Below are 55,722 nucleotides of genomic sequence, written 5' to 3'. Positions count from 1 at the left end.
CACTACAGCCCCGTTAATCTTTAAAACTTTTTTGATCATAATAATTTGTTTTTGTATTAGCTTGTAAGACACAAATAGTTTTTTTCTTACTTTTTATGAAGTGCTATTTAACTTTTTAAATTGTTAAGGATCATTGCATAACTAAGCGAAATGCCAAAGTTTCATAGAATATATTTTAAAAAGTCTGTATTAAGCTTTTGGCTAACAGGAAGAATAAATACTCTTAATGGCAGTTGATTACTAAAAGTAGAAATTTAATTTATAGAAGATGAATGCTTTTTTATTTTATATTATTCTATGATAAGGGTTTGTGAAAAGGTTTGGCAGACCGCAAAATAGCCCAGGGCAAAATTATTGGGCTGGTCCACATTGTCAAAAAAGTCCATATTGTCAATATCAGTTACATTAATAAGATTACCGCGCACTGTGGCCGAAGGTGTGTCAAAAGGACCAAAACCTTCACTGGTTTGCTCGAGTAACTGATTCATGTAGTTGTAAAAAGGCTCATCTATTCCCAAAATACTTATAGTCACTTCCTGCCCCGGAGTGAGATTTTCATCATAAAAATAGGAAAGACTAAAATCCTGTCCCTGATAAAAGGTGTCTTCTGTTGTAAGGAATTCAGCAAAATCAAAATCAAATAAATAAAAATTATCAGCATTAGGGATATCAGTAAAGCTCACAACAACTTCGGTATCTTCATCGTCAAAAAGAATACGATCACCCTGTTCAACCGAGTTAAAAGGGTTAGTTTCTACATAACGAGTACGTGCCAGGTATTGCTGACCTTCATGCTCTATCTGAAGAAGGAGTTCTCCTGAGGTTAGGAATTCGGTAGCTACGAGTCTTTCATAGATCCCGGAACCGGGTTCGGTTTCCAGTAGCACTTCATTGCTGGCCTGATCCAGATTTACTACCGTGATCTGAGTAAGTTGTGCCGGCGTGGGTTCTTCAAAAAAAGAACTGGATTCTAATGCTTTCACACGTATTATCGTGGTAGATGAACTATCGTCAATGCGTATAAGCGCATCAATTATGAGCCTGGGGCCTTCAAAAGGAACATCTACATCAATTACATCTTCACAGGAAGTAAAGTAAAAACAAAAAAGCAGATAAAGAATGTATGAGGTGACAGGTCTTTTCATTTTTTTAAAATCTAAAATTATACGTTACTGCAGGAACAATACCAAAGATAGAGGTACGAACAGCCTCATTGGCTCCTGTATCTTGATTTCTTCTAAAATTAATAGAGGCAGCATTTCTCCTGCTATACAAGTTGTAAATGCTGAATATCCACTCGCCCTGTAATTTGCGGCCGGAGTTCTTTCTGGGAGTGAGCTTTGCTGAAACATCAACGCGATGATAATCGGGCAGGCGTTCTCTGTTACGAAATCCGAAATAGGGAATGGTGAGCCCCTGAAACTCAAATTGACCAATGGGATAATTTGTAGGCTGCCCGGTTTGATAAACAAAGTTCATATTAAAGGTCCATTTTTCGTTTAGTTCATAACTGTTGTAAATAGACAGGTCATGGGTTTTGTCAAAAGGTGTATTGTACCATCTTCCCAGGTTTATGCCACTTTCCCTGGGAGTTCTTCCGGTATCTACTACCGGTGGCCTGCCCGGGGTACGTTGTTCAGATTTTGAAAGAGTATAAGCGATCCAGCCGGTATATTTGCCTTCATTTTTTCTAAACAATAGCTCCAGGCCATAGGCCCTGGCCTCACCGTTAAGAATGACCCGTTCAATAGCTTCATTAGCAATAAGGTTAGCTCCATCAATATAGTCTATACGGTTATCTGCGTCCTTATAGAAAACTTCAGCTTCTAATGAATAGTCCCCGTTCTTAAAGTTATGAAAATAACCCAGGGCATATTGATCCAGTAACTGTGGTTTTACAAAAGGCCCGCTGGGGGTCCATACATCCAGAGGTGTGGGAGAACTGGTATTGGACAGCAGGTGCAGATATTGTGCCATTCGGGTATAGCTGGCTTTTATGGAGTTGTTTTTATTCAGAACATAGGATAGAGCAAAACGAGGCTCCAGATTGGTAAAAGAGGCCAGTTGCTCGCTTCTTGAGACCGATAAAGTGTCAATGGGTTTTGCTTCCTGATAGATCAGTAAAAAGGGATCAAAAACCACCGGATTGTCATTTTCATACACAAAAACATCCTCCTGCCCGAACCTTATGAAATTACTCAGTCGTAAACCGTACTGTAGAGTAAGCTTTTCAGTTACTTTATGCTCGATATCTATATAACCTGCAAATTCATTGGCATATTTTTTGGCAAGCTGCTCTTCCAGGATACCGGAGTCTTCATCATTGGGTTCAATTTTTCCGGGATTAAAAATATAATACAGATTATTGATCCCGTAATTAATTTGAAGTTTATCGTTCAGATAATGTTTAAGATCGTATTTTAAATTAAAATTGAGGATGCCTGAGTTCCATTCGAAACCGGCAAAATCAAGCTCTAATCCGTAATAATAGTCCGAATAGATCAAAGAAAGGTTAGAGAATAACTTGTTTGAAAAAAGATGGTTCCACCGAAAGTTTAGTACCGAGTTGCCATAGGTATTTATAAAATTATCGCTTAGGCTAAACACATCTCTTCCAAAATACCCTGAAAGGAAAATGTTATTCCGTTCATTGATCTGGTAATTGAGTTTGGTATTAAGATCATAGAAATACGCTTTGTTATCAATGTCAAGCAATGGTAGGAACAGGTGCGCATATGAGGCCCTTCCTCCAAAGAGAAATGCACCTTTATCTTTTACCAGAGGGCCTTCGGCCAGTAAACGGCTGGCAACGGCCCCGATCCCACCACTCATATGAAACTCTTTGCTGTTCCCTTCTTTTTGAAAGATCTCCAGTACTGAAGATACACGACCTCCATAACGGGCAGGGATCCCTCCTTTAAAGAGCTTTATATCTTTTATGGCATCCGGATTAAAAACAGAGAAAAAACCAAAAAGGTGTGACGAGTTAAATATGGTGGCTTCATCCAGAAGAATAAGATTTTGATCTACGGCACCTCCTCTTACATTGAAGCCGGAAGCACCTTCTCCGGCATTGGTGACTCCCGGGAGAAGAAGTAAAGAGCGAATAACATCGGCCTCACCCAGAACAGTAGGAATATTTTTAATGGTGGTAGATGTTAGTGTATTTACACTCATTTGCGGTTTTTGGATGTTAAGTCGCTCAGAGTCTTCTGTTAATACGACTTCTTCCAGTTGCTGGGCTTCTTCCTGCATTCGGAAATCGAGTTTTTGATCGGCATTCAGGCTTACGGTTTGAGAGATGTTCCTGAATCCCATAGCGCTGATTTCCAGTTTATAAGTGCCCTCAGGGAGGGTGATAGAATAAAAACCGTATTCATTGGTGGTAGTACCGGTGCCTAATTCGGGAATAATTACATTTACACCAATTAGGGTTTCATTACTTCGGGCCTCACGAATGGTGCCGCTTAAGGTAAATTTGTTCTGAGCAAAAACAAACTCACTGCTCAGCAGGATTACCAAAATGGCAATTCGTCTGGTTAAATGCATACTATATTGGTTAGAGAAGGAAAAAAAGCAGGTTTATAGTTGTAAAACAGCTTTTTAGCCTTTTAGGTTTGTGCGAATGTATTAAAAAAACCGTAGCGGGCATTAGTCCATATGTATTTTTAATATTTCCTCAAGCTGCTGGCAAATCTCCTTTTTCTTTTGATGGCAGGGAAGACGACCCCATTAAAAAAGTATCTACTTCACAAGCAGCTTCGCGTCCTTCGGAAATAGCCCATACAATAAGCGATTGGCCTCTTCGTGCATCACCGGCTGTAAAAACATGAGGTACGCTGGTCTGATATCCTGTTGTCGTTATCCGGGTTTTTGTATCTGTTTGTAACTGTAGTTCAGTAATAAGATCTGGTTCAGGCCCTTTGAAGCCCAATGCCAGCAAAACCAGATCGCAGGGCCATTCTTTTTCGGTGCCGGGCATTTCTTTAAGAACGGGAGGTTTTCCAGATACTTTTTCCCAGATTACCTGAACGGTTTTAAGGGCTTTCAGATTACCCGAAGGGTCTTTTATAAATTCTTTGGTGGCAATGCTCCAGTTGCGATGACAACCTTCTTCATGAGAAGTGCTGGTTTTAAGGGTAAAGGGCCAATAAGGCCAGGGGTTTTCAGTAGATCTTACAGTACCGGGCATAGGCATGATCTCAAAATTGGTAACCGATCGGGCTCCCTGGCGGTTACTTGTACCTATACAATCAGACCCGGTATCACCACCGCCAATAACAATTACATGTTTCTCCTTTGCAGAAAGAGCGGCTGGTAATTCTTTTGTTCCCTCAATAACTTCGTTACTGGTTCTAAGAAAGGTCATGGCCTGAACAATTCCCCGGGCATCTGCTCCCGGCACCGGCAGTTCTCTGGGTACAGTAGCACCTGTACAAAGTACAATGGCATCAAAAGCTTTGAGGTGTTGGCTTTTGTAATTTACCCCTACATGTGTATTGGTTTTGAAGTGAATGCCTTCCTGCTCAAGAATAGTGAGTCTGCGGTCTATAATGCTTTTGTCAAGCTTAAAATCGGGAATACCGTAACGAAGAAGCCCGCCTATTTTTTTATCTCTTTCAAATACCGTAACCGTGTGGCCGGCCCGGTTTAATTGTTGTGCTGCTGCTAAGCCTGCGGGACCGGAACCTATAATAGCTATCTGTTTGCCGGTTCTTTGTATCGGGGGCTGCGGCTGTATCCATTTTTCTTTAAAACCGCGTTCCACAATGTATTTTTCAATTAATTCTATGGAAACGGGGGGTTTTATGACCCCCAATACGCAGGCAGATTCACAGGGTGCCGGGCATAGCCGGCCTGTAAATTCCGGAAAATTGTTAGTGGCATGCAGTATTTGAAGTGCTTTTTGCCACTGGTTTTTATAAACGGCATCGTTAAAATCGGGAATAAGGTTGCCAAGAGGGCATCCGCTGTGACAAAAAGGGATACCGCAATCCATACACCGCCCTGCCTGTTCACCCAGTTCATGATCGCTTAGTTTTTTGGTAAACTCTCTATAATGTGTTACGCGTTCTGAAACTGGTTGATTTGCTTCTGTTTTTTTATTAAACTCCAAAAAACCCCTATGTTTTCCCATGATCACGATACTTTATTGAGTTCTGCATTGTTTTGTGTTCCTGCCATCATTTTCAGAGCTTTTTTATACTCTGCCGGGAATATTTTGATGAAGTTCAATTTCTCACGATCCCAGTGTTTTAATATTTTTGCGGCCAGGGTACTACTTGTGTATTCATAGTGTTTTTGCACCAGTGCTTTTATTTTCTCATGATCAGGATCTTCCGGGGTTTCTACATGTATCATTTCCAGGTTAAAATTTCGCATATCGGGAATAGGGGTCTTGTTATAAATGTAGGCAATGCCTCCGCTCATTCCGGCTCCGAAATTACGTCCTGTTTTACCGAGGATCACTACGGTTCCTCCGGTCATATACTCACAACCGTGATCACCTACACCTTCTACTACGGCATGGGCTCCCGAATTTCTTACAGAAAACCGTTCTCCTGCTATCCCATTTATATAAGCTTCTCCTGAGGTGGCGCCATAAAGTGCTACATTACCGGTAATTACGTTCTCATGAGAGGTATAGGTAGTTTTATCAGGAACTTTTACGATAAGAGTTGCCCCGGATAACCCCTTGCCCAGATAATCATTGGTAGTGCCTATCACTTTCATCGTCAGCCCTTTGGTGGCAAAGGCCCCGAAACTTTGGCCTGCAGCACCGGTAAAATTTAATTTTAGCGTATGTAATGGGAGTCCGTTCCCTCCGTGAATTTTAGATATTTCATTGCTTATGATCGCTCCTGTAGCACGATCGGTATTGCGAATAGGAAAGCTAAGTTCCATAGGTTGTTTGCGGTAAATAGCCGGATGTACTTCTTGCAGTATCCTGAAATCGAGTACATTTTCCAGATTATGTTCCTGAGGTTTGGTAAAATATAATTTGGTTGAGGGAGGGGTAGCGGGTTTATACAATATTTTGGAAAGGTCAATGCCCTGAGCCTTATAATGATCGACTGCGTTGTTTACATTGAGTTTCTGGGTTTGTCCCACCATTTCTTCTAGGGTTCTGAAGCCCAGAGAAGCCATGATCTCTCGTAGTTCCCTTGCAACGAAATACATAAAATTAATAACATGTTCGGGAGTGCCTTTAAAATTTTTTCGTAGTTCGGGATCTTGTGTGGCGATACCCACAGGGCAGGTGTTCAGGTGGCAGGCACGCATCATAACACATCCTGAAGCAACTAAAGGAGCGGTGGAAAACCCAAATTCTTCTGCGCCCAGTAAACAGGCAATGGCTACATCTCTCCCTGTTTTGAGTTGGCCGTCACATTCCAGTATTACGCGATTTCTCAAATCATTTAGCACCAGGGTTTGCTGTGCTTCGGCTAAACCCAGTTCCCAGGGGAGTCCGGCATGTTGCAGAGAAGTGAGAGGAGAGGCACCGGTACCGCCGTCGTAGCCGGAAATCAAAATAACGTCTGCTTTGGCTTTGGCAACACCTGCAGCTATGGTACCTACGCCTATTTCCGATACGAGTTTTACATTGATACGGGCGTCTCGGTTGGCATTTTTAAGATCAAAAATGAGTTGAGCAAGATCTTCAATAGAGTAAATATCATGATGTGGCGGCGGCGATATCAGGCCTACATAGGGTGTAGAGTTACGGGTTTTAGCGATGGCGGGATTTACTTTGGCACCGGGGAGTTGTCCGCCTTCTCCGGGTTTGGCACCCTGCGCCATTTTTATCTGTATTTCACGGGCATTGGTAAGATAGTTAATAGAAACACCAAACCTGCCGGAAGCTACTTGTTTTATAGCGCTGTTGCGCCAGTTCCCGTTAGGGTACTTGTAAAATCGTTCGGGGTCTTCTCCGCCTTCTCCGGAATTACTTTTACCTCCCAGCCGGTTCATGGCAATGGCCAGGTTCTCATGGGCCTCTTTACTGATGGACCCAAAGGACATGGCTCCGGTTTTAAATCGTTTCACTATTTCGGTCCACGGCTCTACTTCTTTTAACGGTATGGGATCAAGATCTTTAAAAGTAAACATACCACGCAAGGTCATAAGCTGCCTGCTTTGTTCGTTTATAAGGCGTGCATATGTTTCATAATTCTCATACTGGTTTTGCCGAACGGCCTGTTGTAATCGGGCTACGGTTTCCGGGTTGAACATATGGTGTTCGCCGTTGCGTCGCCAGCGGTACTGCCCTCCGGTTTCCAGGTCGGGCAGAGCGGGAATAAGAACTTTCGGAAAAGCTTTTTCAAAACGCTTTTGTATTTCTTTTTCTATTTCATATAGACCAATACCTTCAATACGTGAAGGGGTATTGGAAAAATAGGTGTTTATGAATTTTTTGTTGAGCCCGAGTGCTTCAAAAATTTGGGATCCCCGGTAGGAATGTAATGTGGAGATACCTATTTTATTCATGATTTTTATGAGCCCTGCGGCAATAGCTTTATTGAATTGCTGAATGGCATCGTCTCCTTTATGGTTGGTAATGTTCTTTTTTTGAACGAGATCCCGTATGATCTCATTTACGAGATAGGGGTTGATAGCACTGGCCCCGTATCCGAAAAGCATAGCAAAATGATGGGGTTCTCTGGGTTCTGCAGATTCTATGATTATGCCAACCGAAGAACGCTGCCTGTATTTTTTTAGGGAATGATGCACAAAGGAACACGCCAGCAGTGCGGGAATGGGTGCCTTTGTATGCGAAACGTTGCGATCTGAAAGAATAATAATATTGCATCCGTTCTTTATGTGATGCGATATCTCGGTTACCATGTCGTCCAGCCGTTTTTCGAGTCCGTTAAGCCCTTTTTCTATGTCGTAGAGCATAGGGATGGAAATGGCTTTAAAATCAGGATGTTCAATAAATTTTATTTTATCGAGATCTTCATTGGAAATAACAGGGTTTTGAATACGTAGTTTTTTACATTGCTCGGGTACGATATTAAAAATATTACGGTCTTCTCCTATAGACAGACTTATATCGGTAATGATCGCTTCACGAATACCATCCAGTGGAGGATTGGTTACCTGTGCAAAAAGCTGTTTAAAATAATTGTAGAGTAACTGAGGCCTGTGAGATAACACTGCCAGAGGCGTATCAGTTCCCATGGAGCCAATGGCTTCTTTGGCATGGGTAGCCATTGGGGTGATAATGGTCTCAATATCTTCTGTGGTGTATCCAAAAAGTTTAAGTCGGGTAAGAGAAGAGGTTTTTTCTACCCGGGTTTTGTTTCCGGTATAGGGAACACGTGCCAGAGGAAGGAGATTTTCCTGAAGCCATTTTCTATAGGGCCTTTGCGAACAAATATGTTTTTTTATTTCTTCATCTTTCACGATTTTCCCCTGGTCCATATCTACCAAAAACATTTTTCCCGGTTCGAGTCGCCCATGTAATACTACATTCTCGGGTTCAATATCAATTACTCCCGTTTCAGATGACATGATTACGTAACCGTCTTTGGTTACGGTATATCTTGAGGGCCTCAGTCCGTTACGGTCCAAAAGAGCGCCAATGTATTTACCATCTGTAAAAGGAATGGAGGCCGGCCCGTCCCATGGTTCCATAATGCAGGCGTTATATTCGTAAAATGCCTTTTTATCATCTGGCATGGAAGGGTGTTTTTCCCATGCTTCGGGTACCATCATCATCATGGCTTCGGGAAGGGATCTTCCGGTTTGTAACAGGAATTCCAGAACCATATCCATAGAAGCAGAATCTGATTTCCCTTCGGGAACCAGAGGAAGAAGCTCTTCTGTGATTTTATCGAACTTTTCGCTTTTGAGCAGCTCTTCGCGGGCCTTCATACGGCTGAGATTACCGCGTATGGTGTTGATCTCTCCATTGTGACACATATATCTGAAAGGTTGTGCCAGTTCCCATTTTGGAAAGGTATTGGTGGAAAATCGCTGATGAACGAGTGCTAACCTGGTGATTACATGGACATCGGTAAGGTCTTTGTAATACACACTTATGTCCTGAGGCATCAACAGGCCTTTGTATATAAGAGTGTTTATAGAGAGGCTGGAAAAGTAAAAATAGTCGGCTTGTGAAAGTCCCGATTTGCGAATATGGTGCTCTGTACGTTTACGGGCAGCATACAGGCGGGCGCTAAATGCTTCCTGAGAAAGTCCCGATTCTTTTTTGCCGATAAAAACCTGTTTGACAGACGGCTCGGTTTTGGCGGCAGTGGCCCCCAGGCAGTCAGAGTTCACGGGTACCTCTCTCCAGCCAAGTACTGAAAGCCCCTGTTGCCATATGTTTTTATTGAAATGCTCAATGCAAAGGTTACGCTGATTTTCTGCTTTGGGAAGAAACACCATGCCAACTGCATACTCTCCCGGTTCGGGCAGTTTGAATGCACATACTTTTTTAAAAAATAAATGAGGTACTTCAATAAGGATACCTGCTCCGTCCCCGGTTTTTCCATCGGCACTTACAGCTCCCCGGTGTTCCAGATGTATAAGAATATCCAGTGCTTTGTGAATGATATCATTACTCTGCAGGCCATGTAGATTGCATATAAAACCTGCACCGCAATTATCATGTTCAAAATAAGGATCATATAAACCTTGTTGCTGCATTTGTTATTATGGTATTTTCACAAAAATAAAGTATTAATTAAAGTATTTTTCATAAAAAAGTTAATTAATTAAGATTAATTAAATAATATTAATTTTTTAACAAATTATTTTCAATTATTAAAATACAAAGGTGAATTATTGATAATATCATAAAACACAGAGGGAGGAGTTGTTATTTTTTGAAATACAAGGGGTAGTTGTAGAAAAACTATATAAAAATGATGCTCAGGGGCTTAAATATACAGGGTGAGATCTATTAAAAGCGAATTTTACAAGTGGTAAAGGTGAGAAATAGAAGGGGGGGGGCGAAGAAAGGGAGAGCTATTGCTCTCCCTTATTTTATAATTAGCTTTTTAGAACACTTCGTGAGATCACTATTTTTTGAATTTCAGAAGTACCTTCGTAAATCTGAGTGATCTTAGCGTCTCTCATAAGTCTTTCTACGTGATATTCTTTTACATAGCCATTACCACCGTGTATCTGTACAGCTTCTATGGTGGTATCCATAGCTACCTGAGAGGCATATAGTTTTGCCATAGCCCCCGAAAGGTCGTAATTATGCCCATGGTCTTTGTCCCATGCAGCTTTTAGTACCAGGTGGCGGGCTGCTTCTATTTGAGTGTGCATATCGGCCAGTTTAAAAGCGATGGCCTGGTGGTTGCAAATTTCGGTTCCAAATGCCTTCCGCACTTTAGAATACTCTTTAGCAATCTCGTAAGCGCCTGCAGCTATTCCCAGGGCCTGTGCGGCAATGCCTATTCTACCGCCTGCAAGGGTTTTCATAGCAAATTTAAAACCAAAACCATCTTCCCCTATACGGTTTTCTTTTGGAACCTTCACATCTGTGAAGAGCAGGGAGTGCGTATCAGAACCGCGTATGCCCAGTTTTTGTTCTTTAGGCCCTATTTCAAAACCAGGCATCCCTTTTTCAACAATAAGGGCATTAATACCTTTATGGCCCTTTTCAATATCTGTTTGTGCAATAACCAGATATACATCGGCAGTACTTCCATTGGTGATCCAGTTTTTGGTACCGTTTAGAAGATAGTGATCTCCTTTGTCAAAAGCTGTCGTTTTTTGCGAAGTGGCATCACTTCCTGCTTCCGGTTCAGAGAGGCAGAAAGCCCCTATGATCTCTCCCGTGGCTAGACGGGTAAGATATTTTTGTTTTTGTTCTTCTGTTCCAAAGGTTTCCAGCCCCCAACATACCAAAGAGTTGTTGACGCTCATTACCACAGAGGCAGAAGCATCTATTTTGGATAGTTCTTCCATTGCCAGTACATACGATATAGTATCGAGGCCACTCCCTCCATATTCTGGAGATACCATCATTCCCATAAAACCAAGTTCCCCCATTTTTTTTATCTGTTGTGTGGGAAACTCCTGTTTTTCATCGCGCTCAATAACTCCGGGGAGCAGTTCATTCTGGGCAAAATCCCTCGCCGCCTGGCGTATCATCTGGTGCTCTTCACTAAGATTAAAATCCATAAAGTTTATTGTATTTGCAGTTTTTATAAAAAAGACGCCCAAAGATAGGTCTTAAATGCGAAATTTTCAATCATTTCCAGATGTTTTTATGAATGTGAAAAGTTTGTTTTAGGACAGTGTGAAAATGTTTAAGAAATGATAAAATTGCAGAAATTCACTCAATGATAAATCGAAAAAAAAAGAAAACCGGGGAAGTATTTTTATATTTGCCCAGTTGAAAAAATTTTTCATGAAAGAACTCCTTAAGAAGTACGAAGACAAATCTCCCGAAATCATATTTAACTGGAAAGATCCCGAAACCGATGCAGAGGGGTGGACGGTCATTAATTCTTTACGTGGCGGCGCTGCCGGTGGTGGTACGCGTATGCGAAAAGGCCTCGATGCAAATGAAGTAGTATCGCTGGCAAAAACCATGGAAGTGAAGTTTACCGTTTCCGGTCCGGCAATAGGCGGTGCCAAATCAGGAATTAATTTTGATCCCAAAGATCCGCGAAAGCGCGGGGTGCTCGAACGCTGGTACAAAGCCGTATCGCCATTGCTTAAAAGTTATTACGGTACCGGTGGCGACCTTAATGTAGATGAGATTCACGAAGTGATCCCTATTACTGAAGATTGTGGGGTATGGCATCCTCAGGAAGGTGTATTTAACGGTCATTTTAAACCTTCGGAGGCCGATAAGATCAATCGTATAGGGCAGTTGCGACAAGGAGTAATTAAAATGGTGGAAAGTGAAAAGTACTCTCCCGATGTGTCTAAAAAATACACTGTAGCCGATATGATCACCGGATATGGTGTGGCCGAAGCAGTAAAACACTATTATAATATCTATGGTGGTGAAGTAGCTGGTAAAAGAGCCGTAGTTCAGGGGTTTGGAAATGTAGGTGCTGCCGCAGCATTTTATCTGGCTCAAATGGGAGCACGTGTAGTAGCTATTATTGATATTGGAGGAGGCATTATTAACGAAAACGGTTTCTCGTTTGATGAGATCAGAGAACTGTTTTTGCGTAAAAAAGGGAATACCCTGGATGCAGATACCCTTATTCCTTTTGAAGAAATGAATAAAAGGGTTTGGGAACTGCCCACTGAAATATTTGCGCCCTGTGCTGCTTCACGTCTAATCACAAAAGATCAAATTACGCAAATGATCGATTCAGGACTGGAAGTAATCTCATGTGGTGCGAACGTGCCTTTTGCAGACAAAGAGATCTTTTTTGGCCCTATCATGGAGTTTACAGACCAAAAAGTGAGCCTGATCCCTGATTTTATTTCCAATTGCGGTATGGCCAGAGTATTTGCTTATTTTATGGAGGGAAGAGTATCTATGGAAGATGAGGCCATTTTTTCAGATACTTCAGAAATTATTAAAAAAGCAATACAAGCCGTTTTTGATCGCAATAGTTCTAAAACACATGTAAGCAGCACCGCTTTTGAAATTGCATTAAAACAATTAATTTAGTCAAAAATCAAGCACCTCTATGGAAACAGTAATTCTCGTAATTTTTATCGTCGGTTATCTGGCTATTACGCTGGAACATAATTTGAAAATAGACAAACTAATTCCGGCGTTGGGAATGATGGCTCTGTTATGGGCCTGTATCGCCCTTGCCCATATGGATGTGTTTGAGGTTAATGCTGAATTACGGGAGCTGGAGGCTTCCCATATTGACGAAATATTACTGCATCATCTGGGCAAAACCTCAGAAATACTCATGTTCCTGTTAGGCGCAATGACCATAGTCGAGATCATTGATTACTTTAATGGTTTTGCCACTATTAAAGATTTTATAAAGACCCGGAGCAAACGGAAACTACTCTGGATATTTTGTATTTTAGGCTTTATCCTTTCCGCTATTATTGATAACCTTACCGCTACTATCGTATTGATCACTATACTTCAAAAAGTGATTAGAGATCGTGAGTTACGTCTTTGGTTTGCCGGTATGATCATTATCGCCGCCAATGCAGGAGGGGCCTGGTCACCTATCGGGGATGTAACCACTACAATGCTTTGGATAGGTGAAAAGGTAACCACTCTGCAACTTATTGAGCATGTACTGGTGCCTTCAGTTATTTGTATGGTAGTGCCTACCCTTATTGCCGGAAGGTTGAAAGTTTTTAAAGGGAAAATTGAAGGAGAGTTTGGTGATGAAACTTCCTCAAGATCCAGATATGGTTCCATCATGTTATATCTGGGGCTTGGCTCCATCATTTTCGTTCCTATTTTCAAAACCGTTACTCATTTACCTCCCTATGTAGGAATGTTGCTGTCTTTGGCCGTAGTGGCTACTTTTGCCGAGATCTACAGCCGCACCAAGTTTAGTATGACACATGTTAATGAAGAAAATGAGGGCGATAGTGCCCACAGCCCTGTGCACCATTCATTGTCCCGTATAGAGCTTCCTAGTATTCTTTTCTTTCTGGGTATTTTAATGGCCGTAGCGGCACTTGAATCGCTGGGGATGTTGTTCCATTTTGCCGAAGGCCTGAACACCGCTATTCCGAGAACCGATATCGTAGTGATGTTACTGGGTATAGGCTCGGCCGTGATTGACAATGTGCCTCTGGTAGCAGCGAGTATGGGAATGTTCCCGCAAACTGTTGACGATCCGCTTTGGCACTTTATCGCATATTCTGCCGGAACCGGTGGTAGTATGCTTATTATAGGTTCTGCAGCGGGAGTAGTAGCCATGGGAATGGAAAAAATAGACTTTTTCTGGTATCTGAAGAAAATTGCCGGCCTTGCCCTGGCTGGTTTTGTAGCGGGAGCTATTTCTTTTATTCTTATACGGGATTTTATTTTAAACGTATAATTTTATCACTAAAAGGGCGTTATTAACAAAACCTTTTAATGTTACCTATGCTAGTATTTCAGGATGTTACGCAGGAGGTGCTTGACGAAGCTGCCCTCGCTGAAGAAAAAACACTTTCGGTAGCCGACCTTATCGTTAATGGCGGTACAGGAAGCATCATCATCATCTCAGTTCTTTTTGTGCTGTTATTTGTCGCACTTTATATTTATTTTGAGCGCCTTTTTGCCGTAAAAGCCGCCAGTAAGATCGATAAGAACTTTATGAACCAGATACGGGATCACGTAACCGGAGGCAAATTAGAATCTGCTAAAATACTATGTGCCCAAACCGATTCTCCCGTGGCTCGGCTCATAGAAAAAGGCATCTCCCGTATAGGAAAACCACTGGAAGACATTAACAAGGCCATTGAAAATGCAGGAACGCTGGAAGTGTACAAGCTGGAAAGAAATACAGGAATACTCGCTACCGTAGCCGGGGCAGCCCCTATGATCGGTTTTCTAGGGACCGTAATCGGTATGATCCTGGCCTTTCATGAAATGGCCAGTAGTGGCGGACAGGCAGAAATGGGATCGCTCGCTTCGGGTATCTATACTGCGATGACCACAACTGTGGCCGGACTTATTGTGGGAATTATTGCGTATATTGGATACAACCACCTGGTCGTAAGGACTGAGAAAGTGGTACATAAAATGGAGGCCAATGCCGTAGAGTTCCTTGATCTCTTAAACGAGCCCGTATAACATGAAACTCAGAGGAAGAAATAAAATATCGCCCGAATTCAGTATGTCATCCATGACAGATATTGTTTTCCTGCTACTCGTTTTCTTCATGCTTACAGCCAATGCACCCAATGCACTTGATCTTCTATTGCCCAAGGCCCGAGGAAAATCCACCAACGTGCAGAACATATCTGTAAGTATCAACAAAAATCTGGAGTATTATATAGATAACCAGAAAGTAAATCCCGAATTCCTGGAAATAGAATTGAACAGAAAACTTAAAAATCAGGAAAAGCCTACCATCATTCTCAGAGCAGAAGAAAGCGTGCCTATAGAAAAGGCCGTAGATGTGATGGATATAGCCAACCGTAACAGTTACAAAGTAATTCTGGCCGTGAGGCCCAAATAATGTCACTTTTTGATACCGTACATAAACGAAAATCATTTACGCTTACCAGTATTTTACTGGTGATCCTTATTTTGATGTTGTTTTTTGTAGGGTTAACGTATCTGGATCCACCACCAGAAAATGGTATTTCAGTGAATTTCGGGAATACGGATACCGGTAGCGGCCGTTTACAAACCAAAGAAAAAGTACGCGCCCAACCTAAGCCTGTGCAACCCAAACCTGAAGTACCCAAACAGGAAACCAAAGTTCCTGAGGAAAAGGCAGAAGAAGTACTTACCAATGAGGAGGAGGATGCTCCCGTGATCACTCCCAAAAAAGAGACACCCAAAGAAGAGCCTAAACCCAAACCGGTAGAAGAGGTAAAAAAACCGGTGGAGAAACCAAAACCCAGCAAATCTACCTCAGATGCCATTGCCAACCTCATCAAAGGGCCCAAAGCCGATGGGAAGGCTACAGAAGGAGAAGGGCCGGACAATACCTCCGGAAACAAAGGACAACCCGAAGGAGATCCTTATGCTTCCAGTTATTACGGCGGGCCGGGAACCGGTACAGGAGGCGTTGGTTACGGACTCAGGGGTCGTGGAAGACCCACCTATGCCATTACACCCCAAAAATGTAATGAGGCCGGAAGAGTAGTAGTAGAGATTACCGTAGGGCGCGATGGCAGGGTGATAAAAGCCAATCCCGGGGTTCGGGGTACTACCAATAACCACCCCTGTCTTTTAGAGGCTGCCAAAACCAATGCCATGTCCTTTCGCTGGTCTGCCGACAGTAAGGCACCTGCTTCTCAGATAGGTTTTATAGAACTCAACTTTAAACTCGGCGAATAGTACAATGCACAACAGGTATGAGAAAACCCTGGCATGGATGTACAAACAACTACCCATGTTCCAGAAACAGGGAAATATAGCCCTGAACAACAAGCTGGATAATTCCCTCCATTTTTGTGAATATCTGGGAAATCCCGAAAAAACCTTTAAAATGATACATGTGGCCGGTACCAATGGTAAAGGCTCTGTGTCCCATATTATGGCTTCCGTTTTGCAGGAAGCAGGATACCGTACCGGATTGTTTAGTTCCCCGCACCTTAAAGACTTCAGAGAACGTATTAAAATAAACGGAAAAGAAGTACCCGAAAACTATGTAGTCAATTTTGTAGAAAAAAACAAAAGCTTTCTTGAAAGCCATCATTTTTCCTTTTTTGAGATGACCACCGTTATGGCATTTGCCTATTTTGCCCATACCAGGGTAGATATAGCCGTTATCGAAACCGGTCTGGGAGGACGTCTCGACTCTACCAACGTGATCACACCCGAGCTTTCCGTCATCACTAATATTGGTTTTGACCATATGGATATCCTGGGAGCTACCCTGCCTAAAATAGCCTTTGAAAAAGCCGGGATCATAAAACCCGGGGTTCCCGTAGTGTTGGGCGAGTATCACCCTGAAACGTGGCCGGTTTTTAAAGAAAAGGCCGCCGGGGAAAAAGCCCCTCTTTTACAGGCTGCCAGTGTGCCCGACCAACCGTATGAAACCGATTTAAAAGGCGCCTATCAAAAGACTAATATACATACTGCCGTAACAGCCCTGAAAGCGCTACCCGGTTTTACGATCTCTGAAGCTTCCATAGAACGCGGACTCTTGCGGGTGGCAGCCAATACCGGATTAAAGGGCAGATGGCAGCAACTGGGTACAAATCCTTTAATAATCTGTGATGTGGCACATAATGCCAACGGATTTGAGGTAATTGTAGAGCAGATAAAGGCACAGAAATATAAGAAGTTGTATATGGTATTGGGCATGGTAAAAGAAAAAGACCTGAATACCATTTTGCCGCTGTTTCCCAAAGAGGCAATATATTACTTTTGTAAACCTGATATAGCCAGGGGGTTGGATGCCACACTTTTAAAGGAAAAAGCATCCGAATACGATCTTTTGGGAGAGGTATTCGGATCAGTAACAGCAGCTTATAACCAAGCCTTGAAAAACGCTCAAAAAGATGATTTTATCTATGTGGGCGGAAGCACATTTACCGTGGCAGAAATAATCTGATTTTTTAAGTTTTTATTTTGGCAGATAGAAAAACTGTTCTATATTTGCATCCGCAATCACGCAAAAAGGGCGATTAGCTCAGCTGGTTCAGAGCACCTGCCTTACAAGCAGGGGGTCACTGGTTCGAATCCAGTATCGCCCACGACTTAAAACCCCTGTATTAACAGGGGTTTCTTTATTTTGACACTTTTTTCATACGTCAACTATTTTCCATTTTGAAACGAAAAAGCCTATTTTTGTTTCAAAAAGTTGGGGAAAAATGGGGTTTTTTTATGCGTATTAATTTCAGACCGGACAAACGGAAAAAAGTTTAACCCAAAAAAGAAGGGCCCCGATTTGAGTTAAGGTATCTAACAGAGGTTTGTACAAAATTTTTAATCCATTTGAGTAGTTAGGTAACACTTCCCGATCTAAGTTGTTATATGTCTAAACTGTTAAGTTAAATACGAAAAAAACAAATTTAAAACCAACCCTAATACGATTCCATAAACTAATTGTTAGCAAAAACCGGCTTATAAGGATATACGAGGGTTTTCTATTTGGTTTGTACTTGCTAGATTAGGTGCTTGAAACGCGTAACCTTATTACATAAAACCATCGTGGTTATATGAAAAAAACGAAGTTCTTAATCTTGATCCTGCTGCTTGTAGTCTCTTGTTTTCAAATGAACAATGATGAGTTTACAGTAGGGAACCTATGGAAAATCACATCAATAAACGGAACCGAATCTTATATTTTTGGAACAATACATTTATATCCAAAAGGAGAGTTGGAACTTTCTGAAAAAGTACTTCTAAAACTTAAAAAGTGCAACATACTGGCTCTGGAAAGAGATGTGACCAATAAGTCTGAACAGAAAAAGTTTATGGATTTTGAAATGCCCAAATTTTTTACAGAAAGCTATCAGGTAGTTATTACAGAATATGGAAATGAGTTGGTAGGAATGGAAAACCAACTCATTGAGGTCGCCAGGGATCAGGGAATTAAAATAACCGGACTTGAATCGACCGAAGAAATACTGCATATAATGATTGACCTAAACCAAATAGAAATACCTCAAACCCATTTTGAAAAAGACAAAATGCTTCAGGTTTATCGACAAAGCCTTGAAATGTATAAAAGGGAACAAATAAAGATTTTTAAAGATAGTCTTTATGAACAGATACCTAAAAGAATAACCGAATTAACGGTTGACCAAAGAAATGTGAACTGGTTTGGGAATATAGTTAACCTCATAGAGAAAGAGCCAACTTTTATAGCTGTGGGAATGGGGCATCTTGGCGGTAGAAGCGGACTTCTCAACCTGCTTGCCCAAAAGGGATATAAACTTAACAGAGTGAAAATATAAATATACCAAATTGATTAAAAAATCCGACTTGCCGGTTCTTATAATACGCTCTTATGTATTTCTACTCTCCCATGGTATAGCCATGCTATAAAATAGCCCGTGCTTTGGCTGGCTCCTAGCTGGCAAAGGCCTGCCTGACCTTTGGTTTTCGCCCGGCCCTATAGCAGTGGTTTCTGAATTAGATATACAATCCGGTATCCACCAAAACTTAACCCTCACGCCTGTAAAGGTTTTTTGTTTTAACATAGTTCCCTTTTTTATTTTTAGAATTAAATAAGTATTTTTCCTACTTAAATAACTTTAAAAATGAAAAGTACCCAAGATCTTACTTCTAAAATACTTTATTTTACTTTTTATGCCTTGATACTCGTTCTTATGTTAGGGGCAATGGCCTATAGCTTTGGAGAAGTCGTGGGAAGTTTTTAAAACTGTGAACAAAAAGGCAAAACATGGGATTTTATGATCCTAAATAACTGTTTAAATAAAAAGTAAGCGTAATTAATTATGTTTACTGATAAGTTAGCCAACAACGCGAGAAAAAATGATTTTATTTAATGAATGGTTAATTACTTTTAGAAGTTGAGGGATTTAAAAACCTATTTAGAACGAATTAAAGGATAGGCTCACATTCATATCAAAATGGCTGCACTTTGGGTTAGAAACCATAATTATAATTATCATTTTAAGTAATTCTTTAAAAGTTTGAAGAAAATATATTTATAAATTAATACACTATTTACACATCTACCATATAAGCATAATACAAATGAAAAAAGTAACGATCTTAATAGCTCTAATAGGGAGTAGTATAGGGACTAATTCCCAGCATAACTATGATAACCAAAATATAATTTATTCGGTTAATGGCAAAGTAGGTATTGGTACAAGTGCCCCTGCTGACAAATTTCAAATTTATGATGATGTGGAAGGTCATGTATATCTTGGAGTATATAATAACAATACATCTAACTATTCCATTTCAGGTATAAAAATAGGGATGGGTGTGTAAGTGTCCCTAAAAACAGCTACGGTTAAAAATAGAATATTAACCGTAAATTCAAGGACATGAAAAGAAGTCGATTCACAGAGACCCAAGTGGTCAAGATCCTCAAACAACACGAAGCGGGCATTCCGATAAAGGAACTCTGCAAGGAACATGGCATCAGTGCGGCCACCTTCTATAACTGGAAGGGCAAATACGGGGGCATGGACGCCTCGCAGCTCAAAAAGCTAAAAGAGATGGAAAGTGAGCTGAGCCGTTACAAGCAGATGTACGCCGAGCTTGCCCACCAAAACTATGCGCTTAAGGATCTGATAGAAAAAAAGCTCTAGGGCCGGCCGATAAACGCTCCTCGGCCGATTATTTGGTAAGCGAACACCGTCTGAGCCTAAGAGTGGCCTGTTTTTTACTTTGCCTTAGCAGTTCGGTGTATTATTACAAGCCAAAGGGCAAGGACGACAGCGCAATTATCGAAGCTTTGGATCGGTTGGCCCAAGAGCATCCCACATACGGGTTCAGGAAAATGTTCAGGATGCTCCGGCATCAAGGGCACTTATGGAACCACAAACGGGTCTATCGTGTGTACAAACAGATGAGGCTCAATGTAAGGCGCAAACGTAAACGAAGGATACCCCAACGGGTAAAGGAGCCCTTGACCTTGCCAATCGATAGGAACATCGTCTGGAGCATGGATTTCATGCAGGATTCATTGAGCTATGGAAAGACCTTCAGAGTGCTGAACGTAATGGATGACTTCAACCGGGAAGCTCTTTGGAACGTGATCGATGTATCGATCGGGTCTCGAAGACTCATACGTGAACTTGATCGGCTGGTCGCTTTTCGGGGCAGACCGGAAGCAATACGGGTAGATAACGGACCGGAATTCACTTCTGCCAATTTCCAGATATGGTGCAAAGAGAATCATATAAAGATTAAATACATTCAGCCAGGAAAGCCAGTGCAAAACAGCTTGATCGAGCGTTTCAACAGAAGCTATCGTCAAGAGGTACTCAATGCCTACCTGTTCGATTCGCTGAGCCAAGTAAGGATTCTCTCTGACCAATGGAGAGAGCACTACAATGAAAAAAGACCGCATGAAGCATTACAAAACCTAACGCCCAAAGATTTTTTAACTAACTATGGAAAAGCTAGCTTTTCCATATCTAAAAATGAACTAAATTGTACAAACCCAACCGTATCTAATTAAGGGGTACTTACAGGTGATGGATATGACTTTGGCACAACTCTATACCACAAAAGAAGTGACAATACTTTTTATTTTCAAAATGTAGGAGATCCTAACTCGAAATTTGCATTTTTGACCAGGAAGGCCGATGGTACTTTTATAACCTCTTTGAGGATAAATGAGAATGGAAATGTTGGGATTGGAACATCAAATCCGGATATGAAATTAACAGTGAAAGGAAATATTCATGCGGAAGAAGTGAAAATAGATCTTAATATTCCAGCACCTGATTATGTTTTTAAAGAAAACTATTACCTGCGAAGTATAAAAGAATTGGAAAACTTTATAAAAGAAAATGGCCATTTACCGGAAATCCCATCTGCTAAAGAGTTTGAAGAAAATGGGATAATGCAAGCTGAAATGGATATGAATCTCCTTAAAAAAATTGAGGAGCTGACACTGTACACTATCCAACAACAGAAAGAGATCGAGAATCTTAAAAAAGAAAATGACACGTTAAAAACTCTAAATTCAAGATTTCTTGAATTACAAAAAAAGATAGAAGAGTTGGAAAAAAGATACTATTGATACTTAAACAAGAATCATACCTTAGTTGCTTGTTTCTGCTTACCGCCCGTGAAAAGCCCATGGTCATTTTAAGAACTTTGTAGTTAATGGTTGCAGGAGTCTATATAACTCTCAATTAATTTATATTTGTACCAATATGAGTATCCGAATGATCATAAAATATTCATTTATCATAGTTTTTTTGCTATTAAGTGCTAATTGCAAAGGGCAGCAGTCAGCCCAAAATGAATTAAAAAAATTGAAAAAGGCTATTTCTTCTCAGGAATATCCCAATATTGACGGAGTTCTTGTTTCTCAAAATGATCAAATAATTTTCGAAGAATATTTTCATGGTTTTGACCGGGACAGCCTTCATGACACACGGTCTTCCTTTAAATCAATTACCAGTCTGCTGGCTGGTATAGCTATTGACAGGGGGTTGTTTGCCGTAGATGATGAAATAGAAAAATTTATCACTGAATGGAAAAATGACCCTAGAGGAAAGATAACGGTCAAAAATCTTTTGGAAATGAAGTCAGGACTGGCCTGTGAGGGTTTCTTTGGTATTGGGCCCGATTGTGAATCTGAAATGTGGGAAACAGACAATTGGCTGAAATACATTTTAAATATCCCCCTTCGGCACAATCCCTGTTTGAACTGGGCATACACCTCTGTAGAACCTGAACTTATGGGTATCATAATCTCAAGAACAAGCGGTTTGACCCTTATGGAGTTTGCCAGAAGGTATCTTTTTGAGCCACTTGAAATAACAAACTACAAATGGTACATAAAACCAAATGGTGATGGCTATGCTGCAGGTTCGTTTTTCATGAGACCTATAGATATGTTAAAAATCGCCAGGTTGGTTTTAAATAAAGGGCATTGGCAGGGTAAGCAGATAGTTAGTGAAAGCTGGATAGACCAATCGACCCATTGCCAAACAGATGTGGAAATGTCATTTAGCCGCTTTGCCAGAACAGAGAATGCGAAATACTCTACAGCTACCTATGGTTACTTTTGGTATCGCGAAAGACTTAGCTATGAAAACATTAAAACAGAATTGCTTTTTGCCTCCGGAAACGGCGGACAATATATCATGGTGCTAAAGGATTACGGTGCAGCAATTGTCTTTACCGGTAGCAATTTTGGAAACTGGAGAGGGAAACTGCCATTTGATGTTTTATTGAAACATATAATCCCGATTTTAAGAACCGAAAAATAGCAGGTAACACTCTTTGATGAAAAGTCTTCATGGCAACTTTTTTATAGCCTTAAAACTTAAAGCTATAATTTTAGTTTGTTAAAAAATTTAAAACTGTGATACCGGTACAACAGAGATCCAGAAGTCACGCTGTTGGAACACTAAACTGCATACACATGGAAATTACCAGTATAGACCACTTTTTGAGTTATTATGATAAAGTAAAGAATAGAACGCAAAGACTGTTTGATTATATTCCGGAAGATAAAATTGAATGGACGTATCGCAAAGGCAAATTTTCCATGGGAGATATTATAAGGCATCTGGCCAACCTTGAACGGTATATGTTTGCTGAGAACGTTCAGTTTAAAAGAAGCAGATATGTGGGCTGTGGAACTGAATATGCCAACGGACTGGAAAATGTAGCAGGATATTACCATCAGTTATATCAGGAGTCCAGAGCCATATTCGCACGGATACCTGATCCGGACCTGGTAAAAAAGTGCAAAACCCCCGCAGGGATTGAAATATCCGTTTGGAAATGGCTACGGGCCATGTTAGAGCATAAAATTCATCACAGGGGACAATTGTATATTTATTTAGGTATTATAGACACTCAAACCCCACCCATATTTGGATTGACCTCAGAAGAGGTCTCCCGAAACAGTATGAAGGATTAAAAAACCGGTGTACCTTAGCTGCCACAAAATATACTGAAAAAAATGAAGTTACCACTTTACCAGATAGACGCATTTACCGATACCGTTTTTGGGGGAAACCCCGCTTGTGTAATTCCTTTGGAAAAATGGTTGCCGGACGATCTGCTACTAAAAATAGCGAAGGAAAATGCAGTAGCTGAGACCGCCTTTTTTGTAAATAATGGAGATAAAATACATTTGCGATGGTTTACTCCGGACATTGAAATAGATTTATGCGGACACGCCACTCTTGCCACTGCACATTGTTTAAAATCTATTCTCGGTCATCCCGGTGATACTGTAGTTTTTGAATCCTTAAGTGGTGATCTCACCGTTTCTGTTAAAAAAGGTTTTTACTACCTGAACTTCCCTTCACGCAGGCCTGTTGTTTCAGAATTACCCGAAGTAATACAAAAATCGTTAAGCACACCTCCGGCAGAAGTCCTAAAAGCCAGGGATTATGTACTAGTCTATGATTCCGAACAGGAAGTACAAAATATTACCATTAACCGGCATGTATTTGACCAGATAAACCTGGCTCCGGGTGGTGTTATTGTCACAGCTAAAGGGAACGATTGTGATTTTGTATCCCGGTTTTTTACCCCACAGGCCTCCATTTTAGAAGATCCGGTTACCGGTTCGGCACATTGCTCTCTTATTCCGTATTGGGCGAAAAGATTAAAAAAGAAACAGCTTAGGGCCCGCCAAATTTCAGAACGTGGCGGCGAACTGTATTGTGAAGATCAAAACGACAGAGTGCGCATTGGCGGACAGGCCAAAACCTATGCTGCCGGTTTTTTATGGACCGATTAAAGTAAAGTTACTTTGAGCTATTAGTGATCACCAAAAAAATAGAATACCTCTCTCAGTAAGCCCTTTTAAAGTTCCAGCAGTTCTTCCAGTTTTTTGTTAAGCGCTTCGCCTCGTAAATTTCTATCGATAATGACCCCCTGTTCATTTATCAGGAAATTATCTGGTATGCCGTTAACGCCATATATCAGGCCTGCTTCATTGTCGCTACCCAGTAAGTCACTTACATGATGCCAGGTAAGTGCGTCTTTTTCAATAGCTTTTAACCAATTCTCCGGTTCTTCATCCAGAGAAACCGCAAATATCTCAAACCCTTTGGGGTGGAATCTGTTATAAGTTTCTACGAGGTTAGGATTCTCCTTTCTACAGGGAGCACACCAGGAGGCCCAGAACTCCAGGAGAATTACTTTTCCTTTAACATCCGATAATTTTTTAGGATTCCCCTCCACATCAGCCATAGCAAAATCTACAAACTTTTCTCCTATATCGGGTTCTGCCATTAACTCAATATAATTTTCAATCTTTTTTCCATACACTGAGTTTTTGTTCTCAGTTGAAAACTGAGCAAACAGTTCCAGGGTTTTTTCTTTACCCCAGGTTGTGGCATATACAGAAAGTATATTGGCACTTACGATACTGTTGGGGTGGGTTCTCACAAATTTGATCTCCTTTTTTGCCACTTCCTCTTCGGGGAGTGTATCTGTTTCTCCCTTTAAACTTTGGCTCAATTCCTCAGATAAAGAACCGGTAACCTGAGCCTCTCTGAAGTTTGTAGCACCGGCATCAAAAGTCATAGGCCGGTTTTCCAGCCATAGAAATCGATAATGCGAATAATCTTTCGTTTTTAAGATGACCCGTAAAGGAGATTCGGGCAGGACGGTATTAAAAGTAAAGATATTGTTATGAATACCTGCAGAATCCATATTTTCTTTGGTCAGTGAATTGTATAAATATAACATAGTGCCGTCTTCGATCCCTTTTGTAGTGCCACTTAGTGAAAATTGGGGTTCAGGTTTCTGAGTACAGGAAATACTAAGTGTTGACAGTAATATAAACAGTATTTTTTTCATGTGTTTTGTTATTCTATGAATGGACTATCAGTATTTTGATATTTTAGAGAAAAATACAACCGATCTGGGAAATTTATTGTTAAAGAGTAAAAAAAAATAAGAAATACTTTATTATCTCCCAACGGTTTTTCTACTTCTGGAAATGTGCTTGAAATAAAATGATAAGAACATAGATCTTTGGTTATTTTTTCCGAAAGGTATTTAAAAAACCCTTTGCCAGAGCGGTAAGGCACTTTGGCAAAGGGTTGCACTATCTGAACTTTTAATACTGCCCGTGATGGTATTAAGCATTAAGCTTCACAACTGGTACATGCTTTTTGTTGCCTGAATTTTTGTGCAGCATTCATACTGTGCTGATAATACAATGATTTTAATCCCATTTTCCAGGCAGTAACGTGAATCTTATTAATATCTTTTGTAGGCATATCAGGATGTACAATAATGTTAACTGATTGTCCCTGATCAATATAAGTCTGTCTGGCGGCTGCCTGATAAACAATATCCAGTTGGTTGATCTCTGAATAGGTTTTGAACACCGCTTTTTCTTCTTCACTAAGGAAATCCAAATGCTGTACAGAACCATCTTGATCACGAATACTTTTCCAGACTTCCGGAGTGTCCTGAGACTTTTCTTTTAGCAGTTGTTGTAAAAAAGGATTTTTAATAGTGGTTTTGAGCTTGGCAATGTCTTTTACATATACATTGGACCAGATAGGTTCAATGCCCTGAGATACCTGCCCTAAAATAAATGCTGATGACGTAGTAGGTGCAATCGCATTCAGGGTTGCGTTTCGCCTGCCATACCCTTTTAGTACTTCCGGCTCTCCAAAACGTTCTGCCAGTTCAGCCGATGCCTTATACGATCGTTCTTTTATGGTTTTAAAGATCTCGTTATTGAGATTAAAGGCCTCCTGGCTGTCAAACGGTGTCATTTTAGATTGTAAAAGGGAATGCCAGCCCAGCACACCCAGGCCTAATGCACGGTTTTCTTTGGCAAAATTGTACGCACGCTCCATAAATAAAAAAGTCTGCCGGTCATCACGAAGCGGCGAATCGCGATACACTTCCAGTTTTTCAATAAATTCAGTGATCACGGCATCCAGAAAATATACCATAGTCTCTACGGCATCCGTATTTTTCCATTTATCATAATGCAGGAGGTTAATACTAGACAATACACATACAAAGGACCAGTCATTATTTGAAGGGAGCATGATCTCCGTACACAGGTTACTGGCATAAATACGGTGATCTTTGTCTTTGTAAGCATCTACAGTGCCGTTGTTGGCGTTATCAGAAAAGAAAATATACGGGTATCCCATTTCTCCTCTGCTTTGCAGTACTTTTGCCCAAACTGTTCGTTTTTCCACATCACCTTCGATCATTTGCTCCATCCACTCATTACTTACAGTTACTCCATGTGTAAGCTGCTGTATGGGGTTCCCTTCGGTACCGATCTCTAAGAACTCCATAATATCCGGGTGATCTATTGGGAGATATGGAGAGAAGCGGCCTCTTCTCACAGAGCCCTGACTTACCACATCTACCATTGATTCGAACAGTTGCATGATATGCACAGCACCAGATGCCTCTCCGTTATTTTTTACAGGAGCTCCCCGGTGGCGTATTTTCCCGAAATAGCCTGAAGTACCTCCACCCAGTTTAGACATCATACCTACTTCCGACTGGGTGTAGAGAATATTCCCCATATCATCATCTATATGTGATCCGAAACAACTAATAGGCAGTCCGCGTTGTTTCCCAAAATTAGACCATACGGGAGAGGCAAGAGAGTAAAAACCCTCAGACATATAGTTATAAAATTTTTGGGCATATCCCGGTATCTGTAAAAGCTGTTCAGCTCTTTGTGCGATTTCAAGAATACGCTCTTCCGGCTCTGTACCTTCTGTGAGGTATCCGGAAGCCAGGAATTTACGGCTGTATTCATTGAGCCACGGAAATGCTTTTTCACTTGTAGTATTGGTGTTTTCCAGGGCTTCTTTTCGGGCTGTGATAAGATTCTGGGCAGCAGTTGTTTTTTCTGTGTTTGCGGGAGTTGAAATTATCGTTTTTTTCATAGATCTAAAAAAGGTCGTCACTGGTTATACTTTGTGTTCTTTTACTGTAATTAATGGAGCGTTTTACGAAGAAATCACCGTGTTTGGTACCAATGATCTCATCGTCAAACCATTCGGTTTGTGCCAGCAATTCCTGGTCTATTTCAAATATTTTGGCAATGCCAATACTCTCAAGGGAATTGTTGAAGCGGTTTTTAATAAATTCATTGACTACCGCTTTAGGAAGAAAATCAAGTTCACCGGCTTCAAATATCCAATCTACTATTTTACTTTCCGACTCATATGCTTCTTTGCAGATTTGCTGGATCATTACTTGGTAGGCACTGTCAAACCAATCGGGATGCTCTTTTTTAATAATATTGATAACATCAATACCAAAATCGCCATGTATTTGTTCTTCCTTAGAAGTGGCCTCTACTACATTGGAAATTCCTTTTAACATGTTCTTATATTTGTTGAACGCCATGATGATAAGGAATTGGGAAAAAAGGGATACATGCTCGATGAAGAGCGAGAATAATAATATGGACTCTGCATATTCCCGGTTGTCATCGCTTTTTGCATTTTTAAGTGCAGTTTCGAGATATTGCACCCGTCTCATAATAACCGGTTTTTTCTTTAAGGTCTCAAATTCTTTATTTAAACCTAAAATTTCCAGTAAATGGGAGTAGGCATCATGATGCCTTACTTCACTTTCGGCAAAGGTAGCACCCACTGACCCAATTTCCGGTTTGGGCATTCTGTGATAAATATCACCCCAAAACGTTTTAACAGCTACTTCTATTTGTGAAATGGCCAGCATGGTATTCTTTATGGCGTTTTGCTCTACCGGGGTGAGCCTCGATCTGAAATCCTGAATATCACTGGTGAAGTTAAACTCTGTGTGTATCCAGTATGAATGCCTTATCGCCGGAACGTATTCGTACAGTTGCGGATATTCATAGGGTTTGAGATTGATGCGTTTTTCAAAAATATTGGTTTGCCGGCTCTGGGCTTGTTTGTTTCGGTAAATAATGTAGGCTTTTGCCACATCGTGAAACTCACTCTCCATAAGCTTATTTTCTACCATGTCCTGTACTTCTTCTACAGTGGGTATATAATTTGCATCTTGTTTCTTACGTGCCAGCAATGCGTTGTGAACGTTATTTGCAATATTTTCAGCATCGTGTATGTGCCCGTGTTCTACCGCAGTCATAGCTTTCATGATTGCATTGGTAATTTTGGCGAGTTCAAAGGGTTTTGTGCTAAAATCCCTTTTAGTGATATATGAGATAACCATAAAAATTTTGATTAGAGTTGTTGTCAAAAACCAGGAATAAAATTCACTCTTTTTTTGATTGATTTAACATTGGGGTTACTTCTATTCTTCACATTTTTATTAACAACACCGTTTTGTGCAGCATTGGCAAGGTGTTAAAAATGATGAGAAAGCCGTGTATGTTTGGAGAGTAAGTTGACTCATTTGTTAGACAAAACAGTAGTGGTTGTTCATAAAGGCTATAGAAATTAATTAATAACCTTGAGTGTTTTGAGGATCTTGTGTTCAAATTGTTCACTTAGTAAAACATTGGCTCCGGTAGTCATTATAATAAGATTATCATTGAGAAAAATATCTTTGCTCTTGTGCAGGGTACCATGAAATTACGATGGGTTTGAATAAAAAAGGGAGTAGCTCGATGGCTTTTTTGAGAGATGGTTGCGGTAAAAATATGGTTATTAGTATGGTGTGATAGGTAAGGCTCTAAAAAGGATGTATTTCGCATTGAATAGAGTGTTTCAACAAGGTGATAAAAGCGTCAGAAGTTATTTTATGTGTTTCTTTGACCGAGTTTCCATAATTGATATCTACGAACTCTTGGTTATGATAATTTCTTGAGCTCTTATACCGCGGGATTAAATGAAAATGTAGGTGCTCCACCTGATTTCCACATTGCAGATAATTGAATAAATCGGGATTAAACAAGCTGCTTAAAGCTTTTTCAAATGTTACTTGAATATGTTGAAACTCTAATAGGGCTTGTTTGGAAATACTGGAAAAACGCACTGTATGCGTATTGTGAAAAACAATTAGCGTACCCAATGTGTGTTGTTCACGGCTTACCATTATAGTCCAATACTTTGTTTTGGCTATAACTCCGGAATAGGGAACTGTCTGTTCTTTTATTTTACATAAAATACAGTCCATTACCTTATAGGAGTTTCCAGTTCCTGAATGAGCAGTTTTGTTTTTCCTTCTGTAATATCTTTTTTAAACAGTGTTAACTGGTGCGCTATGTCATTTGCAATTTGCCGGGCTGTTTTATGTGATAAACAGATATTCATGTTGTAAATAATAAAAGCATGCCCATCGTTTTTACCAAACCATTCTCCGTAGTTTTTAATAATACTAAAAAGAGGTAAGTCTTCGCCTTCATCAATTTTTTTCCATACGTATTTAATGAATGATTCTGAGATGGTTTTATTGTCATAGTTATCTCCAAACCATCGCTTTAATTTGAAGTGGTTTATGGTAAAAATAATTTCCCAACCTTTGGAAGCGAGGTTTATAACTTTAAAGTGATGTGTATGATCTATGGCTTCACTAAGTATTTTACTGGCTTTAAAGAGAGCTATAAGGTATTTTTGGTATCCTTTTATACCCATTATCTGCATAGAGGTCCAGGCACTGGCGATACCTGATGATGATCGCGTATTTTCCAGAGTATAATTAAAAGCTCTGATTTCTCCGTAATTTTTTGAAGAAAGCTTTTCGTCAGATACGATCCTTTCTTTTTTTGCCACAAAAAAACTACTGGAATAAGGGCATAAACCGGTTTTGTGAAAATCAATACCCACTGAATCAAACTTTTTAATTTTACTCAGTTTTGTCAGCGTGTGTACCAGTTTGTCAGTAATCAGGGAATCGTTTGTTAATGATCGTATTGTTTCCCGGGTTTCATTGATAAAGGTAAACCATAACCAGCCAATTACACTATCCAGATGTAGATAGGGTGTATAGCTTAACTGGTTTTCCATAACTACTTTTTGCATGGCATTATAAACTACTTCGGTATTTTCATGTATGAAATCCAGAGTGGTTCCGCCACAGGAAATAATAGCGGCTACACGCTTTCCTTTTTGTATTTGGTCTGTAAAAACGGCTTCCAGTGATTTTGCTGACATGCCGTTACTGGAGCCAATGGGAACCCTGATACAATTTTTAGATCCCAAACCTACAAGGCTACACGTATGTTCTATAGAATAATGGGCGCCTCCGGAAACCAGGATCACAATATCATTGGGAATTCCATTTTCATAACTGTCCTGAACCAATTGCTGAATAGCAAATTTAATGGCATAAAACATAGTGATTTTACCCCCATTGCAACTTATTCCATAAGCTTTTTTCCAGCCAATAAGGCTTCCAATACTTCGGGCAACTTTTTGTTCAAACAAAATAGATTTTCCCCCATAACTATCCATAATAGCGTTGTTGTTGTGAATTTGCATTAAAAGGGAAGCTGTTGTGGTCTCGGTAATAGGTGTGGGGATCATGTTAAACAATGCATTTTCGGATTCAGGTTTAAAACTACCTTCAATAATCTCGCTCAATGCCTCATATACCTGATTGGCGCATTTACCATTTTCCGGTATTTTTTCACCTTTTAATTCTTTCTTATAATTAAAGGGAGTAATAGGTATTTTACTGGTGTTTTTATGTTTTTTATTAAAAAAATGCTGAGCAAGCTTTAGATGCGAAATTAACTGGTCTAAGCTGTTTTTATTCTGATCAATATAAGGAAAAGGGTTTTTAGTGTTCATCCAATAAACTGATTAAATGTTGTATTACACCATTTCGTTCTCGTTTGTACCCCAAAAACATCTCACCATCATTTTTGCCTTCATGATGAGTGTCTTTTAATAAATGCTCTACTCCACTTTCTCCTTTCTCACCACCCATGCTTAAAAGGTCATCACTTAGTTTTTTAAGGCTGGCCAGCCAGGTAGCTCTCAGAGTCTCTACGGCATCTTTATTGTTGGAAGAAACTTCATTAGGACTGGAAAGTATGTTAAAAATTAATCGCAGCCGTAAGTATTCGCTTGCGAGAAAGTCTTTTCCAAAACGTTCACTTTCGGTTTTGGTTTGAGAGGAACTTTTCATATCGATTATTTTCTCCAGGAAAAAACCTAAGGTGTGAATGGTAGGTTTTTGATCCATACCCTGAGGATAAAATACTTTTGCACTCGCCGCTTTCATCATTTCATTAGCAGCTATTAAGTGTTTGGACTCTGCCGGTACTTCATCATCCACGGTGGCTCCTACTATATCATGAAGGTGTTTTAGAAAAAAACTAATTAAAGGGACCAGGTCACTTCGGTAAAGCGTGTAGGTCGTATTGTCGCAGGAAAACATAGCGTCAATATCAGATCCGGGCTTTTCGGGGGTTGCTTTTCGCTGGCTACCCGTAGCATAAGATCCATAAAGTATAGAAATAAATGTACCTCCCAATGTATTTCCTGCCATTTTTGCAAATTCTTTAATAGCTTCTCTAACTACTGCTCCTTCATTTCCAGATTGTGCAAGGCTCTCTCTTGCATCTTTTATGATTTTTTCAGTTAGTGACCTCAACGATTCAACTGCTTCTTCATTCCTTTTTTGATGAGGTTGAGGTCCTTCAAAATCAAATGATTGCGGGTTCATATCTCGTAATCTGTGGGAATTGCTAATTTTTGCCGGAGTAGTACTCACTACTTCATCATCTTTTACGGGTACAAAGGTTTCATCTCGCAGGAACAGGTTTTTATGAGAAACATTCTGTGAGCCAATGGCCAATACGTGAAACCAACGATAATTGTGTTCAGATTTTCGATCTACATGCTCATACAATTCCTGGTTAGGCCCCCGCCTTGACCTGTATTTATTTTCATTATCAATGGTAACGGGCATCCCGTGCGACAGTTCAATAGATTCTTTGCCTTCCATAATAGAGCCGTTTACCATTTTCACTAAATGCGTGAGCCCGGTGATAGCCACGGGAATGGGCTTTAATTGAATGGGAGCTATTGTTTTTAACTGTTTGGTATTTTCTTTAAGACCCGTTCGTGATAATTGGTGTTGTACCACCGCATTGTAATGAAATGCTTTATTCCCCATAAAATCGGCTTCTGCTTCCAGATGGGCATCATCATTTATATATGTTTTGTCTTTAAACTGTTTTGTCGCCTGCACTCTTCCTTGTTTTTGTTGTACTACGTGCCATGCTTCATGAGGTAGATGCTTTTCCTGCCCTGATGCAATATGAATATCGGTACCCTGTGCATAGGCATGTGCATTTAGTTGTGCAGGTTTATTTGAATTATAGTGAACTTTTACATCATCCATAGCATACCCGGAGAGGCTCTCAATACCCATTTTTAGGCGGTCTGGTAAGCCGGTACGATTGTCTTTTCTTTGCACGGTTTCTTTTGCTCTGGAATGAGATCCATTTATTAAAACCTGCAATTGTGCTACACGCCCGGTTTGTATGCTGCCATCTGCCATTTCTTTTAGTCTTCTTTGTAGGGTACTTTCCGGCCGATTATCTATAAATTGAAGAAGGGATGCATTACCTATCTGCTTTTGAGAAACTGTTAGAGCTATGGAATTGCTCTTATTCTCCGGCATTTTGGCAATGCGACTATCCATATTTTTTTTGTTTAGAAGTGCTGTTTTGAGAAGTATTTGGTTTAAAAATTTTCATTTTTCCAAACACATAACATCCAAACTTACTTAAAAAGAGTCGTATTTTCAACATGAAAACGATGTATTTGGACGTTAATCATAAAAAAACAAGTGAAAATACCTGCTTTTGTTAAAAGTATAAAGAGGTTGGTAGCATAGGTAATTTTACAGTTTTTTGAATGGAATATTAGACAACAATAAGTAAAAAAGTATTTCCTGAAAAAAGATGTTCGTTAATTTTAAGTAATGTTGGAATAAGTACCTGAACACAAAAATGAGATTAGAAGTAGTGTTTTTCCACCTTACGTTTTTACCTGGTATAGGTAGTTCATGTTGAAAATAATTTGCTAATTAATTGTAGGATTAATTTTAGTTTTTAACAGGATAATAATTTGTTTTTTATATTTTTAGGAGAGAAAGAAGAGATGCATATAATACCAACCTAATTCATGAGAACAGTAGTTTTTAAGATGCTGGAGCGAATGCTTAGTGTCCTGAGATGGTTTTATCTTAAGAGTAATCCTATAAGTGCGGAGATTAAGGAAAAAGCCAAAGAACTTTTGTACGATCCAGACAAACGTATTAAAGAGTTGAACATTATTCGTTTTAAAAACATTATTACTACCATTTATTACAATACAGGGGCTCTTTTTGGTATATTTATTACAGTGCTGTCGTTATTTTTTGCTTTTTTTCTGGCATTTGTTCCCATATTCAAAACATGGCCGTGGGAACAGCGATTACTTATTGTGGTTATTATTTTGATATTGGCATTTTTGGTTTCGTTTTTGTGTATTACTGCTGTGTTTCGTAAAATGGTGGAGCATCTTTCTCCTGAAGAGTATGCAGATATTACCATAAGTGACTTGGGTGAGAGTGAAATACTTACTATAGTATCTCTTAAAATGTATGAATTGTGTGAGCTTTTTACCAGCACAGTTGTTATTGACGCAAAGTTAAAAAAGCTTCAAAAAGATATCAATGTAACCTCGAAAGAGGTATTTGCAGGTACTTCGGAAAACGATGAAACCGAGTTGAGGTATGAGAAAGAGCTAGATGAGAATCTATACATAAATCACGAGTTAAAACCGGTGATAGAAAAGTTGTATGAATCGGTCAAAACATTTATAGGAAGGTATTATCCGTTGTATTACAATACACTGGCGCTCCAGAATCTCGCTACTTCACGCCTTAAGATCCAGGAAAGGGAATTTAGTCATCATATACTCAAGTTTTCTCCGGCTATTTTTAACAGCAGGGTACATACATTACAGCTTTCCGTAGATACCTTGTTGTATGTGATTACCAATCCAAATGATTATGATGAAAGATCATTTAAAACACTTTTTAATAAACATCTGGGAGAGATCAATGCTATACGGGACGATATTGAAGAAAATGTAAAAAGGAGCCTTCTTCAGCTTATTCTTTTTAATGATATCCATAAGTATCTGGTAGGAGTTTCTTCATTAGTATCTACGTCTCGTTCCTTAAAAATATTTTTGCGGGGTTTGTCAAGAACTATTTCTAAACTGGATCGCAGGTATGGCAAAGCGGAAACGGAGAAAGTGAAAGTTCAGGTAAAAAATGAATTTGAATCCATATTGCATCGCAGTAAGGCACATTACGGAATGGATCTGTTAATTTCTCTTGAGAATTTTTATAAAGTAAAAGAACCCGTCTTTACAGGTAGAGGAGCCGGTCATAAAACCGCTATTCCTGAGTTATTGTTCCGGTTAAAATATCCAAAGCGTATATCAGAGATAGCACAGGTAAAAATTCAAAATCCGCCGGATCAAAACGTCCCTGATTATTTCTACAAGCTGGTCAATCCGCATAAAAATGACCTCAAAAGCCTTCGAAGGGATATGCTGGATTTCTCAGAGAATGACATGGACCAAATGGTGGTAAAGTTCAAACGTGAATTACTAAAACGACTTGAGGATCTGGAAGATCCAAACAGTAAAATACATCTTTGTCTTTTTGGATACAGCAGAGTGGTAAGAGATGTACTTAAAAAGTGTATTCCGCGTCTTGAAAAAGAGTTATTACAAAAGATTGAGATTTTTATTTTTAAGGACAGACGCCATAAAATGATCGATACCCGAATCTTCAGATATGAATTGAATGACGAGAAACCTCATTACAACATTCGAAATACCTTTACAGGGTCTGACGATCTTTTGTTTTCATTTGTTTCTGCTAAAGATCAGTTTATTTTTATAGCGGGAGCAGAGGCATATTGTGATGAGCGCAAAACACTTTTTCATACCAATCCCTATCAAGAACGCATAGAAAGCTTCATACAGAGGCTGCTAAGGCATACTGCCAAACCTGATCCTGAGGTTTGGGTCATTGCCAACGATTATAAAGTGTTTAAAGGTTCATTTCCACCTAACGGGAGTTTTTTGTTCCGGCACGAGTTTACATCAGATCACTACGATTTTGTAGATCTCTATAATTTTAAAGACCTGGAAATAGAGGTAAATCGTTCCGGTAAAAAGGTGAGTAAAGGTGTAAAGGTCAGACTTATTTCAAATGATATATAGATTTTTTTAAAAGGAGACGATGAGTACTGTAAACTTTTAAAGAAAGATACGTAATATGGAGTATTTTAATACGTGTTTTACTTAAGGTTTTTTTATTTTTGTGGTGTACCGGGGTCATTAACTCAGTTGGTTTAGAGTGTTACCTTGACAGGGTAGAAGTCACTGGTTCGAATCCAGTATGACCCACATCAAGCACCATCCCTAAGCTGCCACGCAGCTTAGGGATGGTATTTGCAGGAGCGGGTTTTTTCTGGATCATCGCAGATAATCCTTTGTTTTGGTGATAGCTTGCGCTTTCTAGTAAGAAAAATTAAAAACACAAAGCTGCCACGCAGCTTAGGGATGGTATTTGCAGGAGCGGGTTTTTTCTGGATCATCGCAGATAATCCTTTGTTTTGATGATACCTTGCGCTTTCTGGTAAGAAAAATTAAAAACAAAGCTGCGTGGCAGCTTAGTGATGGTATTTGCAATAAAAGGAGTGTTTGGGAACTGTAATTTGATATGACCACCTCTGTTAAAAAAATACCACTTTGACTAAGTTTCCTGATAATTTTAGCAAAACTTACCAAAGGTCCAGTATCCTTTCCAGTGCCATACCGCGTGAACCTTTAATTAAAACGGTTTTGTTTTCGGGAAGGTGCGCCCGAAGCCAGGTTTCCAGATCTTCGTAAGACCTGAATTTTTTACTTTGGGTAAGGGTGTTATGAAAATGTTCACCTACTAAAAGCACTTCGGTATTGTTAAGGCGCGCAGCCAGGTCTGCTATGTATTGATGTTCGGCTGCAGCATCTTCCCCCAGTTCAAACATGTCTCCCAGAATAACCAATTTTTGAGGATCGGTATTTTTTTCAAAATTTTCCAGTACTACTTTCATACTGCTGGGATTGGCATTATAGGCATCTAAAATAATTCTATTTCTGCCTTTTTGAAGGATCTGTGAACGGTTATTTTTAGGCACATATGCCTCAATGGCCTGTTTTATAAGTGTTATAGGTACCTGAAAATGTTTACCTATCGCTATAGCATATGCTATGTTATTAAAGTTGTATGAGCCGATAAGGTTACTTTTTATTTCGGTATTATTCACCTCAAGAGTAACGAAAGGCTCTGTACTTTTCATAAGTATTGTAAGGTCTGCTTCAGAGGTAGGGCCAAAACTGCTTTTACGGGAATACGTCTTTAATTTTTCTACCTGAATGGGGTCCTCCCGGTAGTAAAAAATATGTTTTTTATGGGTTTTTAGGTGGTCGTATAGTTCACTTTTCCCTTTAATTACGCCCTGAACCCCGCCAAAACCTTCCAAATGCGCTTTTCCGTAGTTCGTAATAAGGCCATAATCTGGTTCAGCGATCTCACAAAGAAAAGCGATCTCTTTTTGATGATTGGCCCCCATTTCAATAATACCTATTTGCGTATCCGGCTGTAAACGAAGCAGGGTAAGCGGCACTCCAATATGGTTGTTGAGGTTTCCCGTTGTAGCAACGGTTCTGTAACTGGTGGAAATAACGGCGTGTATCAACTCTTTGGTGGTTGTTTTTCCATTACTTCCGGTAAGACTTATTAATGGTGTTTTGAGTTGCCTTCGGTGATGCGTGGCCAACTTTTGTAAGGTTTCTAACACATTGCTTACCAGCAGGGTTTTTCCTGGGATCTCATACGATGGGTTATCGATAACGGCCATTGCGGCTCCCTGGTCCAGTGCATTTTTAGCAAAAAGGTTTCCGTCAAAATGGTCGCCTTTTAACGCAAAGAAAATACATTCGGGAGTAATGCTTCTGGAGTCTGTAGATGCCCCCGTACTTTCTAAAAACCGAGTGTAAAGCTTTTCAATTTCCATGATCCAAAAGTATAAAAAAAGCGCTGAAAATTCAGCGCCTTTATCCATCTTATGTATAGGGTTATTATTTTAACCTCTAGGTGTTTTTTTCTTTTTGGATTTCGATCCCACTCGGGACATAGCACAACGGAAACCTATATAATCGGTAGCCATATATTGTGGCAGATATCGGCGTTGCGACGGATCCAACCAGTAAGCACGGTCTCTCCAGGAACCACCTTTATATACTCTTACTTCATCATCTATAAGGGTGGTACGCTCATCGCGGTCATACTCTTTAATGATGTTTCCAAGTGAATCTTTGGAGACACTGTGTTTCGGAGAATTGTACATACGCACGTTACCGCCTTCTTCGTCAATATCCTCAGCGAAACGATTGTAGAATCGGGTAGAGCCCAGGTCTCCGTCACGGTATCCGCGATTGTCACTATCTGAAAAGTTAGGACGTAAATATGCGTCTTCTTTGGTAATGGGAACTGTAGCGAGTTCTCCGGGAAGGTCCCGAGCTACAATGCGACCGTTACTTAAGGTGTCATACACAATATTGTCAATGGAAACGATCTCTACTTTACCATCTTCCCCTATAGAGGTTTTGGTATATACATTCCCTCTGTAATAGTTAAAGTCATTGGCTTCGTCATCTACTATGGGGCGGTAAACATCAGCAACCCACTCGGCTACATTTCCCGCCATATCATAGAGCCCAAAATCGTTGGGAGGATAGCTTTTTACCTGTGCGGTAATATCGGCGCCATCGTCAGACCAGCCTGCAATCCCTCCATAATCACCTTTTCCCTGTTTGAAGTTGGCGAGTTGATCTCCACGGCTTACTCTTTTCCCGGATCGGGTATAATCACCTTCCCACGGATATTTTTTTCTACCTCTGTAGTTATTATACTCTCGCTGTCCTACCAAAGCCATAGCTGCATATTCCCATTCGGTTTCTGTGGGAAGTCGGTAGTCTGGTAAAATGATCCCACTGGTTTGCTTAGCGTAAACGTTTACTGAATCTTTTTTAGCTTTTCCCTGTAGTGAGTCTATTTGACCACTGTATATGGATGAAGGGCTTTCCAAATATGCACGGGTGCTGAAAGTGCCTCCAACATCACCATCAAGCACAGCGTATTTGGTTCCTTTTTCGATAAAACCCTCACGCTCAAGTACCGCTTCGTTAACACGGTCTGTACGCCACTCGCTAAACTGTACGGCCTGTACCCAGTTTACTCCAACTACGGGATACTCTGCATAGGCAGGATGGCGTAGGTAATTGTTGGTCATTACTTCATTATACCCAAGACGGTTTCTCCATACCAGGGTATCGGGAAGTGCTCCGTTATAGATATTGGCATAGCGGGGATCATCAGGCGGATACACTTTTTTAAGGTAATCCAGGTATTCCAGGTACATTACATTAGTGACCTCGGTTTCATCCATGTAGAAAGACTGCACGTGCTGTTGGGTAGGGGTATTGTTCCAGTCGTGCATAATATCGTCCTGAACTTTTCCCATAGTAAAAGTACCTCCCTCAACAAACACAAGGCCCGGAGCCGTTTCCTGGTCCCTGAAACTCGTGTTGTACTGAAAGCCGCCGTCTTTTGAATTAATTTGCCAACCGGTAGCTCTGGACGTATTTTTGGATGTATTTTTTTTACATCCGGAAGACGTGGCTACCACCATAGCGGCAAGCAGTAGGGTTTTAAAAGAAACAATTTTCATAAGATAAGATTTGAGTTATCCAAAATATCGGTGCAATATAGCAATTAACATCAAATTTTCAACTCTGTTAATCCTGATTATAGGAATCACATTTTTATTCGTTAACAACATGCTTAAAACGCTATAAACACTTTTTTATTATACCTTATTATGTTATTTTCGAATACAATTTTAAGTTCTTTGCCTCCTGTTTAATTCCCGAAGGGTATTGTCTGGAAATATATGGAGATAAACCCGTTTTCAAGTATATAATAAACAACTACATCAGCAATATGTTAATATAATTATAAAAAGCTTTATCATTTTGTATAAGAATACAGACAAATTCGCGTTATCAAATTGAAACTTCAAGAATCAAAAAACTTGTAGTCCGCTAATATTAAGTTATATTTGTTAAAATTTTTCTTACATGAAAAAAGTATATTTGCCCTTAGTTCTCCTCCTTATGTTTTTTCGTCTCTCGGCCCAGGATGAACAATCCCGGGTGATCGTTCCCGGGGTGCCTTTTCTTCTTATAGCTTCTGATGCGAGGTCTTCTGGTATGGGTGATATTGGAGTAGCGTCTTCTCCTGATGCGTATTCTCAACAATGGAACCCTGCGAAATATGCTTTTTCCGAACAACAATTTGGCGTAGGGTTTAGTTATACACCCTATCTGGCAGAACTTGTAAATGATATATCACTGTTACAGGCTAATTTTTATAACCGTATCAATGAACGAAGTGCCTTTGCTTTTAGCCTTCGTTATTTCGGCCTTGGAGAAATAGAATTACGACAATCGGCCAGTGACCCTGGAGAGATTGTAAAACCCAATGAACTTTCAATAGACGGGTCGTATTCCCTAAAATTAAGCGATCGTTTTTCCATGGCAATTGCAGGTAGATATATTCGCTCTAACCTGAGACTGCAACAGGTAGATGCCAATGCACGTGCGGGAAACTCATTTGCTGTAGATGTAGCAGGATATTACCAATCTGAAGAAATACCATATAATACTTTTGACGGGCGGTGGCGTTTTGGTTTTAATGTTTCCAATATAGGGCCCAAAATTGAATATGATGAAGGCGGACAGCAAAATTTCCTTCCTACTAATTTAAAGTTTGGAGGAGGCTTTGACTTTATATTTGATGAATATAACAAACTGGCCATTAATACGGAATTCAATAAATTACTGGTACCAACTCCACAGGATTTCAATAACGATGGGGTTATTGATGCCACCGATAATGAAGAATATCAAAATATAGGTTTTCTAAGTGGTATTTTTGAATCATTTGGAGATGCCCCCGATGGGTTTGGTGAAGAACTTCAGGAAATTACCTGGGCCCTGGGAGCAGAGTACTGGTACCAGGATGCCTTTGCCTTACGAACCGGGTACTTTAACGAAAGTGATGAAAAAGGAGCTCGTAAATTTTTTACAATGGGTGCCGGCTTTAAATTTAAAGCAGCTACCATTGATGTTTCTTATCTGTTCTCAACATCTCAGGTGCGAAATCCGTTAGAGAATACCCTTCGTTTTTCACTAACCCTTAACTTTGGTCAGGAATACTTTGAGTTTTAACAGATTTCCTGTTTGAAAATGAAACCCTTACATATAACTACTTCATTTGCCGTATATGAAGATATGCTGTCACTGCCTCCGGAGATACAATCACTCATGGATGAAGCTGTATTGGCAAGAAAAAGGGCGTATGCACCATATTCAAAGTTTAATGTAGGGGCTGCCATACTTCTTGAGAACGGAGAAGTAGTTACCGGTAATAATCAGGAAAATGCCAGTTATCCCTCCGGTCTTTGCGCAGAAAGAGTTGCTGTTTATTATGCGGGTGCGCGGTTTCCGCGAGTATCTATAAAGGCAATAGCCGTGACGGCTGCTTCTGAAACATATGAGGTTAAAAATCCGGCACCTCCCTGTGGGGCTTGCAGACAATCACTTTTAGAGTATGAGGTAAAACAGAAGGCAGATATACCGGTATATTTTATGGGAGCCGCCGGTACAGTAATATACTCAGCTTCCGTTCGAAATCTGTTACCTTTATCTTTTGATAATTCATTTCTGTAAATTCCGGCTTTTTATACTTTTCCATATTCAACAAAAAAGAAAGATAATTGGTTTTTCATTTTTTGTCTTTGTATTTAATATGTTACTTTTGTATTTCGTTTTTTAAAGCGCATCAAATATTAACATCCGCACATGAAGAAAGTTACCAAAGAGGTGTACCTGAAATGGTACGAGGATATGCTTTTCTGGAGAAAATTTGAAGATAAACTGGCAGCAGTATATATTCAACAAAAAGTAAGAGGGTTTCTCCATCTTTACAATGGCCAGGAGGCTGTTTTAGCCGGGTCACTTCACGCAATGGACCTGACCAAGGACCGAATGATCACAGCCTATCGAAATCATGTTCAACCCATAGGTATGGGAGTTGACCCTAAAAAGGTCATGGCAGAACTGTATGGCAAAGGAACAGGTACTTCTCAGGGATTGGGAGGTTCTATGCATATTTTCTCTAAAGAACATCGCTTTTATGGTGGCCACGGTATTGTTGGCGGACAAATTCCGCTTGGAGCAGGTATTGCTTTTGCTGATAAATATTTCGACAGAGATTCGGTAACCCTTACTTATATGGGAGATGGTGCCGTACGCCAGGGATCACTTCACGAAACGCTGAACCTTGCCATGTTATGGAAGCTTCCGGTAGTCTTTATTGTTGAAAACAATGGGTATGCTATGGGAACCTCGGTAGAGCGTTCTGCCAATCATACAGAAATATGGAAACTGGGATTGGGTTATGAAATGCCTTGTGGGCCCGTAGATGGTATGAACCCCGTAAAGGTAGCCGAAGCAGTGAGTGAAGCTATTGAAAGAGCCCGTAGTGGTAATGGCCCTACTTTTCTGGAGATAAAAACCTATCGTTACCGCGGACACTCCATGTCTGATGCGCAACACTACAGAACGAAAGAAGAAGTAGAAGAATATAAAAAAATAGATCCCATCACCCAGGTGCTGGACGTGATTAAGGAGAAAAAATATGCTACTGATGAGGAAGTAGCAGAAATTGATGCCCGCGTAAAAGCATTAGTAGCCGAATGTCAGAAATTTGCAGAAGATTCTCCATATCCGGAAAAGAATGTGATGTATGATGTAGTGTATGAACAAAAAGACTATCCTTTTTTACCTCATAAATTATAAGTAAATGGCAGAGATCATAAACATGCCCAGGCTTAGCGACACCATGGAAGAAGGTGTGGTTGCTAAATGGCTGAAAAAAGTAGGAGATAAAGTAGAAGAAGGAGATATCCTGGCCGAAATAGAAACCGACAAGGCTACGATGGAATTTGAATCTTTCTACTCCGGTACACTTCTGCATATCGGTATTCAGGAAGGAGACGGAGCTCCTGTAGATGCTTTGCTGGCTATTGTTGGGGAAGAAGGAGAAGATATTTCTGCCTTACTTGACAGTGGTGGTGCCCAGGAACAAAATGAAGCCTCTTCTAAAGAAGAAGAAACTGCTTCTGAAAATGAAGTAGATGAAGAAGAGTCAGTTACATCTATCCCCGATGATGTACACGTAGTGACCATGCCCAGATTGAGCGACACGATGGAAGAAGGTACCGTAGCCAGTTGGTTGAAAAAAGTAGGAGATAATGTAGAAGAAGGAGATATCCTGGCAGAAATAGAGACTGATAAGGCAACTATGGAGTTTGAATCTTTCTACACAGGACAATTACTTCACATAGGTATTCAGGAAGGCGAGTCTGCTCCCGTAGATTCAGTATTAGCTGTTATAGGCCCCGAAGGTACCAATGTAGATGAGGTGCTTTCTGCATCTACCGGTAGTAAAACCACTTCCAAATCTGAAAACAAAGAAGATACAACCTCTGTTACCACAGAGAGTTCAACGTCTGTAACTGCTCCTCAAACGCCTTCGGAAACTACCGGAGGCAGAGTGTTTGCTTCTCCTTTAGCTAAGAAAATGGCAGCAGAAAAAGGGATAGACCTTACTACTGTAAAAGGCACGGGAGAGAATGGAAGGATCATTAAACGAGATATTGAGAGTTATGATCCCGCAGCGGCAACCGCTCCTCAACCAGAGGTAACCACAGAAACCGGGACCGTTGCCGCTCAGGCAAATGCCTTTGTTCCTGCAGGTGAAGAACAGTTTGAAGACGTTAAGAACTCTCAGATGCGTAAAGTGATTGCCAAACGCTTGGGAGAATCTAAATTTACGGCACCCCATTATTATCTTACTATTGAAGTAGATATGGATAATGCCATGGCCTCGCGCTCGCAGATCAATCTTTTACCAGATACCAAGATATCTTATAATGATATGGTAGTGAAAGCCTGTGCAATGGCACTCAGAAAACATCCGCAGGTTAATACTTCATGGCAGGGAGATACTACCCGTTACAACCGCCATATACATTTGGGGGTAGCTGTAGCCGTAGATGAAGGTTTGGTAGTACCGGTACTGCGTTTCACAGACCAGATGTCATTGAGCCGTATAGGTGCCAGTATTAAAGATCTGGCAGAAAAGGCCAGAAACAAGAAAATTACCCCTCAGGAAATGGAAGGGAGTACATTTACTGTGTCAAATCTTGGTATGTTTGGTATTCAGGAGTTTACTTCCATAATCAATCAGCCAAATTCGGCCATACTTTCGGTAGGAGCCATTGTTCAAAAGCCGGTAGTTAAGAATGGTGCGATTGTTGTAGGTAATACAATGAAGGTAACGCTTGCCTGTGATCACAGAACCGTTGATGGTGCAACAGGGGCACAGTTTTTGCAGACCCTGAGGGCATATCTGGAGAATCCTGTTACCATGCTTGCTTAAAATACGCATGTTTATATAAAATCAGGCATCCTGTTATACCTTAAGGTTCAGGATGCTTTTATGTTTAATTAATTTTATGGAAATGAAAAACTATCTGTTAACCTTTGTTTTTGCCCTACTTCTTATTGCCTGTAAATCATCTACCGGCGTGCTACGGCCTGAATCTGTATTAAAAGATGCGAAAGGAGAGTCAAACGGGGTAGCAGCTACCATAAAAACCGTTCCTACCACTTCGGTAACTACCATTATGAATTATCTTGCTTCCGATGATCTTGAAGGAAGAGACACAGGTACGAAAGGAATTGAATTGGCAGCCACATATATTGAAGATATCTTTAAAGAAAATGGGGTTATGCCTTATTTTGAAACCTACAAAGACACCCTCTCTAACTTTAAAAAAGTAGCCTATAATGTAGTGGGTGTTGTTGAAGGAAACGATCCCAAACTCAAAGATGAGTTCATTGTGATCGGGGCTCATTATGACCATATAGGGTTTGCTAAGAATGTAAATGGAGATTCTATTGCTAACGGTGCAAATGACAATGCTTCGGGAACCACGGCAGTGGTAGAAATTGCTAAATATTTCGGTAAACAGAAAAGTAATAAAAGAAGCCTTTTGTTTGTCCTGTTCTCAGCAGAGGAGAAGGGCCTTCTCGGGTCTTATCATTTGGCAAAAAAATTAAAAGCGCAAAATTTCTCTCTATATACCATGGTCAATTTTGAAATGGTAGGGGTGCCATTGACCGGTAAGGATTACCTGGCTTATGTTACGGGTTATGAAAAAAGCAACATGGCCGAAAAATTTAATGAATACACCGGTAAAAAAACATTAGGATATCTGCCTACAGCCAAAGAATATAACCTTTTTCAAAGGTCTGATAACTACCCTTTTTATCAGGAATTCAAAGTACCTTCCCAAACTATTTGCACGTTTGACTTTACTAATTTCGATTACTATCACCACGTAGATGATGAAGTGGGGCAGATGAATATGGCACATATTGCCTATCTTACCAATGAGATCATTCCTGCCTTGGAAAAAATGGCAGGTACACGTAAGCAGGAAATACAAATGAATGAGTAATCTGAAAAAGGATTTTTTTAAACGGAATGCCATATGAAAAATGTTATTATAACAGGTGCCAGCAGAGGCATTGGCTTTGAAACGGCCAAATGTTTTGCAGATGCAGGTCACCAGGTATTGGCTTTATCACGAAATACACACCCTATCACGTCCTTGAAGCATCCAAATATTACCTGCTTTTCTTTTGATCTTGGAAAAGAAGCTCATTACGAACAGCTTCGGTCATTTTTAGAGAATAACTGGAAGCATGTGGATGTATTGATAAATAATGCAGGTAAACTAATTCACAAGGCTTTTTCTGAAACTGTGACAGAAGATTTTGAAGAGGTGTATAGTGTAAATGTTTTTGGCCCGGCTCAGATTATGCGTATGGCCCTTCCATTTATGCCTGCAGACGGGCATGTGGTAAATATTAGCAGTATGGGAGGTGTTCAGGGAAGCGCAAAATTTCCGGGACTTTCTGCTTATAGTTCATCAAAAGGGGCCTTGATTACCTTAAGTGAGTTGCTGGCCGAAGAATATAAGGAAACCGGCCCTGCGTTTAATGTACTGGCCCTGGGAGCCGTACAAACCGAGATGCTGGAAGAAGCATTCCCCGGGTACAAAGCACCCGTAAGTGCCACAGAAATGGCATCGTACATTTATGATTTTGCACTAAAAGGTAATAAATTCTACAACGGGAAATTACTACAGGTAAGTAGCAGCACCCCATAGTGATGAGCAGATATCTTAATGAGACCTTTCCAAATTAGTAATATGTGATCTTCACTCAGACATATTACCAAAAAGAAACCCTTCATCAACTGTGCTGAAAAATCTTAACATTGAGGGTTCTCATCTAGCATGAAAAACATATTTTTGTTTCATGCAGCAAATTCTTGAAAAATATTTGCCAGAGCGGGCTGTTGCAAGTTGTTTTGAACTTATAAAAGCCAATGAGGTACATCTCAGTATTGTTAATGAACGTATTACTCGTCATGGCGATTATAGAAAAATGCCAAACGGTTCTCATAAAATAACTGTTAATGCCTCATTAAATAAATACAAGTTCCTTATCACGCTTGTTCATGAGATCGCACATCTCGTTGCCTATAAAAAATATGGAATAAGTATTAAACCGCACGGTTTAGAATGGAAGCAAACTTTTCAACGGTTAATGTTACCTTTTATACATCCTGATATTTTCCCTTCAAAATTGTTACCGTTACTGGCAAGGCACTTTCGTAATCCTAAAGCGAGTAGTGATACAGATGCCGAATTATCCCTTGCACTCAAACAATACGACCCGATAAATGATAAAAACTATATTTTTGAATTACCATTGGGTAGCGTTTTTCGGATATACAATGGCAGGATATTTAAAAAAGGTAATAAACGAATAAAACGCTATGAATGCATTGAGGTGAAAACCGGTAAGACCTATTTGTTTAATCCCAACGCTGAAGTGGAGGTGATCCATTCCTGAAAAATGTTGGTTTTTAGTTGGTAGAAGAGTATAAAACATATAAAAAATATTTTTAGCCTATGAATAAGAATTATTATGCCGTTTTAATGGCAGGAGGAGTAGGTTCCCGCTTCTGGCCTGTGAGCACATCTTCTTTCCCCAAGCAGTTTCACGATATGCTGGGCGCGGGACAAACACTTATCCAAAAAACATTTCACAGGTTGGCAAAGTTTATTCCTAAAGATCAGATATTAATACTTACCAATGAACGTTACAGTGATTTAGTACTTCAACAGTTGCCAGAAGTAACCTCTAAACAGGTATTGCTTGAGCCGGCCATGCGTAATACGGCACCGTGCATTTTATATGCAGCTCTTAAAATTCAAAAAGAGAACCCCGATGCCGTTATGATCGTAGCCCCCAGTGACCATTGGATAGAGAACGAAGAAGCTTTTATGGCCAACGTTAAAACCTGTTTTGATGCCTGTAGCCAAGAAAATTTTTTGCTTACACTTGGTATCGAACCGTCCTTCCCGAATACCGGTTATGGATATATTGAATACCAAAAGTCGGCAGATACATCCATAAAAAAAGTGGACCAGTTTAGAGAAAAACCCGATTACCAAACCGCCCAAAAATTTTTAGATCAGGGTAACTTTCTTTGGAATGCGGGCATCTTTATGTGGAGTGCCCACACAATTGTGGAAGCTTTTAAAGCGTATCAGCCTGATTTATTTGCTGTTTTTGAAAAAGGTATTGAAAGCTATAATACGCCGGAAGAAACAATATTTATTAAAGAAAATTATGCCCGGGCAGAAAATATCTCCATTGATTATGCTATCTTAGAATATTCTTCATCTATCTATGTTCTTCCGGCAACTTTTGACTGGAACGATCTTGGTACATGGGGATCGTTGTATGAGAAGTTGCCTAAAGATGATAATGACAATGCAGTAGTACACGCAAAAGTATTGTCTGAAGATGCTTCGGGAAATATGATACGTACTTCTAAAGATAAAATTGTGGTTATTGACGGAATAGAGAATTATATCATTGTTGATAAAGAAGAAGTATTGCTCATATATCCCAAGGAAAAAGAACAGGATATTAAGGAAGTCCTTAAAAAGGTAAAAGATAGGTTTGGAGAGCATTTGGCGTAAAACAGCAATATGGATGAAACCCCTTTAAAAGAAACAACACCTCAATCCCCCAATCAGAATAGCGGGGAAGAAGTTAAAAAAGACTTTAGTGGCTTGTTAGGGAGTCTTAAGCGCTTTTTGTCAGAGTTGCTGGATATTAGGCATAACACTGATCAGAAGGCAACTATTGCTTCTATTATTGATGATATTCCTTTTAAAGGACATACTTCCTGGATTCTTATTTGTTCCATTTTTATAGCATCTGTGGGGTTAAATGCCAATTCTACCGCAGTGGTGATCGGAGCCATGCTTATTTCACCATTAATGGGCCCTATATTGGGTATGGGTATGTCTCTGGCCATTAATGATATTGATACTTTGCGAAGATCGCTCAAAAATTTTGGGGTCATGGTAGTACTGAGTGTGCTAACAGCATTCCTCTTTTTTCGCTTTTTCCCCCTTCGTGATGAATCATCTGAGTTACTGGCGCGAACAGCACCGGATATAAGAGATGTACTCATCGCTTTTTTTGGCGGGCTTGCCCTGGTAATTGCCCGAGCTAAAAAAGGTACTATTGCCAGTGTGATTTACGGAGTAGCTATTGCAACTGCTCTAATGCCTCCGCTATGTACTGTTGGTTTTGGTCTTGCTATTGGTAATTTCGGGTATGCTTCCGGGGCACTCTATCTGTTCATAATCAATACCATCTTTATTGGGTTGGCTACTTTTATCGTTCTTAAATTACTGCGTTTTCCAATGGTGCGTTATGCTAATTCCAAACGCAGAAAACGAATTGCAAGAATAGCTTCTATAGTAGCGCTAATTGTTATGATACCGGCAGGTTACACGTTTTATAATGTTTTTCAGGAGTCACTTTTCAGAAATCAGGCCAATCAATTCATTGAAGAAAACATAGTTGCCTATCAGTTTTCTGGTTCCGGAAGATTTCTGGAAGATCTTACCGATCTTGAATACCACAAAGATACAGGCTCTTTTATTGAACTGGTTTTTATGGGAGATGAGGTAATACCCAATAGTGTTCTGCAAACCTGGGAAATACAGAAAAACAAATACTCCAAATTAACTGATGTAGAACTGCGTATTGTTCAGGGAAGCAAAGATGATTCTGAACAGAAGTTTAACTACGTTAGTGAATTATATGAAACTAAAAAGGCCGAAATAACGAATATGGAAGCTCAGATCCGGATTCTGGAGGATGAGATCATTCGTTTGGGTAAATTGCCATTTAATAAAATACCGTTCCAGAATATTATTGATGAAGCTCGCATTAATTATGAAAATCTCAAAGAAATCGGTTTCTCATCAGTTATCAAAACTAATTTCAAAACTACCGATACACTAGCTGTTTTTCTGGTAAAATGGTCAGACAGTATACCATTAGAAAACAAAAATCGGGAGCAGGAACGCCTTATGCGCTGGCTCCAGTATAAACTGAATACTGATAACGTGAAACTGGAAGAGATAGGAAATTGAACTCCCGGAAAGCGTTTTTCTCAAAAATCAAAATAGGAATAAACTTTCCTTTTCGGTATTTGTTTGTATTATTGTACTATGCACAACAGTAACAAACAAACACCACAATTGTGTACTTCTTCGTATAGTAAAAACATCACTTTTTTGTGTTTTATGGATCATCTTACAAGATTCTGCTTTACATCTTCAATTGGTATCTCCTTAACATATGGAGCCACGCATTCTCTCAAACTCTTTAGTGCTTTCTAATATGAAAAAGCTATTTATACTATCGTTGCTTTCAGGTCTGCTTTTAGCTGCTGCCTGGCCCACTTACGGACTTCCTTTTCTCATTTTTTTTGGTTTTTTACCATTGCTTATTGTAGAAAAGAAAATACGTACTTCTACAGAACCTAGAAAATGGATACGTGTTTTGCTGTATTCTTATATATCTTTTGTAGTGTGGAATACGATCACAACCTGGTGGTTATGGAACTCTTCTGTATTTGGGATGTTCTTTGCCATATTGGTTAATGCCTTTTTAATGGCTTTTGTTTTTAGTATTTTTCATTTTGTAGCAAGAAAATTACCTGCCAAGATCCATTTAGTGTTTTTGCCGGCCATATGGATCGCTTTTGAGAAATTTCATCTTAACTGGCCCTTTTCCTGGCCCTGGTTAAACCTGGGTAATGTTTTTTCTGAATATTACCAGTGGATACAGTGGTATGAATATACCGGTGTTTTTGGCGGAAGCTTATGGATATGGATAGTGAATATTGGTGTATTCAGAATATGGGAAAAATATCTGCATACCAAAAATATTAAAAAGGTCATGAAAGCGGCAGGCATTCAGTTAGCATGGGTAATTCTCCCTGTGATCATCTCCTTATGGATGTTTGCTACTTACCAAAACACAGGCAATACAGCTACCGTAATTGTACTACAGCCCAATGTAGATCCCTATACTGAAAAATACGAGCGTGATAATATTGAAACTGTAAGTGAGTTACTTTCATTGACCCAAGTGCATGATGTAACAGAGATAGATTTTGTAATTGCTCCGGAAACTACATTGTCCAGAATGACCCCTATGGACCAATTTGTATTTACCCGGGAATATGCATTGATAAGGAGTCTTATTGATACACATCCTAAAGTAAACTTTCTCACCGGTGCAGATATGTTTCGTCTGTACCTGCAAAGTGAGAGACCTACTCCTTTTGCGAATCGTACTTCCAGAGGAGACTGGGCCGATTATTTTAACACTGCTGTTTTTATTAAAAAGAACGCTCCGCCTGAGTTTTATATTAAATCGAAATTGGTGGTGGGTGTAGAGACCTTGCCCTTTAAAAACTTTTTGGAACCTGTTTTAGGAAATATAATGCTGGACCTGGGAGGAACCATTGCTACCCGTGCCATACAGGAAAACAGAACCGTTTTCACATCGGCTGACGGTAACTACAAAGCCGGGCCTATTATTTGTTATGAATCGGTTTACGGCGAGTTTGTTACTGAATATATTAAGGAGGGCGCCAATTTTCTGGCAATTATTACAAATGATGGTTGGTGGGGTACTACACAGGGCCATAAACAACACCTTAGTTATTCCCGATTGAGGGCTATAGAAACCCGAAGAAGTATTGCCAGAAGTGCCAATACGGGTATTTCGGCCATTATTAACCCAAAAGGCGAGATCGTACGGTCATTAGGATATAACCAAAAAGGCAGTGTTATGGGAGAGGTTACCCTCAATGAAAAGCATACAGTATATGTGAAATACGGTGATTATATAGCCCGTATTGCGGTGCTGTTAAGTGTATTACTGCTGCTGTTTGCCATAGCCCGAAAAAAACAGGTTTAGTGCCCTCTGTAAAACATGATGGTACTTAGTGTTTTGATAACGATACGCATATCTAGAAAAAAACTTCGATGCTTAATGTAGTAAAGGTCATATTGTAGTTTGGTAAGACTATCTTCATGGGAAGCCCCATACTTAAAATGTACCTGGGCCCACCCGGTAATGCCGGGTTTTACAATATGCCTTGTTTCATAAAAAGGAAGCTTTTGTGAAAGTTGCATAATAAATTCGGGGCGTTCCGGGCGAGGCCCTATAAGGCTCATGTGTCCTCTTAGCACATTGTAGAACTGGGGAACCTCATCAAGTCTTGAATTTCGTAATAAACGTCCAAAACGTGTAACCCGATAATCGTTTTTAACTGCCCATCGGGCACCTTGTGTTTCGGCGTCTGGTATCATGGTGCGAAACTTGTATATATAAAAAGGGATCCCGTTTCTCCCGATTCTCTGTTGTGAATAAAAAACCGGCCCTCTGTTTGCTATAAGGTTCCCTGTACATATAAGAGGCAGGATCACTATCATAAATAACAGGCCTAAAACCCCGAAAAAAATATCAATCAACCTGTTTACAAAGAGATACAGTCGGTTCTGGTTACTTCTGCTAAAAGGGAAATACCGATAAAATTCAGTCCCTATGTATTGAACCGGTACTCTGCTGGTAAGTTCTTCATATACCTGTGCATACTCTCTTATAGGAACACCGCTTTCGAGTAACAGAATAAGTTCCTGAAACATGTTTTGTGAAAAAGCACTTTGCAAATTATTGGCAATAATGATCTCTGAAACCCGGTTCTTTCTCACCTCTTCCAATAGAGAAGTATCTTTGATCTCTTTTATGCCGGGAAAACCTTTGGGCATCCGTGCAGAATGATCTAAAAGATAATAGCCCACAATATTGGCGTTACCTGTACTTTCTATAATGGCATTATGAGTTATCATAATCTCATCGTAGTTACCTATAATAAGATAATTTTTATTAAAAACCGGGGATGCGATAAAAAATGAATATGCCCATCTCCAAAATAAAAGTGAAAACGTGATAGCAAAGAAAAAATAAACAATTTGTAAGCGGTTATCCGGAAGTACCGGAGTAAGAAAAGGGGTTAAAAGATATAACAATACGGTAAAAAAACATACCATGAGTATGTTGGGGAAAATTATATCATATTTACTGGACTTTTGAAGGTCGTAGAGTTCAAAGACATGTGCAAAAAAAATAAAATACACAACCAATACAAATATCCATTCCCAGTTATTGGAAGCCAGCGTAAAATATTCAAAATCAAAAATAGAACTTACTGCATACAATCCCAGGAGTATACTTAAAACATCTACTGCTTTAAGAAGTATTCTGCGTTCTGAGATCTCAAAATGTATGTAAGAAGTGGACGACATATTTTAAAGGTACGATATAAAACTTTTGGTTTTTCCTGTATATTGTTCTTTGGGTTTCCCTTGGTAAATTGTAAATAGAATATCGTTCCCAAAATGATGCCTTATTTCGCTTATTAACAGTTGTTTTTCATTTGCATTCATCTCTTCCAAAATATAAAACTCCAGTTTTCCTTTCTCTCTTTGAATTACCTGATAAGACAGTTCAAGGTTTTTGTTAAGTGAAAGGTTTTTAAAAATGTAATAAAAATAAAGACTTGGGTATTCCTGGTCTTTTCCTATTATTTTGTTTCCCACTCTTCCGGTCACCTCTTCAAGAATGGTATGATCACGTCCGCATGCACATGTTTTAAGACCTGTTCCCAGTTTTATGTAATCTCCCAATTTATAACGTATTACGGGAAAGGAATGCATTTCCAGATTAGTTACCAGTATTTCATTATCAACTTCTTCAACCAATACACCTTCCATATTAATGTGCATATTTCCGGAAGGGCATTCAAAAGCAATGATCCCTGATTCGGTAGCTCCATATTCGCTAATTATTCTCTGTCCAAATGCTTTTTGTATCTCTTGCTGGTAATATGGAAATATTTTTTCTGAAGTACCCTTTACCATTTTTAATTTTTTTGGTTTTGGCAGATCCATAACATTAATACATTTTGCAGTTTCATAGATCATGGATGAATAACCGTGAAGATAAGAAGCATATTGAAGCTTTCGGGCAAATTTCACAAGTTCCTGCTCTTTGTATGTAAAAATGCGAAAGCGGTTTTGCAATGTATCTAATAACTTCACTTTTAAACGCTCTGTAAAGGAAAAGTTATATCCCCAAAAATAGCCGTTTCGCTCCCAGGGATGTACCAGGTGCCAACTATACCCTCTGAATATGGAAGCCCTGTTAAAAGAATCGGCAGATTCGTCCCTGTTAAAAGAGAGAGTGTTACCAGAGGACCCTGAAGTGGTTGCAACAAACTTTTTTTTGAAGGGATAGTTGGTATGTATATCACGATTGTATTTAATAAGTTCTTCTTTAGAGATAGTGGGGAATTTTTTAATATCCTTCAGGGATTTAATATCAGCTGAAGACAATCCTTTTTCCTTAAATAAATTCTGGTAATAAGGAGAATGTGTATCTGCAAAATCAATTAGATATCTTAGTTTTTGAAGTTGGTAGGTTTCCAGTTTTTCCCGGGGCCACTTCTCCGATTCCTTTAGAAAGTGATACCACTTCCTGATAGAAGGGTTTCGTATTTTTTGCCCGACTCTATATATTAGTTTGTGAATCATGTATTCAATATTTCAAACCACTTTTCTTTTATGATCTCCCAGTTAAATTGCTCTGCTGTTTTTCGGGCTTCTAAAGCCAGGTTTTTTGCGAGTTCGGGATCATTAATAAGCTTGATAACCTCATTTATCATTGCATGGGTATCTTCACAATTAACGAGTAAACCATTTTTTTCGTGTTTAATTAGAAAGGGAATTCCGCCAGCATTGGTAGAAACTACAGGAATACCCAGAGCCATAGCCTCTATAATACTAACAGGGGCATTGTCAAACCGGGAAGTATTAATAAAAATAGAATAGTCATTAGACAATGATATCCATTCATCTTTTGTAAGTCTTCCTGTAAACTGTACATCCAGTTTGTTTGTCTTGCTGTATTCCCTGCACCTTTTCAAACTCCCGTCTTTTTCAGGGCCTACCATACACAACGCAGTGTTAGCGTGGGATAGTTTTAATTTCTTAAAAACAGAAATGGCCATTTCGGGATGATAGATGTTTGCAAAAGCCCGTAGCCAAAACAACCGGGGAAGGGTTTTTTCTCTAAGCTTAAAAGGATACTTTTCAAGAGAAATTGAATTGGGAATGTAGTGAATGTTGGTATAACCATAGGTATTAAAGATATTTTTCAAAAATAGCGAAGGAGCTATTAAGCATTTTGCTTTGGTAAACAGAAGTTTTGAAAGTCCCGGTTGTTTTTTAAGCCTTTTTTCAAGATTGCCTCCGTGAAGAATGGGTATGTAAGGTAGCTTTAAATGGTTGCATATCGATGCAGTTACGACCGCATAAAAAAAGTTGAGCGTACTGTAGGTGTCAATGAGGACCAGATCTACCCGATTTCGATATTGTAAACAGGCAAATGCCATATGAATAAGTCTTAGAACTTTGTTTTTTTTGGAGGAAGCGTAAAAAAGGGTGTACCCTTCTTTTTCGAGAAGCGGGCCAAGGATATCTATGGTCGTAGGCGTACGGCCTTTAGGCTGTAGTTTGTTCCCTATGTAGAGTATTGTTTTCAGAGGTGATGGTTAGTAGTGACAATGCATAGATAAAAGCAGGCGCAGCTATTCGCATGGCACTGTGATTAATAGTTAAGAACCAAAATAGGAAAAAGGAAAAGAAAAAGACATTTCTGTGTGTGGTAAGGAATCGCGTTACCGGTGTTAGAAAAACAATCATAAATGCCAATATGCCCAGGGAGCCATGTTCTGCAATGGTTCTACTTACTTCATTATGTGCTGCAGAGTCGATTCCTGTAATTTGTTTACGGTGAAATTTGTTGTTTCCAACACCTATTCCGAAAATGGGATTTTCGAAAAATGCAATAAGCTCGGTTTCTATAAGGTCTAACCTTCCGGTACTTACATCTTCTTTTTCTATTCCTGCTGCATTCTGGTTATTATAGCGTTTTTCGAGTAGTCCTTTGGAAATGACATTTGAATACATCCAAACTACTAAAAAAACTAAGGATAAAAGCGATAACCCTGTCAATACTTTACGTTTTACCCGGGTCTTATTGGTAAAATACATAATGCTTAAAATAGCAGCTATACTAATAACTGTAGCAGTAATGATACCACCGCGGGAGAAGGTGAGAAGTCCGCGATAGGCTACTGCTGCCAGTAACCCCAGGTTTATCAATTTCCAGAGGAGTGTATTGGAAAAAAAGAAAAACCGAATAAATAGTATAAACATGCCTAACCCCAAAATGGTACTTACCTGATTGGGCCCAAACCCTCCGGAGGCCTCAAAGTTAGACTGTGTACCTGTAATCACGTCTTGTAGATTTGGCGTAAATATAAACAGATAAATGGTCATGGTGATTATAGGAAGTAGTGTAAAAAAGAGAATGTTTTGTAAGGTTCGAAACGAAACATTTCTTTCATAGCAGTAAATTGCACAAACGGCCAGGCATATAGGGCCGCTTAAATTAAAAGATAAGGATTTTCTGAGATCAGATTCATATGAAAAATCGTATGCAGCCACAAATATTCCGGGTATCAAAAGTACAGCATAGAGAAGGTACCAGATGCTTTTTGAGGAAATTCTGTTTACAAACATGCTAAGTACCAGAAGCACAATTATTGAATATTTTATTTGCTCATAAAAGAAATCTCCGCCGGTCATTCGTAGAAAAACATCACTACCCACCATATATCCGCAAAAAAGTAATACTTCGTGATTGCGGTTTTTGGTGTTAAAAATAATTAAGACACCCAGACTTAAGACCAGGAGCCCCCATGCTTTTGCCAGGGCCGGAACTAGATATATGGCAACACCCAGGACCACATGAAGTAGTAGCCACCTAAGCTCTTTTGTA

At 39.7% G+C, this 55,722-nt stretch carries 41 protein-coding genes and 2 tRNA genes (1 of these 43 cut by a window edge); 26 read left to right on the top strand and 17 right to left on the bottom strand.

Translation table 11 applies throughout. The annotated features are described in order from the left end of the window. Positions 1–290 precede the first annotated feature (290 nt). The 5 genes from WAO84_RS12565 to WAO84_RS12545 form a co-directional block, all read right to left on the bottom strand. On the bottom strand, positions 291–1,145 hold the full coding sequence (locus tag WAO84_RS12565) for a DUF4249 family protein (protein ID WP_340066189.1): 855 nt from the start codon (positions 1,143–1,145) through the stop codon (positions 291–293). A gap of 4 nt (positions 1,146–1,149) precedes the next feature. After that, complete coding sequence (locus WAO84_RS12560) at positions 1,150–3,549, bottom strand: TonB-dependent receptor (protein WP_340066187.1); 2,400 nt, start codon at positions 3,547–3,549, stop codon at positions 1,150–1,152. Positions 3,550–3,679: 130 nt separating this feature from the next. After that, positions 3,680–5,137: a glutamate synthase subunit beta gene (locus WAO84_RS12555; protein WP_340066185.1), complete on the bottom strand. Its 1,458-nt coding sequence runs from the start codon at positions 5,135–5,137 to the stop codon at positions 3,680–3,682. 2 nt (positions 5,138–5,139) lie between these two features. Then, complete coding sequence (gene gltB, locus WAO84_RS12550) at positions 5,140–9,654, bottom strand: glutamate synthase large subunit (protein ID WP_340066183.1); 4,515 nt, start codon at positions 9,652–9,654, stop codon at positions 5,140–5,142. Positions 9,655–9,999: 345 nt separating this feature from the next. Continuing rightward, entirely contained in the window at positions 10,000–11,142 is a 1,143-nt protein-coding gene (locus WAO84_RS12545; RefSeq protein WP_340066181.1) for an acyl-CoA dehydrogenase, read from the bottom strand. A gap of 229 nt (positions 11,143–11,371) precedes the next feature. Here WAO84_RS12545 and WAO84_RS12540 point away from each other — a divergent pair, with 229 nt between their 5' ends. The 14 genes from WAO84_RS12540 (at position 11,372) to WAO84_RS12475 (ending at position 23,945) form a co-directional block, all read left to right on the top strand. Further along, positions 11,372–12,598: a Glu/Leu/Phe/Val dehydrogenase dimerization domain-containing protein gene (locus WAO84_RS12540; RefSeq protein ID WP_340066180.1), complete on the top strand. Its 1,227-nt coding sequence runs from the start codon at positions 11,372–11,374 to the stop codon at positions 12,596–12,598. Between the two features lie 19 nt (positions 12,599–12,617). After that, a complete protein-coding gene (nhaD, locus tag WAO84_RS12535) occupies positions 12,618–13,952 on the top strand; it encodes a sodium:proton antiporter NhaD (RefSeq protein WP_340066179.1) in 1,335 nt (444 codons plus the stop codon). Positions 13,953–13,999: 47 nt separating this feature from the next. After that, the gene (locus WAO84_RS12530; RefSeq protein WP_340066178.1) at positions 14,000–14,692 is read left to right on the top strand and encodes a MotA/TolQ/ExbB proton channel family protein; all 693 of its coding nucleotides are present in this window, start codon (positions 14,000–14,002) and stop codon (positions 14,690–14,692) included. Position 14,693: 1 nt separating this feature from the next. Then, positions 14,694–15,080 carry an ExbD/TolR family protein gene (locus WAO84_RS12525; protein ID WP_340066177.1) on the top strand — a complete coding sequence of 129 codons (387 nt, stop codon included), beginning with the start codon at positions 14,694–14,696 and terminating at the stop codon, positions 15,078–15,080. Further along, entirely contained in the window at positions 15,080–15,910 is an 831-nt protein-coding gene (locus tag WAO84_RS12520; protein WP_340066176.1) for an energy transducer TonB, read from the top strand. The genes WAO84_RS12525 and WAO84_RS12520 overlap by 1 nt, the downstream gene beginning before the upstream one ends. Positions 15,911–15,914: 4 nt before the next feature. After that, on the top strand, positions 15,915–17,132 hold the full coding sequence (locus WAO84_RS12515) for a bifunctional folylpolyglutamate synthase/dihydrofolate synthase (protein WP_340066175.1): 1,218 nt from the start codon (positions 15,915–15,917) through the stop codon (positions 17,130–17,132). A 67-nt stretch (positions 17,133–17,199) separates the two neighbouring features. Then, positions 17,200–17,274: transfer RNA gene (locus WAO84_RS12510), tRNA-Val, on the top strand. 465 nt (positions 17,275–17,739) lie between these two features. Next, on the top strand, positions 17,740–18,480 hold the full coding sequence (locus WAO84_RS12505) for a TraB/GumN family protein (RefSeq protein ID WP_340066174.1): 741 nt from the start codon (positions 17,740–17,742) through the stop codon (positions 18,478–18,480). Positions 18,481–19,246: 766 nt separating this feature from the next. Further along, the gene (locus tag WAO84_RS12500; protein WP_340066173.1) at positions 19,247–19,489 is read left to right on the top strand and encodes a hypothetical protein; all 243 of its coding nucleotides are present in this window, start codon (positions 19,247–19,249) and stop codon (positions 19,487–19,489) included. Between the two features lie 56 nt (positions 19,490–19,545). After that, positions 19,546–20,687 (top strand): IS3 family transposase gene (locus tag WAO84_RS12495; RefSeq protein ID WP_340066172.1). Its coding sequence is split into 2 segments (ribosomal slippage): positions 19,546–19,807 and positions 19,807–20,687, totalling 1,143 coding nucleotides; the frame shifts between segments, so codons are not numbered across the junction. Positions 20,688–20,798: 111 nt separating this feature from the next. Beyond that, entirely contained in the window at positions 20,799–21,254 is a 456-nt protein-coding gene (locus WAO84_RS12490) for a hypothetical protein (protein WP_340066171.1), read from the top strand. A 238-nt stretch (positions 21,255–21,492) separates the two neighbouring features. Further along, positions 21,493–22,455 carry a serine hydrolase domain-containing protein gene (locus WAO84_RS12485; protein ID WP_340066169.1) on the top strand — a complete coding sequence of 321 codons (963 nt, stop codon included), beginning with the start codon at positions 21,493–21,495 and terminating at the stop codon, positions 22,453–22,455. 155 nt (positions 22,456–22,610) lie between these two features. Further along, positions 22,611–23,114: a DinB family protein gene (locus tag WAO84_RS12480; protein WP_340066167.1), complete on the top strand. Its 504-nt coding sequence runs from the start codon at positions 22,611–22,613 to the stop codon at positions 23,112–23,114. A gap of 42 nt (positions 23,115–23,156) precedes the next feature. After that, positions 23,157–23,945, top strand: a complete 789-nt coding sequence (locus WAO84_RS12475) for a PhzF family phenazine biosynthesis protein (RefSeq protein WP_340066165.1) — start codon at positions 23,157–23,159, stop codon at positions 23,943–23,945. Between the two features lie 65 nt (positions 23,946–24,010). Here the strand turns inward: WAO84_RS12475 and WAO84_RS12470 are convergent, their stop codons facing one another. The 6 genes from WAO84_RS12470 to WAO84_RS12445 form a co-directional block, all read right to left on the bottom strand. After that, complete coding sequence (locus WAO84_RS12470) at positions 24,011–25,012, bottom strand: redoxin domain-containing protein (protein ID WP_340066163.1); 1,002 nt, start codon at positions 25,010–25,012, stop codon at positions 24,011–24,013. A 290-nt stretch (positions 25,013–25,302) separates the two neighbouring features. After that, positions 25,303–27,090, bottom strand: a complete 1,788-nt coding sequence (locus WAO84_RS12465; RefSeq protein WP_340066161.1) for a ribonucleoside-diphosphate reductase subunit alpha — start codon at positions 27,088–27,090, stop codon at positions 25,303–25,305. Positions 27,091–27,094: 4 nt separating this feature from the next. Continuing rightward, positions 27,095–28,369 carry a ribonucleotide-diphosphate reductase subunit beta gene (locus tag WAO84_RS12460; RefSeq protein ID WP_340066160.1) on the bottom strand — a complete coding sequence of 425 codons (1,275 nt, stop codon included), beginning with the start codon at positions 28,367–28,369 and terminating at the stop codon, positions 27,095–27,097. 462 nt (positions 28,370–28,831) lie between these two features. Next, the gene (locus WAO84_RS12455; protein WP_340066159.1) at positions 28,832–29,275 is read right to left on the bottom strand and encodes an HIT family protein; all 444 of its coding nucleotides are present in this window, start codon (positions 29,273–29,275) and stop codon (positions 28,832–28,834) included. Beyond that, positions 29,275–30,891 (bottom strand): pyridoxal-dependent decarboxylase, encoded by a 1,617-nt coding sequence (locus WAO84_RS12450; protein WP_340066157.1) that lies wholly within the window; start codon positions 30,889–30,891, stop codon positions 29,275–29,277. Before WAO84_RS12450 ends, WAO84_RS12455 begins: the two co-directional genes overlap by 1 nt. Further along, on the bottom strand, positions 30,881–32,755 hold the full coding sequence (locus WAO84_RS12445; RefSeq protein WP_340066156.1) for an eCIS core domain-containing protein: 1,875 nt from the start codon (positions 32,753–32,755) through the stop codon (positions 30,881–30,883). Before WAO84_RS12445 ends, WAO84_RS12450 begins: the two co-directional genes overlap by 11 nt. 485 nt (positions 32,756–33,240) lie before the next feature. Between WAO84_RS12445 and WAO84_RS12440 the strand changes: the two genes are divergently transcribed. Both WAO84_RS12440 and WAO84_RS12435 read left to right on the top strand, forming a co-directional pair. Further along, positions 33,241–35,340, top strand: a complete 2,100-nt coding sequence (locus WAO84_RS12440) for a hypothetical protein (protein ID WP_340066155.1) — start codon at positions 33,241–33,243, stop codon at positions 35,338–35,340. A gap of 111 nt (positions 35,341–35,451) precedes the next feature. Further along, positions 35,452–35,526: transfer RNA gene (locus tag WAO84_RS12435), tRNA-Val, on the top strand. A 377-nt stretch (positions 35,527–35,903) separates the two neighbouring features. Here WAO84_RS12435 and WAO84_RS12430 read toward each other — a convergent pair. Both WAO84_RS12430 and gldJ read right to left on the bottom strand, forming a co-directional pair. Beyond that, positions 35,904–37,178, bottom strand: a complete 1,275-nt coding sequence (locus tag WAO84_RS12430; RefSeq protein ID WP_340066153.1) for a UDP-N-acetylmuramoyl-tripeptide--D-alanyl-D-alanine ligase — start codon at positions 37,176–37,178, stop codon at positions 35,904–35,906. Positions 37,179–37,247: 69 nt separating this feature from the next. Beyond that, positions 37,248–38,894, bottom strand: a complete 1,647-nt coding sequence (gene gldJ / locus WAO84_RS12425) for a gliding motility lipoprotein GldJ (protein ID WP_340066151.1) — start codon at positions 38,892–38,894, stop codon at positions 37,248–37,250. A 409-nt stretch (positions 38,895–39,303) separates the two neighbouring features. Between gldJ and porV the strand changes: the two genes are divergently transcribed. The 10 genes from porV to lnt all read left to right on the top strand — a co-directional run bounded on the left by porV (position 39,304) and on the right by lnt (position 50,733). Then, a complete protein-coding gene (gene porV / locus WAO84_RS12420) occupies positions 39,304–40,455 on the top strand; it encodes a type IX secretion system outer membrane channel protein PorV (protein ID WP_340066150.1) in 1,152 nt (383 codons plus the stop codon). An 18-nt stretch (positions 40,456–40,473) separates the two neighbouring features. Next, on the top strand, positions 40,474–40,956 hold the full coding sequence (cdd, locus tag WAO84_RS12415; RefSeq protein ID WP_340066149.1) for a cytidine deaminase: 483 nt from the start codon (positions 40,474–40,476) through the stop codon (positions 40,954–40,956). Positions 40,957–41,088: 132 nt separating this feature from the next. After that, positions 41,089–42,087 carry a pyruvate dehydrogenase (acetyl-transferring) E1 component subunit alpha gene (gene pdhA / locus WAO84_RS12410; RefSeq protein ID WP_340066148.1) on the top strand — a complete coding sequence of 333 codons (999 nt, stop codon included), beginning with the start codon at positions 41,089–41,091 and terminating at the stop codon, positions 42,085–42,087. Positions 42,088–42,091: 4 nt separating this feature from the next. Next, a complete protein-coding gene (locus WAO84_RS12405; protein ID WP_340066146.1) occupies positions 42,092–43,732 on the top strand; it encodes a pyruvate dehydrogenase complex dihydrolipoamide acetyltransferase in 1,641 nt (546 codons plus the stop codon). Between the two features lie 82 nt (positions 43,733–43,814). Then, complete coding sequence (locus WAO84_RS12400) at positions 43,815–44,816, top strand: M28 family metallopeptidase (RefSeq protein ID WP_340066144.1); 1,002 nt, start codon at positions 43,815–43,817, stop codon at positions 44,814–44,816. Positions 44,817–44,849: 33 nt separating this feature from the next. Beyond that, positions 44,850–45,530, top strand: coding sequence for an SDR family NAD(P)-dependent oxidoreductase (locus tag WAO84_RS12395; protein ID WP_340066142.1), 681 nt, complete (start codon positions 44,850–44,852; stop codon positions 45,528–45,530). 151 nt (positions 45,531–45,681) lie between these two features. Continuing rightward, entirely contained in the window at positions 45,682–46,281 is a 600-nt protein-coding gene (locus tag WAO84_RS12390) for a SprT-like domain-containing protein (RefSeq protein ID WP_340066141.1), read from the top strand. Between the two features lie 59 nt (positions 46,282–46,340). After that, entirely contained in the window at positions 46,341–47,420 is a 1,080-nt protein-coding gene (locus WAO84_RS12385; protein ID WP_340066140.1) for a mannose-1-phosphate guanylyltransferase, read from the top strand. A 9-nt stretch (positions 47,421–47,429) separates the two neighbouring features. Further along, positions 47,430–48,893 (top strand): DUF389 domain-containing protein, encoded by a 1,464-nt coding sequence (locus tag WAO84_RS12380; protein WP_340066138.1) that lies wholly within the window; start codon positions 47,430–47,432, stop codon positions 48,891–48,893. Positions 48,894–49,143: 250 nt separating this feature from the next. Next, positions 49,144–50,733, top strand: coding sequence for an apolipoprotein N-acyltransferase (lnt, locus tag WAO84_RS12375; RefSeq protein WP_340066137.1), 1,590 nt, complete (start codon positions 49,144–49,146; stop codon positions 50,731–50,733). On the opposite strand, the gene WAO84_RS12370 is transcribed toward lnt, so the two are convergent. The 4 genes from WAO84_RS12370 to WAO84_RS12355 form a co-directional block, all read right to left on the bottom strand. Further along, the gene (locus WAO84_RS12370) at positions 50,730–52,124 is read right to left on the bottom strand and encodes a sugar transferase (protein ID WP_340066136.1); all 1,395 of its coding nucleotides are present in this window, start codon (positions 52,122–52,124) and stop codon (positions 50,730–50,732) included. The genes lnt and WAO84_RS12370 overlap by 4 nt on opposite strands. Positions 52,125–52,127: 3 nt before the next feature. Then, a complete protein-coding gene (locus tag WAO84_RS12365) occupies positions 52,128–53,411 on the bottom strand; it encodes a phenylacetate--CoA ligase family protein (RefSeq protein WP_340066135.1) in 1,284 nt (427 codons plus the stop codon). Then, positions 53,408–54,271 carry a glycosyltransferase family 4 protein gene (locus WAO84_RS12360; RefSeq protein WP_340066134.1) on the bottom strand — a complete coding sequence of 288 codons (864 nt, stop codon included), beginning with the start codon at positions 54,269–54,271 and terminating at the stop codon, positions 53,408–53,410. Before WAO84_RS12360 ends, WAO84_RS12365 begins: the two co-directional genes overlap by 4 nt. Positions 54,272–54,380: 109 nt before the next feature. Beyond that, positions 54,381–55,722: the 3' portion of an O-antigen ligase family protein gene (locus tag WAO84_RS12355; protein ID WP_340066132.1), read on the bottom strand. The gene runs 32 nt beyond the window's last position; the window shows 1,342 of its 1,374 coding nt (coding positions 33–1,374); the start codon falls outside the window, past its right edge — the gene reads right to left on this strand; it ends in the stop codon at positions 54,381–54,383.

The organism is Ascidiimonas aurantiaca (genome assembly GCF_037646345.1).
In the GTDB taxonomy this organism is placed as follows: Bacteria; Bacteroidota; Bacteroidia; order Flavobacteriales; family Flavobacteriaceae; genus Ascidiimonas; species Ascidiimonas aurantiaca.
The sequence above is the reverse complement of the archived record's forward strand: the minus strand, read 5'-3'. Positions and strand labels throughout refer to the sequence as shown.

What these genes read in the sequence shown, in the direction of transcription:
- WAO84_RS12565 (WP_340066189.1), bottom strand. Translation starts at nt 1,145, where the DNA reads ATGAAAAGACCTGTCACCTCATACATTCTTTATCTGCTTTTTTGTTTT.
- WAO84_RS12560 (WP_340066187.1), bottom strand. Translation starts at nt 3,549, where the DNA reads ATGCATTTAACCAGACGAATTGCCATTTTGGTAATCCTGCTGAGCAGT.
- WAO84_RS12555 (WP_340066185.1), bottom strand. Translation starts at nt 5,137, where the DNA reads ATGGGAAAACATAGGGGTTTTTTGGAGTTTAATAAAAAAACAGAAGCA.
- gltB (WP_340066183.1), bottom strand. Translation starts at nt 9,654, where the DNA reads ATGCAGCAACAAGGTTTATATGATCCTTATTTTGAACATGATAATTGC.
- WAO84_RS12545 (WP_340066181.1), bottom strand. Translation starts at nt 11,142, where the DNA reads ATGGATTTTAATCTTAGTGAAGAGCACCAGATGATACGCCAGGCGGCG.
- WAO84_RS12540 (WP_340066180.1), top strand. Translation starts at nt 11,372, where the DNA reads ATGAAAGAACTCCTTAAGAAGTACGAAGACAAATCTCCCGAAATCATA.
- nhaD (WP_340066179.1), top strand. Translation starts at nt 12,618, where the DNA reads ATGGAAACAGTAATTCTCGTAATTTTTATCGTCGGTTATCTGGCTATT.
- WAO84_RS12530 (WP_340066178.1), top strand. Translation starts at nt 14,000, where the DNA reads ATGCTAGTATTTCAGGATGTTACGCAGGAGGTGCTTGACGAAGCTGCC.
- WAO84_RS12525 (WP_340066177.1), top strand. Translation starts at nt 14,694, where the DNA reads ATGAAACTCAGAGGAAGAAATAAAATATCGCCCGAATTCAGTATGTCA.
- WAO84_RS12520 (WP_340066176.1), top strand. Translation starts at nt 15,080, where the DNA reads ATGTCACTTTTTGATACCGTACATAAACGAAAATCATTTACGCTTACC.
- WAO84_RS12515 (WP_340066175.1), top strand. Translation starts at nt 15,915, where the DNA reads ATGCACAACAGGTATGAGAAAACCCTGGCATGGATGTACAAACAACTA.
- WAO84_RS12505 (WP_340066174.1), top strand. Translation starts at nt 17,740, where the DNA reads ATGAAAAAAACGAAGTTCTTAATCTTGATCCTGCTGCTTGTAGTCTCT.
- WAO84_RS12500 (WP_340066173.1), top strand. Translation starts at nt 19,247, where the DNA reads ATGAAAAAAGTAACGATCTTAATAGCTCTAATAGGGAGTAGTATAGGG.
- WAO84_RS12480 (WP_340066167.1), top strand. Translation starts at nt 22,611, where the DNA reads ATGGAAATTACCAGTATAGACCACTTTTTGAGTTATTATGATAAAGTA.
- WAO84_RS12475 (WP_340066165.1), top strand. Translation starts at nt 23,157, where the DNA reads ATGAAGTTACCACTTTACCAGATAGACGCATTTACCGATACCGTTTTT.
- WAO84_RS12470 (WP_340066163.1), bottom strand. Translation starts at nt 25,012, where the DNA reads ATGAAAAAAATACTGTTTATATTACTGTCAACACTTAGTATTTCCTGT.
- WAO84_RS12465 (WP_340066161.1), bottom strand. Translation starts at nt 27,090, where the DNA reads ATGAAAAAAACGATAATTTCAACTCCCGCAAACACAGAAAAAACAACT.
- WAO84_RS12460 (WP_340066160.1), bottom strand. Translation starts at nt 28,369, where the DNA reads ATGGTTATCTCATATATCACTAAAAGGGATTTTAGCACAAAACCCTTT.
- WAO84_RS12455 (WP_340066159.1), bottom strand. Translation starts at nt 29,275, where the DNA reads ATGGACTGTATTTTATGTAAAATAAAAGAACAGACAGTTCCCTATTCC.
- WAO84_RS12450 (WP_340066157.1), bottom strand. Translation starts at nt 30,891, where the DNA reads ATGAACACTAAAAACCCTTTTCCTTATATTGATCAGAATAAAAACAGC.
- WAO84_RS12445 (WP_340066156.1), bottom strand. Translation starts at nt 32,755, where the DNA reads ATGGATAGTCGCATTGCCAAAATGCCGGAGAATAAGAGCAATTCCATA.
- WAO84_RS12440 (WP_340066155.1), top strand. Translation starts at nt 33,241, where the DNA reads ATGAGAACAGTAGTTTTTAAGATGCTGGAGCGAATGCTTAGTGTCCTG.
- WAO84_RS12430 (WP_340066153.1), bottom strand. Translation starts at nt 37,178, where the DNA reads ATGGAAATTGAAAAGCTTTACACTCGGTTTTTAGAAAGTACGGGGGCA.
- gldJ (WP_340066151.1), bottom strand. Translation starts at nt 38,894, where the DNA reads ATGAAAATTGTTTCTTTTAAAACCCTACTGCTTGCCGCTATGGTGGTA.
- porV (WP_340066150.1), top strand. Translation starts at nt 39,304, where the DNA reads ATGAAAAAAGTATATTTGCCCTTAGTTCTCCTCCTTATGTTTTTTCGT.
- cdd (WP_340066149.1), top strand. Translation starts at nt 40,474, where the DNA reads ATGAAACCCTTACATATAACTACTTCATTTGCCGTATATGAAGATATG.
- pdhA (WP_340066148.1), top strand. Translation starts at nt 41,089, where the DNA reads ATGAAGAAAGTTACCAAAGAGGTGTACCTGAAATGGTACGAGGATATG.
- WAO84_RS12405 (WP_340066146.1), top strand. Translation starts at nt 42,092, where the DNA reads ATGGCAGAGATCATAAACATGCCCAGGCTTAGCGACACCATGGAAGAA.
- WAO84_RS12400 (WP_340066144.1), top strand. Translation starts at nt 43,815, where the DNA reads ATGAAAAACTATCTGTTAACCTTTGTTTTTGCCCTACTTCTTATTGCC.
- WAO84_RS12395 (WP_340066142.1), top strand. Translation starts at nt 44,850, where the DNA reads ATGAAAAATGTTATTATAACAGGTGCCAGCAGAGGCATTGGCTTTGAA.
- WAO84_RS12390 (WP_340066141.1), top strand. Translation starts at nt 45,682, where the DNA reads ATGCAGCAAATTCTTGAAAAATATTTGCCAGAGCGGGCTGTTGCAAGT.
- WAO84_RS12385 (WP_340066140.1), top strand. Translation starts at nt 46,341, where the DNA reads ATGAATAAGAATTATTATGCCGTTTTAATGGCAGGAGGAGTAGGTTCC.
- WAO84_RS12380 (WP_340066138.1), top strand. Translation starts at nt 47,430, where the DNA reads ATGGATGAAACCCCTTTAAAAGAAACAACACCTCAATCCCCCAATCAG.
- lnt (WP_340066137.1), top strand. Translation starts at nt 49,144, where the DNA reads ATGAAAAAGCTATTTATACTATCGTTGCTTTCAGGTCTGCTTTTAGCT.
- WAO84_RS12370 (WP_340066136.1), bottom strand. Translation starts at nt 52,124, where the DNA reads ATGTCGTCCACTTCTTACATACATTTTGAGATCTCAGAACGCAGAATA.
- WAO84_RS12365 (WP_340066135.1), bottom strand. Translation starts at nt 53,411, where the DNA reads ATGATTCACAAACTAATATATAGAGTCGGGCAAAAAATACGAAACCCT.
- WAO84_RS12360 (WP_340066134.1), bottom strand. Translation starts at nt 54,271, where the DNA reads ATGGCATTTGCCTGTTTACAATATCGAAATCGGGTAGATCTGGTCCTC.